This window comes from Candidatus Magnetobacterium casense, from assembly GCF_000714715.1.
Classification (GTDB): Bacteria; Nitrospirota; Thermodesulfovibrionia; order Thermodesulfovibrionales; family Magnetobacteriaceae; genus Magnetobacterium; species Magnetobacterium casense.
This window is the reverse complement of record NZ_JMFO01000015.1, coordinates 1-57,671: the sequence shown is the minus strand read 5'-3', so window position 1 is coordinate 57,671 and position 57,671 is coordinate 1. Positions and strand designations below refer to the sequence as shown.

The 57,671-nt window shown below is 48.9% G+C and carries 61 protein-coding genes and 1 pseudogene (1 of these 62 running past the window's edge); 11 read left to right on the top strand and 51 right to left on the bottom strand.

Going from position 1 to position 57,671, the window contains the following annotated elements; translation table 11 throughout:
* Positions 1-849: the 3' portion of an AAA family ATPase gene (locus Mcas_RS09475; protein ID WP_040335290.1), read on the top strand. The gene continues 147 nt to the left of window position 1, outside the view; the window shows 849 of its 996 coding nt (coding positions 148-996); the start codon falls outside the window, past its left edge; its stop codon occupies positions 847-849.
* A 60-nt stretch (positions 850-909) separates the two neighbouring features.
* Here Mcas_RS09475 and glmM read toward each other — a convergent pair whose 3' ends face one another.
* From glmM to Mcas_RS18985, 6 genes are read right to left on the bottom strand one after another with little or no spacing between them, the layout of a single operon-like run.
* Entirely contained in the window at positions 910-2,256 is a 1,347-nt protein-coding gene (gene glmM, locus Mcas_RS09470; RefSeq protein ID WP_081853748.1) for a phosphoglucosamine mutase, read from the bottom strand.
* A complete protein-coding gene (locus tag Mcas_RS09465; protein ID WP_040335288.1) occupies positions 2,256-2,900 on the bottom strand; it encodes a CdaR family protein in 645 nt (214 codons plus the stop codon). The genes glmM and Mcas_RS09465 overlap by 1 nt, the downstream gene beginning before the upstream one ends.
* Positions 2,897-3,661 (bottom strand): diadenylate cyclase CdaA, encoded by a 765-nt coding sequence (cdaA, locus tag Mcas_RS09460; RefSeq protein WP_040335287.1) that lies wholly within the window; start codon positions 3,659-3,661, stop codon positions 2,897-2,899. The genes Mcas_RS09465 and cdaA overlap by 4 nt, the downstream gene beginning before the upstream one ends.
* A gap of 21 nt (positions 3,662-3,682) precedes the next feature.
* Entirely contained in the window at positions 3,683-3,877 is a 195-nt protein-coding gene (locus tag Mcas_RS09455) for a CooT family nickel-binding protein (protein ID WP_040335286.1), read from the bottom strand.
* A 2-nt stretch (positions 3,878-3,879) separates the two neighbouring features.
* On the bottom strand, positions 3,880-4,299 hold the full coding sequence (locus Mcas_RS09450) for a DUF3842 family protein (RefSeq protein WP_040335285.1): 420 nt from the start codon (positions 4,297-4,299) through the stop codon (positions 3,880-3,882).
* Positions 4,300-4,353: 54 nt separating this feature from the next.
* Entirely contained in the window at positions 4,354-4,476 is a 123-nt protein-coding gene (locus tag Mcas_RS18985) for a hypothetical protein (protein WP_268748996.1), read from the bottom strand.
* A gap of 147 nt (positions 4,477-4,623) precedes the next feature.
* Between Mcas_RS18985 and Mcas_RS09445 the strand changes: the two genes are divergently transcribed.
* Both Mcas_RS09445 and Mcas_RS09440 read left to right on the top strand, forming a co-directional pair.
* Complete coding sequence (locus Mcas_RS09445) at positions 4,624-5,580, top strand: NAD-dependent epimerase/dehydratase family protein (protein WP_040335284.1); 957 nt, start codon at positions 4,624-4,626, stop codon at positions 5,578-5,580.
* 172 nt (positions 5,581-5,752) lie between these two features.
* Positions 5,753-6,808 carry a 3-methyl-2-oxobutanoate dehydrogenase subunit VorB gene (locus tag Mcas_RS09440; RefSeq protein WP_040335283.1) on the top strand — a complete coding sequence of 352 codons (1,056 nt, stop codon included), beginning with the start codon at positions 5,753-5,755 and terminating at the stop codon, positions 6,806-6,808.
* A 160-nt stretch (positions 6,809-6,968) separates the two neighbouring features.
* Here Mcas_RS09440 and Mcas_RS09435 read toward each other — a convergent pair whose 3' ends face one another.
* The 13 genes and pseudogenes from Mcas_RS09435 to Mcas_RS09375 all read right to left on the bottom strand — a co-directional run bounded on the left by Mcas_RS09435 (position 6,969) and on the right by Mcas_RS09375 (position 16,458).
* Complete coding sequence (locus tag Mcas_RS09435) at positions 6,969-7,685, bottom strand: NADH-quinone oxidoreductase subunit B family protein (protein ID WP_040335282.1); 717 nt, start codon at positions 7,683-7,685, stop codon at positions 6,969-6,971.
* 258 nt (positions 7,686-7,943) lie between these two features.
* Positions 7,944-8,768 (bottom strand): tetratricopeptide repeat protein, encoded by an 825-nt coding sequence (locus Mcas_RS09425; RefSeq protein ID WP_040335280.1) that lies wholly within the window; start codon positions 8,766-8,768, stop codon positions 7,944-7,946.
* Positions 8,758-8,895: pseudogene (locus Mcas_RS18980) on the bottom strand (hypothetical protein); the annotation flags it as partial. The gene Mcas_RS09425 and the pseudogene Mcas_RS18980, both read right to left, overlap by 11 nt.
* An 85-nt stretch (positions 8,896-8,980) precedes the next feature.
* Entirely contained in the window at positions 8,981-9,403 is a 423-nt protein-coding gene (locus Mcas_RS09420) for a very short patch repair endonuclease (RefSeq protein ID WP_040335279.1), read from the bottom strand.
* Positions 9,404-9,408: 5 nt separating this feature from the next.
* The gene (locus Mcas_RS09415; protein ID WP_040335278.1) at positions 9,409-9,987 is read right to left on the bottom strand and encodes an HNH endonuclease; all 579 of its coding nucleotides are present in this window, start codon (positions 9,985-9,987) and stop codon (positions 9,409-9,411) included.
* Positions 9,984-11,153 (bottom strand): DNA cytosine methyltransferase, encoded by a 1,170-nt coding sequence (locus Mcas_RS09410; RefSeq protein ID WP_052567094.1) that lies wholly within the window; start codon positions 11,151-11,153, stop codon positions 9,984-9,986. Before Mcas_RS09410 ends, Mcas_RS09415 begins: the two co-directional genes overlap by 4 nt.
* Before the next feature lie 7 nt (positions 11,154-11,160).
* A complete protein-coding gene (gene coaBC / locus Mcas_RS09405) occupies positions 11,161-12,357 on the bottom strand; it encodes a bifunctional phosphopantothenoylcysteine decarboxylase/phosphopantothenate--cysteine ligase CoaBC (protein ID WP_040335277.1) in 1,197 nt (398 codons plus the stop codon).
* Between the two features lie 21 nt (positions 12,358-12,378).
* Positions 12,379-12,792 (bottom strand): DNA-directed RNA polymerase subunit omega, encoded by a 414-nt coding sequence (rpoZ, locus tag Mcas_RS09400; RefSeq protein ID WP_040335276.1) that lies wholly within the window; start codon positions 12,790-12,792, stop codon positions 12,379-12,381.
* Positions 12,793-12,834: 42 nt separating this feature from the next.
* Positions 12,835-13,449 carry a guanylate kinase gene (gmk, locus tag Mcas_RS09395; protein ID WP_040335275.1) on the bottom strand — a complete coding sequence of 205 codons (615 nt, stop codon included), beginning with the start codon at positions 13,447-13,449 and terminating at the stop codon, positions 12,835-12,837.
* The gene (locus tag Mcas_RS09390) at positions 13,449-13,733 is read right to left on the bottom strand and encodes a DUF370 domain-containing protein (protein ID WP_040335274.1); all 285 of its coding nucleotides are present in this window, start codon (positions 13,731-13,733) and stop codon (positions 13,449-13,451) included. Before Mcas_RS09390 ends, gmk begins: the two co-directional genes overlap by 1 nt.
* A 51-nt stretch (positions 13,734-13,784) precedes the next feature.
* Positions 13,785-14,633: a YicC/YloC family endoribonuclease gene (locus Mcas_RS09385; RefSeq protein ID WP_040335273.1), complete on the bottom strand. Its 849-nt coding sequence runs from the start codon at positions 14,631-14,633 to the stop codon at positions 13,785-13,787.
* Between the two features lie 33 nt (positions 14,634-14,666).
* Positions 14,667-15,926 carry a histidine--tRNA ligase gene (hisS, locus tag Mcas_RS09380; RefSeq protein WP_040335272.1) on the bottom strand — a complete coding sequence of 420 codons (1,260 nt, stop codon included), beginning with the start codon at positions 15,924-15,926 and terminating at the stop codon, positions 14,667-14,669.
* Positions 15,913-16,458, bottom strand: a complete 546-nt coding sequence (locus Mcas_RS09375) for a DivIVA domain-containing protein (protein WP_052567093.1) — start codon at positions 16,456-16,458, stop codon at positions 15,913-15,915. Before Mcas_RS09375 ends, hisS begins: the two co-directional genes overlap by 14 nt.
* Before the next feature lie 201 nt (positions 16,459-16,659).
* On the opposite strand from Mcas_RS09375, the gene Mcas_RS09370 reads away from it, so the two are divergent.
* Positions 16,660-17,610 (top strand): UDP-glucuronic acid decarboxylase family protein, encoded by a 951-nt coding sequence (locus tag Mcas_RS09370; protein ID WP_040335271.1) that lies wholly within the window; start codon positions 16,660-16,662, stop codon positions 17,608-17,610.
* Positions 17,611-17,624: 14 nt separating this feature from the next.
* Positions 17,625-18,398 (top strand): tRNA pseudouridine(38-40) synthase TruA, encoded by a 774-nt coding sequence (truA, locus tag Mcas_RS09365; RefSeq protein ID WP_040335270.1) that lies wholly within the window; start codon positions 17,625-17,627, stop codon positions 18,396-18,398.
* Positions 18,399-18,446: 48 nt separating this feature from the next.
* Here truA and Mcas_RS09360 read toward each other — a convergent pair whose 3' ends face one another.
* Entirely contained in the window at positions 18,447-18,878 is a 432-nt protein-coding gene (locus Mcas_RS09360) for an IS66 family transposase (protein ID WP_040335269.1), read from the bottom strand.
* A 162-nt stretch (positions 18,879-19,040) separates the two neighbouring features.
* Positions 19,041-19,460, bottom strand: a complete 420-nt coding sequence (locus Mcas_RS09355) for a DUF6444 domain-containing protein (RefSeq protein WP_040335268.1) — start codon at positions 19,458-19,460, stop codon at positions 19,041-19,043.
* A 256-nt stretch (positions 19,461-19,716) separates the two neighbouring features.
* Here Mcas_RS09355 and Mcas_RS16695 point away from each other — a divergent pair, with 256 nt between their 5' ends.
* Positions 19,717-21,411 carry a SpoIIE family protein phosphatase gene (locus Mcas_RS16695; RefSeq protein ID WP_052567092.1) on the top strand — a complete coding sequence of 565 codons (1,695 nt, stop codon included), beginning with the start codon at positions 19,717-19,719 and terminating at the stop codon, positions 21,409-21,411.
* Positions 21,412-21,454: 43 nt separating this feature from the next.
* Complete coding sequence (locus tag Mcas_RS09345; RefSeq protein ID WP_052567091.1) at positions 21,455-23,833, top strand: ATPase, T2SS/T4P/T4SS family; 2,379 nt, start codon at positions 21,455-21,457, stop codon at positions 23,831-23,833.
* Between the two features lie 5 nt (positions 23,834-23,838).
* Here Mcas_RS09345 and Mcas_RS16690 read toward each other — a convergent pair whose 3' ends face one another.
* The 27 genes from Mcas_RS16690 to Mcas_RS18170 all read right to left on the bottom strand — a co-directional run bounded on the left by Mcas_RS16690 (position 23,839) and on the right by Mcas_RS18170 (position 49,973).
* Positions 23,839-26,910 (bottom strand): bifunctional diguanylate cyclase/phosphodiesterase, encoded by a 3,072-nt coding sequence (locus Mcas_RS16690; protein ID WP_052567090.1) that lies wholly within the window; start codon positions 26,908-26,910, stop codon positions 23,839-23,841.
* A gap of 292 nt (positions 26,911-27,202) precedes the next feature.
* Complete coding sequence (locus Mcas_RS09335) at positions 27,203-27,664, bottom strand: chemotaxis protein CheW (protein WP_040335267.1); 462 nt, start codon at positions 27,662-27,664, stop codon at positions 27,203-27,205.
* Between the two features lie 73 nt (positions 27,665-27,737).
* Entirely contained in the window at positions 27,738-28,805 is a 1,068-nt protein-coding gene (locus Mcas_RS09330; RefSeq protein WP_040335266.1) for a protein-glutamate methylesterase/protein-glutamine glutaminase, read from the bottom strand.
* 19 nt (positions 28,806-28,824) lie between these two features.
* Positions 28,825-30,786 (bottom strand): chemotaxis protein CheA, encoded by a 1,962-nt coding sequence (locus Mcas_RS09325; protein WP_040335265.1) that lies wholly within the window; start codon positions 30,784-30,786, stop codon positions 28,825-28,827.
* 89 nt (positions 30,787-30,875) lie between these two features.
* Entirely contained in the window at positions 30,876-32,195 is a 1,320-nt protein-coding gene (locus tag Mcas_RS09320) for a protein phosphatase CheZ (RefSeq protein ID WP_040335264.1), read from the bottom strand.
* 46 nt (positions 32,196-32,241) lie between these two features.
* Positions 32,242-32,631, bottom strand: a complete 390-nt coding sequence (gene cheY, locus Mcas_RS09315) for a chemotaxis response regulator CheY (RefSeq protein ID WP_040335263.1) — start codon at positions 32,629-32,631, stop codon at positions 32,242-32,244.
* Positions 32,632-32,652: 21 nt separating this feature from the next.
* Entirely contained in the window at positions 32,653-33,015 is a 363-nt protein-coding gene (locus Mcas_RS09310) for a response regulator (RefSeq protein ID WP_040335262.1), read from the bottom strand.
* A 24-nt stretch (positions 33,016-33,039) separates the two neighbouring features.
* Positions 33,040-33,861, bottom strand: coding sequence for a CheR family methyltransferase (locus Mcas_RS09305; RefSeq protein ID WP_040335261.1), 822 nt, complete (start codon positions 33,859-33,861; stop codon positions 33,040-33,042).
* Positions 33,858-35,711 carry a HEAT repeat domain-containing protein gene (locus Mcas_RS09300; RefSeq protein ID WP_040335260.1) on the bottom strand — a complete coding sequence of 618 codons (1,854 nt, stop codon included), beginning with the start codon at positions 35,709-35,711 and terminating at the stop codon, positions 33,858-33,860. Before Mcas_RS09300 ends, Mcas_RS09305 begins: the two co-directional genes overlap by 4 nt.
* Positions 35,712-35,770: 59 nt before the next feature.
* Positions 35,771-36,514, bottom strand: a complete 744-nt coding sequence (locus Mcas_RS09295; protein WP_040335259.1) for a sigma-70 family RNA polymerase sigma factor — start codon at positions 36,512-36,514, stop codon at positions 35,771-35,773.
* A 2-nt stretch (positions 36,515-36,516) separates the two neighbouring features.
* Positions 36,517-37,353 carry a MinD/ParA family protein gene (locus tag Mcas_RS09290; protein ID WP_040335258.1) on the bottom strand — a complete coding sequence of 279 codons (837 nt, stop codon included), beginning with the start codon at positions 37,351-37,353 and terminating at the stop codon, positions 36,517-36,519.
* Positions 37,354-38,580, bottom strand: a complete 1,227-nt coding sequence (gene flhF, locus Mcas_RS09285) for a flagellar biosynthesis GTPase FlhF (RefSeq protein ID WP_040335257.1) — start codon at positions 38,578-38,580, stop codon at positions 37,354-37,356. It abuts the gene before it with no gap.
* Positions 38,570-40,624 (bottom strand): flagellar biosynthesis protein FlhA, encoded by a 2,055-nt coding sequence (flhA, locus tag Mcas_RS09280; RefSeq protein WP_040335256.1) that lies wholly within the window; start codon positions 40,622-40,624, stop codon positions 38,570-38,572. Before flhA ends, flhF begins: the two co-directional genes overlap by 11 nt.
* A 140-nt stretch (positions 40,625-40,764) precedes the next feature.
* Positions 40,765-41,805, bottom strand: a complete 1,041-nt coding sequence (gene flhB, locus Mcas_RS09275; RefSeq protein WP_040335255.1) for a flagellar biosynthesis protein FlhB — start codon at positions 41,803-41,805, stop codon at positions 40,765-40,767.
* A gap of 2 nt (positions 41,806-41,807) precedes the next feature.
* Complete coding sequence (locus Mcas_RS09270) at positions 41,808-42,605, bottom strand: flagellar biosynthetic protein FliR (RefSeq protein WP_040335254.1); 798 nt, start codon at positions 42,603-42,605, stop codon at positions 41,808-41,810.
* A 13-nt stretch (positions 42,606-42,618) separates the two neighbouring features.
* On the bottom strand, positions 42,619-42,888 hold the full coding sequence (gene fliQ / locus Mcas_RS09265) for a flagellar biosynthesis protein FliQ (RefSeq protein WP_040335253.1): 270 nt from the start codon (positions 42,886-42,888) through the stop codon (positions 42,619-42,621).
* The gene (gene fliP, locus Mcas_RS09260) at positions 42,885-43,532 is read right to left on the bottom strand and encodes a flagellar type III secretion system pore protein FliP (RefSeq protein ID WP_040335252.1); all 648 of its coding nucleotides are present in this window, start codon (positions 43,530-43,532) and stop codon (positions 42,885-42,887) included. Before fliP ends, fliQ begins: the two co-directional genes overlap by 4 nt.
* Positions 43,513-43,791: a FliO/MopB family protein gene (locus Mcas_RS09255; RefSeq protein ID WP_081853745.1), complete on the bottom strand. Its 279-nt coding sequence runs from the start codon at positions 43,789-43,791 to the stop codon at positions 43,513-43,515. Before Mcas_RS09255 ends, fliP begins: the two co-directional genes overlap by 20 nt.
* A complete protein-coding gene (gene fliN, locus Mcas_RS09250; RefSeq protein ID WP_052567089.1) occupies positions 43,788-44,093 on the bottom strand; it encodes a flagellar motor switch protein FliN in 306 nt (101 codons plus the stop codon). The genes Mcas_RS09255 and fliN overlap by 4 nt, the downstream gene beginning before the upstream one ends.
* A 27-nt stretch (positions 44,094-44,120) precedes the next feature.
* Positions 44,121-45,089, bottom strand: a complete 969-nt coding sequence (gene fliM, locus Mcas_RS09245) for a flagellar motor switch protein FliM (RefSeq protein ID WP_040335250.1) — start codon at positions 45,087-45,089, stop codon at positions 44,121-44,123.
* Positions 45,086-45,601, bottom strand: coding sequence for a flagellar basal body-associated FliL family protein (locus Mcas_RS09240; protein WP_040335249.1), 516 nt, complete (start codon positions 45,599-45,601; stop codon positions 45,086-45,088). The genes fliM and Mcas_RS09240 overlap by 4 nt, the downstream gene beginning before the upstream one ends.
* A gap of 276 nt (positions 45,602-45,877) precedes the next feature.
* Positions 45,878-47,179, bottom strand: coding sequence for a beta-ketoacyl-[acyl-carrier-protein] synthase family protein (locus Mcas_RS09235; protein WP_200873672.1), 1,302 nt, complete (start codon positions 47,177-47,179; stop codon positions 45,878-45,880).
* Positions 47,170-47,616, bottom strand: coding sequence for an ApeI family dehydratase (locus Mcas_RS16685; protein ID WP_052567088.1), 447 nt, complete (start codon positions 47,614-47,616; stop codon positions 47,170-47,172). The genes Mcas_RS09235 and Mcas_RS16685 overlap by 10 nt, the downstream gene beginning before the upstream one ends.
* Positions 47,617-47,694: 78 nt before the next feature.
* Positions 47,695-47,949, bottom strand: coding sequence for a YgiT-type zinc finger protein (locus tag Mcas_RS09225; protein ID WP_040335248.1), 255 nt, complete (start codon positions 47,947-47,949; stop codon positions 47,695-47,697).
* Positions 47,918-48,268, bottom strand: coding sequence for a DUF4258 domain-containing protein (locus Mcas_RS09220; RefSeq protein ID WP_052567087.1), 351 nt, complete (start codon positions 48,266-48,268; stop codon positions 47,918-47,920). The genes Mcas_RS09225 and Mcas_RS09220 overlap by 32 nt, the downstream gene beginning before the upstream one ends.
* A gap of 21 nt (positions 48,269-48,289) precedes the next feature.
* Entirely contained in the window at positions 48,290-49,576 is a 1,287-nt protein-coding gene (locus Mcas_RS09215; RefSeq protein WP_040335247.1) for a beta-ketoacyl-[acyl-carrier-protein] synthase family protein, read from the bottom strand.
* A gap of 76 nt (positions 49,577-49,652) precedes the next feature.
* Positions 49,653-49,973 (bottom strand): hypothetical protein, encoded by a 321-nt coding sequence (locus tag Mcas_RS18170; RefSeq protein WP_156033293.1) that lies wholly within the window; start codon positions 49,971-49,973, stop codon positions 49,653-49,655.
* A gap of 139 nt (positions 49,974-50,112) precedes the next feature.
* Here Mcas_RS18170 and Mcas_RS17645 point away from each other — a divergent pair, with 139 nt between their 5' ends.
* From Mcas_RS17645 to Mcas_RS09185, 4 genes are all read left to right on the top strand, one after another.
* Complete coding sequence (locus Mcas_RS17645; protein ID WP_162176293.1) at positions 50,113-50,277, top strand: AlbA family DNA-binding domain-containing protein; 165 nt, start codon at positions 50,113-50,115, stop codon at positions 50,275-50,277.
* A 592-nt stretch (positions 50,278-50,869) separates the two neighbouring features.
* Complete coding sequence (gene cobM / locus Mcas_RS09195) at positions 50,870-51,607, top strand: precorrin-4 C(11)-methyltransferase (RefSeq protein ID WP_040335298.1); 738 nt, start codon at positions 50,870-50,872, stop codon at positions 51,605-51,607.
* Positions 51,576-52,388, top strand: a complete 813-nt coding sequence (gene cobJ / locus Mcas_RS09190) for a precorrin-3B C(17)-methyltransferase (protein ID WP_235203367.1) — start codon at positions 51,576-51,578, stop codon at positions 52,386-52,388. The genes cobM and cobJ overlap by 32 nt, the downstream gene beginning before the upstream one ends.
* Positions 52,389-52,461: 73 nt before the next feature.
* Entirely contained in the window at positions 52,462-53,061 is a 600-nt protein-coding gene (locus Mcas_RS09185) for a DNA methyltransferase (RefSeq protein ID WP_052567085.1), read from the top strand.
* 242 nt (positions 53,062-53,303) lie between these two features.
* On the opposite strand, the gene Mcas_RS16680 is transcribed toward Mcas_RS09185, so the two are convergent.
* The 3 genes from Mcas_RS16680 to Mcas_RS09170 form a co-directional block, all read right to left on the bottom strand.
* The gene (locus Mcas_RS16680) at positions 53,304-55,637 is read right to left on the bottom strand and encodes an HD domain-containing phosphohydrolase (protein ID WP_156033292.1); all 2,334 of its coding nucleotides are present in this window, start codon (positions 55,635-55,637) and stop codon (positions 53,304-53,306) included.
* A 272-nt stretch (positions 55,638-55,909) separates the two neighbouring features.
* Positions 55,910-56,770, bottom strand: coding sequence for a hypothetical protein (locus Mcas_RS09175; protein WP_040335243.1), 861 nt, complete (start codon positions 56,768-56,770; stop codon positions 55,910-55,912).
* 114 nt (positions 56,771-56,884) lie between these two features.
* Positions 56,885-57,671 (bottom strand): ISAzo13 family transposase (locus tag Mcas_RS09170; protein WP_040335242.1); only part of this gene is annotated, 787 nt, incomplete at its 5' end.

Sequence of the window (57,671 nt, the reverse complement as noted above, 5' to 3'; positions counted from 1 at the left end):
CATGTCCTGTTGGAGGGGGTACCTGGGTTGGCCAAGACCACGGCAGTGCGGGTGCTTGCCCAGAGCATCCAGACGGGATTTAAGCGCATCCAGTTTACACCCGACCTGCTCCCTGCCGATATACTTGGCACGATGGTGTACAATCCCAAGTATGCGACGTTTTCAGTGAAAAGGGGGCCGATATTTTCAAACATAATCCTTGCCGACGAAATCAACCGTGCCCCTGCCAAGGTCCAGAGCGCCCTGCTGGAGGCTATGCAGGAACGTCAGGTGACCATCGGCGATGAGACGTTTAAGCTGGAAGAACCATTCCTGGTGCTGGCCACGCAGAATCCCATCGAACAAGAGGGCACCTATCCCCTGCCCGAAGCACAGATGGACAGGTTCATGCTCAAGGTCAAGGTCGATTATCCAAGCAAGGAGGACGAACTGAACATACTCAAACGCATGGCCTTTACGTCAAAGGAGATAAAGGCCTATCCCATAGTCAAACCCATCGATATTCTCAATGCCCGCATGATGATTGATGAGATATACATGGACGAAAAAATCGAACGCTACATCGTAGACATAGTCTTTGCAACCAGGACCCCGGCCCGGTACAAACTCCAGCAGCTCAGTGCGCTGATCCAGTACGGGGCCTCAACGCGGGCAACTATTTACCTCGTCCTTGCGGCAAAGGCCTATGCCTTCATACAGGGCAGGGGGTTTGTCACACCCCAGGATGTCAAGTCCATTGCGATGGATGTCCTGCGGCACAGGGTCATTGTCAGCTACGAGGCCGAGGCCGAAGACAAAACCTCCGAGGATATCATAAAGACGATCCTGGACAAGATGGAAGTCCCATAGCACGGCTATTTCCTAAAGTGACTGGGCAAATGAGGCATCCCCCTCTATAGTGCAGGGTACTCAAGCCATAACTTTGCTTACCACATTGGCCACCGTGTCTGCTATTTCTTTGACGAGCTTGTTGTCCATGCCTTCTACCATGACCCTTATCTTGGGTTCGGTGCCGGAGGGACGAACCAGTATCCTGCCGTTGTCTTTGAGACGTTCCTGAGATGCCTTGATACAGTCTGCGAGTTCCGGACAGGCATCGATGTCTTTTTTGTTTGTAACCGTGATGTTTTTCAGTACCTGGGGGTAGAGCTTGATGTTTGAAACCAACTCAGAGAGGGGTTGCCTTGATTGCTTGAGGATGTGCAATATCTGCACTGCGGTGATCGGGCCATCGCCAGTGGTGTTGTGCGAAAGACAGACAACGTGCCCCGACTGCTCACCACCAAGGGTATAATCCCCCTCAAGCATCCTCTCTACGACATACCGGTCCCCTACCTGAGTCCTTATCAAACGTATATCGCGCTGCATCAGGTGGTGTTCAAGGCCGAGGTTGCTCATAACGGTTGCCACTACGGTGTCATGCTTGAGCTTGCCCTGCTTCTTGAGTTCCTTTGCCCACAGGGCCATGATGAGGTCGCCATCTATAACGTTGCCTTTTTCATCACACAGGAGGGTTCTGTCGGCATCACCGTCATGAGCAATACCAACGTGGGCGTTGTATTTGAGGACTATCTCGCCCAGCTTTTCGACAAAAAGAGAGCCACACTTGGCGTTGATGTTCTTGCCATCGGGCTTGTCGTTTATGCTGATGACCCTGGCACCAAGCTCTACCAAGAGCGTTGGGGTCACCTTATAGGCCGCCCCGTGGGCTGAATCTACCACCACTCTCAGACCGTCAAATGAAACCTCGCGCGGGATGGTTGACTTTACGTACTCGAGATACCTGGCCGTGGCATCTTCAAGCCTGTAGGCCTTGCCGATCTTGCTGCCAGTTGGTCGGTTGATGGGCGAGTTTTGGTTGGCCACCATTGCCTCGATCTCAGCCTCGATGCGGTCGGGTAGCTTAAATCCATTGGCCGTAAATATCTTTATGCCGTTGTCCTGATAGGGATTGTGGGAGGCCGATATCGCTATGCCCGCATCAAAACGCAGGGTCCTTGCCAGAAAGGCCACCGCAGGCGTCGGTATCGGCCCAACCAGCGTTACGTTCATACCCATAGAACAAATGCCCGCCGTCAACGCACTCTCAAGCAGGTACCCCGACAGGCGCGTATCCTTGCCTATGATGATCATGTTCTTACTGTGTCTCTTGTACAGCAGCCTGCCTATTGCCATACCAACCTTCAACACGGTCTCAGGTGTGATAGGATGTTGGTTGACCGTCCCCCTTATGCCATCCGTTCCAAATAGTTTCATCAGTTCACCTTTTCTATTATCAGTTTGACCTTTACTCTGTCATTAAAATTCCCCATTTCCTTATCTTTTCTGACCAACGATACGTATCTTTCAACCGTGGCGTTGGCATTGCGTATATTAATCGGCTGAGTCTCAATGAAGCTTACATTTTTTAAGTCACGCTTATAGCCCTCTATGGTTATCTCCTCCGGGGAGACTATCGTATCTGTTACCGCAAATCCCCGTTGAGGCTGTCCCTTGATGACCACTTTTACAGGGACGATTTTGGCAATGGTCTCCTCCATGTGTATGACAACATGTGCTGGGGTAATCTTGTTGACGGTTACGGAAGCAGGAACCTTTACGTTTTCTTTACTGAGGTGCACGATGGTCTCACCGTTTTTGGCCTTGGACAGGTCCACGTAGATACTGACGTCCTTTGGGTCAATGTTTTTAATCAACCGTTCCTGACCCTTTACGCTGATGTTGACAAAGTTGCTGCTTGAGTTCACGAGCTCAAACCCCTTGGGGATATTCTTATACTCCAGGGGCAGTTCCAGGATAATGTCCGACTGTCCCTTAAGGGTTACAAAGAACCACAGTAACAGCGCAAGAACAAGGGTGATGGCCTTTAATTCCATGTTATCGGTGAGGAGCTTTTTCATACTTTCTTCTTACCCGCCTCTGTGAACAGACCCGTCAGTTTTTCACGGATTTGTACCATGTCGAGTTTTTTCTCCATTTCTCCGGCGTTTGCGATGGATATGTCACCCGTTTCCTCGGACACTATCAGGACTATAGCGTCGGTCTCCTCAGTGATGGCGAGACCGGCCCTGTGTCTTGTCCCCAACATCTTGTCTATATCCGGCCTGAAGCTGATTGGCAGGAAGCAGCCTGCGGCTACAATCTTGTTGCCCTTGATTACCACTGCCCCGTCGTGGATTGGCGAAGTGGGATGAAAAACACTCAACAACAACTCCCTGGTTATGCGTGCATCCATAAGAGTCCCGATCTCTATGTAATCCTTGAGGGTTGTCTCGCGCTCAAGCACAATTAGGGCACCTATCCTCCTGGCCGAAAGCGACACAGCCGCCTTAACGATCTCATCAAGCGACTTGATCTCTTCAGCCGAGGTGAGGGTAAAAAACGAGGCCTTTCCCATATGTGCCAACGCCTGGCGTATCTCCGGCTGAAACAGGACTACCACCGCTATGATAATGTACGACCAAAAACTCTGCAACAACCACTCAACCGTGTAAAAGCGCAGATACCCCGACGACAGCGAAACAACCAACAGCACCCCCAAACCCAACAGCATCTGTAGTGCCCTCGTACCACGTATCAACAATAAAAGTCGATACAACAGCACCCATACAATGAGCACATCCAGGAAGTCCTGCCATCTTAACTGGGTTAGGATATTCATCAGGGCCTACGCCTTTGACACTCAGACCTTTCTGCCAAGAAGTATCCTGTGTTTAATGAGGGATATCTCCTTTATTTCGCCATCAAAGAGCTTCTGTTGACCAAATAGGTTTCGCAGCAACAACTTGCCCTCCTCTGGCCTGATCTCATCCACGTTGTCAAGATAGAGAATTTCGTTGCCATTTTCGTCATAAACATAAGCATTTGCCTCACACATTGTCAATAAACCTCCTTTATTTCCTTGATTCTTTCAACAAGGGCCTCAACCAGATGTGGCAAGGGGTTTGCTTGTATCCCTATGATTTCAACACCTTCCTGGTTAAGAGGTAATAGTAATTTCTTTGCCTGTGACGTCGAAATAGCCGCTGCCATTGTTGGGGTCAGCTCCCCCATCATAGAGTTTGCCAGGACAATGCCCAACGGTCCTACGATGACATCCACCCTGCTTGCGTTAAAGGCGATAGCATTATCACCCGTTGCACCCTTGTCGGCCCTCGACTTTAGCATCGCGGCAGTTGCAGCGGCATTGGTCCCCAGGGCAACCACCTCTACGCTGTCACCAAATTCTTGACGCAGTCGCTTTACTACAAGAGCGCCTATGCCTCCCCCCTGAGCATCTATTACCGCTATTTTAAACAATCCTACCCCTTTGCTTACGTCTGTTGCCCAAGTGGTCGTCCTTTCTGCTGATGACTACTTCGTATGATCTTCTTGCTCTAGTTCCTTTTGTAACTCCTTGAGGTCTTCCGGAGAATACCTGACTGTTTCATCATCATTTAATTGCTGTTTTTCGTCCTTTTTTATCTCTTCAGCCATAATCGCCTCCCTCTTTTGATAAATCAGATTTATACTCTACAGTTGAGTATATCATGAAAGGCACGTTTTGATCAAAATAATTTCTTACCCATTCTATATCACTTGACAAACGAGTCTGCTTAGATTCATTATTAATGGAGGATAACGATGAAGATTCTGGTTACCGGTGGAGCAGGTTTTATAGGGTCAAACGTGGTTGACGCCTACACAGGTGCAGGTCATGAGGTGGTTGTCATGGACAATCTCTCTGGCGGCAAGTGGGAGAACCTCAATCCTAATGAGCGTTTCTACCTCATGGACATACGCAGCAGGGATGTCCTGAAGGTCTTTGAGCGGGAACGTTTTGACCTGGTCAATCATCATGCGGCACAGATGTCGGTACCGGCATCCGTAGAGGACCCGGCATATGATGCGGACGTCAACGTCCTGGGGTTTATCAATCTCCTGGAGGCATCCAGAAAGACAGGGGTCGGCAAGGTGATATTTATATCCTCCGGGGGGGCCATCTATGGAGAGGCTACCCAGTACCCGACGGCCGAGTCGTGTTATCCGCAACCGTTGTCCCCCTATGCCGTCACCAAGGCCGTATCGGAACAGTACCTGGCCTTTTACCGGCATCAGTATGCATTGGACTATACCGTGCTAAGATATGCCAACGTCTATGGCCCAAGGCAGATACCCCACGGAGAGGCCAGCGTGGTTGCAATATTTATGGACAGACTCCTCGGCGGCCAACAGTGTCTCCTGTACCACTACCCCGACGAACCACGCGGTATGATACGCGACTACTGCTTTGTTGCCGACGTGGTAGAGGCCAACCTCGCAGCCATCGGGCAGGGTAGCGGTGAGGCCATAAACATTGGCACAGGACGGGAAGTGCACACCATGGAGTTGTTTGATACAATATTTGACGCCCTGAAGTCTTCCAGACCCGACATGGACGATCACCTGCGCACCCTGATAAGTAAACCCGCACGGGCAGGAGACCTCACACGGAGTTGTCTGATGGTGGATAAGGCAAAGAGGGTTTTAGGGTTTGCGGCCAGGCATTCGCTGGCAGAGGGGATCAGCAAGACGATGCAGTGGCGTCTGGGGTTACGTTAGAAAATGATGGTAAAATTGAAATACACTGTTGATATCAAACCAGCCTTTTACGGGGTCAATGGGACTTGGTCCCCTTGCGGGATGGGTCTGAGGGAGGGGGTCAGCGACCCTCGGCATAAAAGGGGCGGAGCCGCCTCTCTTCTTTGCTTGCCTTACGGAGTGAATTGACCATATGACAAGTAAGCGGACCCTGATGAAGGGCAATGAGGCGATAGCGGAGGCGGCAATACATGCCGGGTGTCGTTTTTATGCCGGTTATCCGATAACGCCGCAGAACGAAATCCCCGAGTACCTCTCCAGGAGGATGCCCGAGGTTGGGGGTGTGTTTATTCAGGCAGAGAGTGAGATATCGGCTATCAACATGGTCTACGGAGCTGCGGCTGCCGGTGTGCGTGCCATGACGTCATCAAGTTCGCCCGGGATCAGCCTCAAGCAGGAGGGGATATCATTCCTGGCCGGGGCGGAGTTGCCCTCGGTGATTGTAAACATGCAGCGTGGCGGACCGGGGTTGGGTAACATATCGGGATCACAGTCGGATTACTTCCAGTCGGTCAAGGGCGGTGGACATGGGGACTACAGGCTGTTGGTGTATGCACCCTACAACGTCCAGGAGATGTGGGACCTTACGTTTCTGGCCTTTGACAGGGCCGACCTTTATAGAAATCCTGTCCTGATCCTGGCCGATGCGATATTGGGACAGATGATGGAACCCTTTTATCCAACGCCATACGTCAAACCAGACCTGCCCCAAAAGAACTGGGCTCTTACGGGGTGCCTCAACAGACCACCGAACATCATAAGAACCCTATACATGGAAGAGGGGATGCTGGAAGAGAAAAACAACATCCTTGCCGGCAAGTACCGCCAGATGAGGGCATCGGAGGTGAGATACGAGGCAATTGATGTGGCAGATGCGCAAATTATTGTGGTAGCTTTTGGAAGTGCTGCCAGGATCGCCCTGTCGGCCATAAAGGTTCACCGCAAGGAGGGCTTGAAGGTTGGACTCTTCAGGCCAATAACCCTGTATCCGTTCCCTGAGAAAGAGCTGTACGGCTTGGCTGGCGATAACGTGAAGTTCCTCACCATTGAGCTTAACACCGGACAGATGGTCGAAGACGTAAGGCTTGCCGTAAATGGTAAGTCCGAGGTACTGTTTTACGGAAGGGCAGGTGGCGCTATCATCAGACCACATGACGTCTATGATGTTATCAAAACAACAAGCCTGTAACGCCAACCTCTAACCCAAGCCCCTTAAACGCTTGATGTACCAGCGTCTCTGATTGATTGTGGTTGTGCGTCTTGACAAAAAAAGCTGCAGAGAACTTGGCCTTGAGGTCTCTTGGGGCAACAAACCCCTATCGTTGTTGTCAATGCTGCCATGGATTGTGTCATCTCCCCAGAAGTTTCAAAATCCCCCGCAATACCGCCAGTGGATGTGGCGGACAACCCGCAATGGTCAAGTCGGGTTTGAGACCGACCAACGCACTGCGGTCCAGGGTCGGGGAGCCTACAAAAACTCCCCCGTTGATGGCGCATGCACCACAGAGGACCAACATACCCGGCGGGTGGATGACCCTCAGCGTATCCTCAACAATGGCGGCCATGTTATGTGTCATCGGTCCCGTTATGACCACACCATCGGCGTGTAATGGTGTTACCGTGAAGTTTATACCAAATCGTTGGATATCATACCTGACGTTTGAGAGTTCGGCCAGTTCCAGTTCACAGCCGTTGCACCCCCCGGATGAGATGTTGAAAAGGCTCAGGGAGCGTTTAAACAGACTGAAACTGCCTGCCTCCAGGACGGGGGTCTTGTTCTCCACGGTGATGACCATCGACTGCGGATTGGTTGTTGCCAGGTCTACACCGTTTGAGAATCTGAGCTTTCCCTCCGGACACGCCCGCTCACACTCAGGACAAAAGAGGCATCGCCGCAGGTCTATTCTGACTGGATTGACCCTCACCGCATACGTGGGACAGACCTCCGCACACCTGAAACATGCGTTGGGACAGGGAATATCCAATATCTCCGGTAACCCGCGAAATCTGTCATCGGGCAACGCATTGGCAACATCCTTTATGCCACAGGAAGCGAAAAATCCCATCGCCTTAAACGACTCAAATATACCGCCTCACCTATAAATCTGCAATGCTGATAAATCTCATCAACAGCGTCATCACAATCAACCGTGATTGCTTGTATACAAGAAAGAAAGTGGCGGCTCCGCCTCCCTTCAGAACCCCCTGCAATGGGAGGGGCGAGGCGCCCCGGCCACGAAGAAGTCCCCTTGACCCCATTATTTTACGCTCAATTATCATGCCTGAAAAACCTGTGTCATTTCAGTATACTACCAGGCATCAAGTCACGCCTTGTTATATTCCTTTAGTTTTTTACAAAAAGTATCGAGTTTGTGGATCAAGACAGTTTCGTCTTTCTTGAGGAGTCTTGCATACCTGATGGCCTCCATGCGTCTTTGTTTGATTTCGTTACTGTCCGGATACTCTTTTAACAGTGTATTATATGCCATCACGGCGACAAGAAAACGCTCCGACTCTATGTATTGATCGATGTCATGCAGTTGCTGTTGCAGAGGGGTCATTGGGATTTCTTGTTCAACCTGCTTTAGTAGTTCAATGCCTGCCTGTGCATCGAGGTCCTCTGTGTCTGGGTCCTGCTCAATGTCTGTGGTGGTATCGCCACTGTCTGAGGCGGTTATCAGGTCGGTTGTGACTTCTTCGTCCTGCGATTCATCGGTGAGCCGTTGGGTTGCGACTTCTTCGTCCTGCGGCTGTGCCTTGAGGTCACGGATTGACTCTTGTGCCTGCTCGTCGTTGGGATTTAATATCAGTATCTTTTCAAGAGATGCCAGGGCACCTGTGGTATTTCCGGTTGACATGTATAATTGTGCAAGTTTCTTGTGTGCCAGCAGGTTGTCGGGGATGGCCACGACCACCTTTTCAAATTCTTCGATGGCGTTTGCCACATACCCTTCTTCCATATATATCTTGCCAAGGGCAACACGGGCACTCATATAGTTAGGATGCTTGCTGATACAGTACTTCAGCACCTTAACGGCATCTTCCGTCATATTAATTTTCTTGTATTCCTCGGCAAGGGGGATATACAGTTTTGAATCGGCCTTTTGAAAGACCTGTTCCTTTAGTTTTTCCAATTTTTTAGGACTCATACAGTACCGGCCTCCCTATTTTTTCCAGGACTTTATTAAAGATAACGTGCGAAACGTCCTCCTTGGACATCTCTGCTAACGGATGCTCACCCTGTGGTGTGATGATCGTCACAATGTTGGTGTCCGTATCAAAGCCTGCATATAAGTCTTATCATATCTTCAAATTCCATCTCCGACATAGTATAACAAAATTATGATTGAACGTGCATAACCTATTTTTTTCCTTTCCCTGTTAGCAACAAAATGGCTTTAATACATCTTGTCGGGTTTTTTCTAAGTTGATGTTCCCATAAACGCAATACCATCCATCCTTCTTGCTTAAGTTTTTGAGTGACTTCCTTGTCTCTCTTTATGTTTCCGGCAAGTTTCTTATCCCAGAACTGACGGTTTGATACCGGGATGGTACGACATTTCTTACAACCATGCCAAAAACATCCGTCAACGAAAATAGCGACCTTTTCTTGATGAAAAACAAAGTCTGGTTTTCCCAAGATATTAACGGGATGAAGCTTCCATCCCGATATCCCCGCAGATATTAATCTTGCCCTTAACCTCAACTCGGTTGAACGGTTTCCCTTGCTTGATATTGATGACATCACTTCCGATCTTTTGACCTTGTTAAAAACATCTGCCATAGAAGTCACTCTGTCGGTTCAAATTTTTTTCTCAACTCCTCATAAATACGTTTTTGCTCGTCTCTGGCGAGTCTGCGAATATTTCGTATAACTGACAGAGTGTTAGGTCTTGGTGGAATTATAAGATTACTTCGTCCCTCATTACAGTTATGACATAAAGTTCTCAAGTTCTCATCTGTTGTCGGTCCGTCAGGGTCAATATGGTCAACATGAAGTGTTATCTTTCTGTTTGGATCGTAGGGGTCCGACTCGCCAGCCGTTACTCCGCACATTGAACAGGTTAGCCCGTTGCGTTCGATTATTCCGGCTCTCAGGGTTTTATCAATTTTGTGCGAAAACCTGGGGAGTCGGTCTTTACTGACAAGGATATACTCATTAGGTTTCAGATCGTTTCTATCTCGATAAGACAGGCTTTGCATACCTTCTTCTCCCCTTAACTCCCTGATGCGTCTTTGATAGTCACGTATCCCTGCAATTTCGGAAATCTGTTCCGTTGTGACAATTTCCCCAACCCTGTCTTCAAGAAACTTGCGAATCTTATTTCTTGCTCCGCACCTCTTTGCATTCGCCCTATGTTTGCTCATTTGTTGCACCACTCATGAAACATCTCAAGCACGGCTTTTGCTATTGCTTCTGCTAATTTAACGAGAACTGCATTACCTATTTGTTTTGCTATTTCAATCCTGGAACCTACGAAGATAAAGTCATCAGGAAATCCCTGAATTCTGGCAGCCTCTCTGTGCGTAATGGGGCGGTGTGCCTCCGGATGAAGATATCGTCCTTTTTCCGGCTTGAAAAATTCAGTCCTAATCGTCACGCAAGGTTCATCCCATTGGAGACGGCCAAACAGATCCGTACCTCCTTTGGTCTTTCTCTTCCAACATTCAGACATTAGATGCAAAGGCAGGTTCCATCTATTTCCACCAGGGGGGATATGTCGGTATCTTTCTTGTGACATAGGGGTCGGATTTCTTCCCAAATGTAATGATGTGTTGGTTGGTTGTAAAGGCAAATCCCCTATAGAGTCTCTGACGGTTGTCCAGTTTATAAGATTCTTGCTATCCTTATCCCTCTTCTTTGGGTCAACATGAGTCGGCTCCGGAAACTTTACGATTCCGATACGCGATCCTAAGATAATAGTCCGTTTACGAATTTGTGCAACACCATAGTCGGCAGAATTCAAAACACGTCCTTCAACAATATAATCTAAATTTCGGGATTGTCTTATTAATTCCTGACCTTCTTCCGAGCTTAGAAGAGGCGGAACATTTTCAACAACAAACACAAGGGGGCGAGAATCCTTAACGGCTCTAATGAAATGCCTCCAGAGTTGATTTCTTGGGTCATTAGGAATGCGACAACCGAGGTTACTAAAGCCCTGACACGGAGGCCCTCCAATTATTACATCCGCTTTTGGGAACGTCTCAATTCTATTAATGTCTTCAGTATGGCAATGGGAGCCAAAGTTAGCCTTATAAGTTTCGGAAGCGTATTGATCAATTTCAACTGCAAAGACTGGAACAAAGCCGGCTTGTGTGAACCCTTTTGTAAACCCTCCAGCTCCCGCAAACAAATCCATAAATGTGAGAACACTTGTTTTACCGTTTTTTAGTTTCTCCGTTCCGTCACCGTTCTCCGTAACGGGCTGGAAAAACGATTTATGAAGAAGCGTTCTTGTCTCTGTGTTCGGTGGTTTCATTAAGTAATTATAGCTTACTGAATATAGTTTTGTGTAGTTAAGGATAAGCATCCTAAAGTCAACCGTCAGATGTTAGTACCGGCCTCCCTATTTTTTCCAGGACTTTATTAAAGATAACGTGCGAAACGTCCTCCTTGGACATCTTTGCTAACGGATGCTCACCCTGTGGTGTGATGATCGTCACAATGTTGGTGTCCGTATCAAAGCCTGCCCCCTCGGCGGTGATGTCGTTAAAGACGATCATATCAATGGCCTTTGCACGGAGTTTTTCCCTTGCCCTGTCGGTACGACTACCCGTTTCGGCGGCAAAACCAACGATGAAGGGTTTATCCTTTTCGGCAGAGACACGCCTCAGTATATCGTTTGTCTTTACGAGTTCTATAGACAGTCCGCCGGAGCGTTCGAGCTTGGTTGTGGCCACCGCCGCGGGGCGGAAGTCACTGACTGCCGCAGCCATGACAAGGACATCCGCATCCCTGATAGCACCGAGCACGGCGACCTCCATCTCCTGCGCCGTCTCAACTGGGACAAGCCTCCAATCCCTGTTGGGGATCAGGTTGGTTGGGGCGCTGATCAACGTAACATCCGCCCCACGCAAATACGCAGCCGTAGCCAGGGCAAACCCCATCTTGCCCGATGACTTGTTTGTGATAAATCGCACGGGGTCAATCGGTTGCCTCGTCGCCCCGGCCGTGACCACGACGCGCAGACCTTTGAGGTCCTGGACGGTCAGCGCCCTCCGCAGGGCATGTACGATGGCAGGTATGGAGGCCATCCTGCCGGTCCCTTGCTCGCCACATGCGAGTTCTCCGGCATCGGGTGCGATTTCGATTACACCCTTGTCTTTAAGGTACCGGAGTTTGTCGCTAAATATAGGGTTTTCATACATCCGCCAGTTCATAGCCGGAGCTACCAGGATAGCACCCCTGAAGGTCATAAGCAGTGTCGTAAGCAGGTTGTCGGCTATACCGGCGGCAAACTTGGAGATGGTATTGAGGGTGGCAGGGGCTACGAGCAGTGCATCGGCCTCTTTTGCCATGTCAACGTGAGCAAGCGGGGCATCAAAGATATCCGTGAGTACGCCCCGCCCCGATAGTATCTCCAGCGTCAATGGAGTGACAAACTGCCTCGAGGCAGCAGTCATCACCACACTAACCCCCATGCCCTCTGCACGCAAGGAGCGTACCAGCTCAGGGGTCTTACAGGCTGCAATGCTCCCCGTCACTGCCAGGATTATGTTTCTGCTACGTGCCATATAGATAGCCGACGGTCCTCCTTAGTCATCCGCATCCGAGTCGTCATCGTCGGGTGGCTCCATGTCACCAAAGATGCTCTCCAGCGAACGCTTGCCCGTTTCCTCTTTTTCGTCCAGGTAGAATTTGAGGTCCTTTTCCAGCTCGGAGAGGTCTTCCTGTTCGGATTCCCGGCGTTTCTCTTCGAGGAATCTCTTGTAGTCGAGCTTTCTGGTTTCCTCGTTGGCCTGTCTTGCCTCATCACCGGTAATAAAATCCAGGGCATAGGCAACGGCCTCTTCCAGGGCTATTGTGGTTATCTTTCTGGCCTTTGTTGGCACCTTTGGTTTACCCCGGTTGGCGAGTTCCTTGGCCCGCTGCGTGATAATGTTGACAAGCCTGAATCGCCCGTCTATCTTATCGGGGTCCAACTCTATCGGTAAAGATATTATGTCCACTGATAAAAAAATCCCTCCTTTATGGTTTAACTTCCCTTGTTGTTAAATATGAAACGTCTCCTTTACCCAGTTCCTGTCTATGCAGTTAGCCCGTACGCGGTTGGCCATGATAACAGATGATAACTCCTTAAAGGCTTGGTCAAGGTTGTCGTTGACTATGATATAGTCATAGAGCATCCCCTCGCGTATTTCATCGTTAGCCTTTTCAAGGCGTCTGCGGATAACCTCATCGGTTTCAGTGTTTCTCTTTTTAAGGCGCTGATACAGTGCATCCATGGACGGCGGGATGATAAAGATTGACGTTGACTTGATATGCTTGTTCCTTATCTGTCTTGCGCCTTGGGTATCAATGTCAAGCAGGACGTCGTTACCCTCCGACAACACCTCCTGTATGGTTGCCAGGGCGGTTCCATAGAGATTTCCATGCACCTCTGCATGCTCTATAAACGCATTGTGTTTGAGCATATCCCTAAATGTCTCAACGGAAACAAAGATGTAGTCAACCTTATCTACCTCACCCGGTCTGGGCGAGCGCGTGGTGTAGGAGACGGATTCCCGGATGTGTGGGAGTCCCTTTAACAGTCTGCGACTCAGGGTGGTCTTACCCGTACCCGATGGCGCCGAAATGATGTAGAGTTGACCTCTGTTTAGTCGCATTACTTGTCGTTGTCGGCTTCCGGTGAGCCTTGTGACATCAGTCTTTGCGTGAGGGTTTCCGTCTGCAGGGAACTGAGCACGACGTGGTCGCTGTCTGTGACAATTATCGACCTGGTACGCCGACCTTCGGTGGCATCGATGAGTTTACCTACCTTCTTGGCCTCTTCCCTCAGACGCTTCATTGGCGCCGAGGCAGAGGTCAGTATGGTAACCACACGATTTACTGCTATAACGTTACCAAACCCTATGTTTACCAATATAGGGCCGTTACTACCTTTTTTCATGTATGTTTTTCTCCTTTTCCGTCTATAAAGACTTTATTGATTGCGCCCGCTCTATTGAACATTCTGCACCTGTTCCCGGAGTTGCTCCGTTTGCAGCTTCAGTTCTGTGGCCAAGGTCTTGATCTCAAAGTCATCGACCTTGGCCGTTATCGTATTTGCCTCTCTGTAGAGTTCCTGTAAAATAAAGTCGAGCTTTTTACCTATTTTATCATTTATTGAGATATTTTTTCTAAACTGTTTGATATGGCTTCCCACCCTTTCGATCTCTTCTGATATATCTATTTTTTCGGCATAAACAGCGGCCTCCTGCAATATCCTGGAGTCATCAATGTTGAGGTCATCGAGCAGTTGTCGCATCTTTTGTTTTGTCTTGTCAAACAGCCTTGCTGTGGCACCGGTGCTCAGTGCCGATATCTTACCTATGAGTTCCTCCATGTAGTCAACGTGGGGCAGTATCTCCTGCAGGAGCAGTTGTCCCTCCTGCATTCTCATCTGCATGAGCATAGTTATTGCTTCAGCGAAGGCTGTCATCAGGGCCGTTTCCTCTACCTCTTTGGCATCGTTGACGAGCGAGTCTTTAAATGCAAAGACGGTAGCGATGTCTATCTCACCTCCGAGGCCAAAATCGCTTTTGAGTTGTCTCAAGACGGCTACCGCATTTTTAATAAAGTCATTGTTTATGGTGAGTGTATTTTCGGTTGTAACAGTTACAAAGACATCTATGCGCCCTCTGGAGAAGTTTTTTTGCAGTAATCTCCGCATTGGCATTTCATATTTAAGCAGTGAGGGGGGCGCCTTTATGGTTATATCCAGGAACCTGTGATTGAGCGAGCGCATTTCAACCTTTATGTTGCCGTTGTGGYCTTTTTTCGTTTCGGTTTGTTTCCGGTGGTGYTTCACTGTGGCTTACGCCATAACCGGTCATGCTCTGTATCATTGTATCAGGCGGATGTAATCTTCAATCCTTGCGATGCCGACAACGCCCTGTTGGCCATCGGAGAGCCGCCTCCACAGCGCCTCACCCTTTTCGATTTCCCCGTCTCCGATGATTATCACAAAGGCAACATTAAATCTGTCTGCCATTTTGAGGTGTTTCTTTAAGGGCATGTTGCCTTCACCACAGAGGGCACTAATACCTTTTATCCGTAGGATATCACACAGGGGTAACGATATCAATTCGGCATCCTTACCCAAGGGTGCGAAGTAAAACTGTTGCGGGAGACGACAGATGGTACCGGGATTATCTATGAGTTCGGCCATGCGCTCCATGCCCAGGGCAAATCCTATGGCTGCCGTGCCATGTGGGCCGCCAAACTCCTGCACAAGGTTGTCGTACCTGCCCCCTGCTATAACGGCCTTCTGTGCACCCAGGCGTTGGGTGGTTATCTCAAATGTTGTCCTTGTGTAGTAATCCAACCCTCTGACTATCATGGGGTTTTCCACGAAGGAAATACCCAGGGCATAGAGCAGGTCCTTTAGTCTCTGGTGGTGTTGCCGGCAGTTGTCGCAGATGTAGTCGAGGATGCTTGGGGGAGAGCCCCTGAGGGCGATACACGCCTCATTTTTACAGTCAAGCAGTCTCAAGGGATTGTTCTTGAGGCGCACCTTGCAATCGTTACACAGATGCTCCTCCTTTGCCGAAAAAAATGCCACAACTTCATCCCTGAACCGCGGACGACACTCCGCACAACCGATAGAGTTTATCTCAAGCGTGGTATCGTTTATCCTGAGTCTTTTGAGCAGGACGTTGAGCATCGACAGCATTTCGGCATCCACCTTGGGACTTGCACTGCCAAAGACCTCTGCGCCGAGCTGGTAGAACTGTCTGAAACGCCCCTTCTGTGGTCTTTCGTACCTGAACATCGCCCCGGCATAGTAAAACCTCTGGGGTGCGGGCAGGGTGTGAAGGTTGTTTTGCACGTAGCATCTCACCACGGAGGCAGTACCCTCAGGACGCATACTGATACTTCGACCACCGCGGTCGTTAAACGTATACATCTCCTTATCCACGATATCGGTGCTCTGACCGATGCTCCGGGTAAAGACCTCCGTGTACTCTATAACGGGAATCCGGAGTTCGCTGAACCCATACAGGGTAAAGACCTCACGGGCCGTATCCTCTATGGTTTGCCACCGGTAGACCTCCGGTGGATATATGTCTGCAACCCCCTTGAGGGTGTTATATTTGCTCAAGTTCCTTTCTCGACCCCTCCTGTCTCGACCCTTCCTGTCTTGCCCCTTCTTGTGTCCTATCTCCCCAGAAGTCTGATTCGCCCTCTCGCTCCTTGTCAAACTCTATCTCTCTGAGCAGTTTGTCTACGAGTCGCTTGATCTCTTCCTTGAAATGCCGTCTGATACCCCGGAGGTCAACGATGTCCTCGTGTATTTTTACGACTTTTTCCTGTGCCCTTTTTATTATCTCATCGGATTTGAGTTCGGCCTCTCTGGTAATCAGCTCGGCCTCTTTCCTTGCATTGGCCTTGTAGGCTTCTATCATCTGTTGTGCCGTTATGAGGGTTTCCCTGAGGGTGGTTTCCATGTTCTTGTGTTCCCTCAACTGCCCCTCTATGATGTGCAACTGTTCCTTTAATGACGTGTTTTCCCTGAGTAACTCCTCCATCTCTTCCCGTAGTACCTCTAAAAACGCGTACACTTCCTCAATATCAAATCCCCTGAATTTCACTGGAAACTGCTTTTGCTGGATATCCAGCGGTGTTATCCTCATTCATGGCCTCCTTTTCAAGCCTTGTTCAATGCCCTATTGAAAACAACATTATTTACATGAAATGATATCACATATGTATCCAAAAAGTCATCACATTAAAAAAAATTTCAAAAAAAAAGATAATAACACATCAGGGTTTTTGTATTTATAATGGATTTGGTACAATTAAAAGGTTCATTAGGATAAATAAATGGAGGATATATGAATGCAGCAAGGAAACGGATATTGGTAACGGGTGGGGCCGGTTTTTTGGGGTCGCATCTGTGTGAGAGGCTCTTGGCCGCAGGTAATGAGGTCATCTGCCTGGATAACTTCTACACGGGACGGAAGGAGAACATTGTGCATCTGATGGAGGACAGGTATTTTGAGATACTGCGCCACGACATATGTTTTCCGCTCTACGTGGAGGTCGATGAGATATACAACCTTGCCTGTCCGGCCTCTCCGGTGCACTACCAGTTTGACCCGGTGCAGACGACAAAGACGTCCGTCCACGGGGCAATAAACGTGCTGGGGTTGGCAAAGAGGCTTAAGATCAAGATACTGCAGGCCTCAACGTCGGAGGTCTACGGCGATCCGACAGTCCACCCACAGACGGAAGACTACTGGGGCAACGTCAACCCCATCGGTATGCGTGCGTGTTACGACGAAGGCAAGCGGTGTGCCGAAACGCTGTTCTTTGACTATCACAGGCAGCACAAGATGAGGGTGAAGGTGGCCAGGATTTTTAACACGTATGGGCCGCGTATGCTCCAGAACGATGGCCGTGTAGTCAGCAACTTCATCGTTCAGGCCCTGCGAGGGCAGGACATCACGGTCTATGGCAAGGGACAGCAGACGCGCAGCTTCTGTTACGTCGATGACCTCGTCGATGGCCTGATCAGACTCATGAATAGCCCTGATGACTTCACAGGTCCGGTCAACCTCGGCAATCCCGGTGAGTTCACCATACTGGAGCTTGCACGGAAGGTACTGGAGATGACCGGTGCCAGTTCCAGGATAATATACGGGCCACTTCCCCCCGATGACCCCACGCAGAGACAACCAAACATCACCCTTGCCAGGGACGTCCTGAACTGGCAACCCCTGGTGTCACTGGATGAGGGACTGGCAAAGACTATAGCATACTTTAAGGTGCTCCTGCAGCTTTAACAAAGGGAGACGTTATGGCCCTGGCAACAATACGCCTGACGCTGTCCTATGATGGCACACACTACCACGGGTGGCAGGTACAGCCCGCAACAGAGACCATTCAGGGACGTATAGAGCGCTCCCTGCGGAGAATCACCTTAAAAGACGTTACCCTCATAGGGGCAGGCAGGACAGACGCCGGCGTGCATGCCCTCGGTCAGGTTGCCGCCTTTAGCGTCGATACACATCTGCCCCCGCACACCATCATGAGGGCGCTTAACGCCATCCTGCCCGCAGACATACGCATCCTTGATGCCGGTTATGCCCCCGATGGGTTTCATCCGCGTTTCAGCGCAAGGGCAAAACGCTATGCCTACGTGATATCAATGGGTGGCGCTGTGAGTCCATTCCTGTACCGCTATTGCTGGCATATCGGTCATCCCCTGGATGTTACGGCCATGGCCACGGCTGCCGGGACCCTCACTGGCAAGCACGACTTCAAGTCCTTCTGCGCCTCCGATACGGATATCAAGACAACCATCAGGGAAGTCACCACCCTGGGGGTAGAGCAGTTGCCTCTGTTGCGATTTATGGACTTTGGCATTGCCGGGGATTTTCTCAGGGTGAGCATTGAGGCCGATGGCTTTCTGCGCCACATGGTGCGAAACATCGTGGGCACACTCGTAGCCGTCGGTAGGGGCAGGCTTAATCACGAAGGTGTAAGAGACATCCTGGAGGCCAAGGACCGCCGTCGTGCTGGAGAGAACGCACCTGCAAGGGGGTTGTTTCTGGAACGGGTCTTTTACTGACTCATCGCTATTGCTGATACAGTCAAGTCTGACACGATCCATACAGGTCTACAAATTAAACTTGTGCCACAAAGCCATCAGCCTGCCCATTAGTTTCTTTATCCGCTTGGCAAACACTATCTTGTCCACGCTAAAATTATTTAAGCCTACATCTAAAATCCACTGAAAATCCCTCTTTAGATGTGCCCAACATATCTGCATTCCTCCATTGTGATATTTTGTGTATGCACCCCACCTATCCACACAGAGTATGCCGTCATACGTTGCTCCTAAAACATCAACTAATGTCTTGTAACCACGACTTGCACCAACCCTGAAATATATGAAGGTGGAGGTAACAAAAACCCATAGCCACCTATCTCTCAAACCAGTTTCGTCAGCATTAATAACTGGTTCGTTTGGTAATGTGCTCTGCAACTCTTTATCTACTGGTTCTAAGGCATCGGACATCTCTTCCAATAATGTCTGGACGGCAACCAAGACATATGTTAACCCCCAACAGTATACTACAGACGTCTACCGCACCACGTCTACTTATTATGATGTACCGCTGTTAGATACGCAATGATAGAGGCTAACCTTGGACCAAAATCCGACTTTGCAATCTCAGCAGGCATCTCTGCCTTGGTGATATGCCCACAACTACATTCCACTGAATGGCAACGATATTGCCGTTACTTCAGGCTCTATTGGAGGTATCTCCGTCACTTGTTTCCTATGTACCTTACCTGTACCTACCTGAGGTAACGCCTCATTACAACACTGGCATCTCTCTGGATATATGTCTACTATATGGTCTACTTCTTCAGGTGGTAACATCTCTCGATTGCTACCTTTATGTCCAGGCTGGCCTCCAGCCTTGCGTTTGCTCTTGTTTACCTTTTGCTCTTTGTCTTTACCACCTTTGAAACCATCTGTTGATGGTGGTTTGGATGAATTTTGGGAATTCTTCTCTAAACTGGCTATCTTCTCTTTGGTAGTCCTGCACAAGTAGTGATACATGTAGACTAAACCCTTATTACTCAATAGTCCATGAAAATGAACATCACCTGCCCTTTGCACTTCTGGATTCCTGCTTACGCAGGAATGATACAGACGAGCTAAAAAGCCATTCCATGTCATTCCCACGAAAGTGGGAATCCATCTTTAAAAACAGCATTAAACGCCTAATTAGGAAAAACCACCAAAGAATAGTATCACTACCTCTGCAGGACTACCCAAATGCGATTGCCCTGCACCACTCTGAATCCTCCCATTGACCACTTAATATTTTATGCTAACATAACCCTCAAGAAAAAAAATCAGGGAGGTTTGTGACATGTCTGAGGGGATAGACAATCTGTTTCAGGATGCCGATGGCAAGCAACACACACAGTCAACCGCCACCACTGGCACGTGGAAGGTACTGATAGTCGATGATGAACCGGGGGTGCATGAGGTAACACTGATGATACTGAGGTCTTTGGTTGTTGAAGGCAGGGCATTGGAGTTTATCAGCGCATATACGGGCAAGGATGCAATGCGGGAGATCGCAAACAATCCCGATACCGCCCTCATATTCCTGGATGTTTTTATGGAAAATAACCATGCCGGCCTCGATGTCGTAAAACACATACGGGAGACACTAAAGAACAAGTTTGTCAGGATAATCCTGCGCACAGGGCAGCCGGGATTTGCCCCCGAAGAAACCATCATCGTGGATTACGACATAAATGATTACAGGGAGAAAAATGAGCTTAACAGACAAAAGCTGATAACCTGTACGGTGGCAGCCATCAGGTCATACAGGGACATCATGATGATAAGCGGCAACCTGCGTGCCCTGCAGAGGTTGGTGGAGTCGTCAAGGTCGCTCTTTGACGTAAACCTTATAGAGAACTTTTTCTCCGAGGTGCTGGTACGGTTGAATTCGATCCTGACGCTGGATGCCAACACACCGGCAGACGTGTACTCGAGCCTCCTGACCGACAACAGTATTGACGATCTCGTGGTTATCAGCGGTACCGGTCTGTATGAAAACTCTCAGGACAAGAGGGTCAGAGATGTTGTCAGCACAGAGACGCTTGCAATGATCAAGAAGGCATTTGAAGACAACAACGACATCTATACCGAAAAACAGGCCGTTACATGTCTGAGAACTGGAGATGATATCAACAACCTGGTGTTTATAAACAACCTCAATGGTATCAGCCAGTGGGATAAGGAGCTGATAGGTATCTTCTGCGCTCATGCCTCGATGTATTTCGATAGTGTCAAGCAGCACAAGATGGAGCAATCCTTAAAGTTGTCCCATGAGATACAGATGAACATGCTGCCGGTAGATTTTTCGTCAGTAGGAACCAGATACGGGGTTGATATTTTTGCGTTTCTTCAGCCGGCGCGGGAGGTTGGCGGGGACCTGTATGACTTCTTCGGGATGGATGACGACCATCTCTGCATTGCCATCGGTGATGTATCGGACAAGGGGATACATGCCGCCCTTATAATGTCTGCTGCCAAGGTCACCCTCAGGGCCGTTGCCAGGTTGTATACGTCGCCTGAGACAATCCTGTCGGAACTCAACAAGGAGCTTTGTACGCAAAAATCAGGGATGTTTGTGACATTTTTCCTTGGAATTCTGGATGTCCGCACGGGAGAGCTGACCTTCAGCAACGCCGGGCACAATCCCCCCTATCTGCTGTACAACTCAGCGGAACCAAAGGAGATGAAGATCGAGTCAGGTTTTCCCCTTGGCGTTATTGAAGACTTTAAATACATAAAGGAAATCGTATCGCTTAAAAAGGGCGATGGCATCTTTATATACACCGACGGGGTAACGGATGCCAGGGATATGAAGAAGGCATCATTTACGGCGCATCCTCTGATGGACCTGCTTAGTGCAAATAACGGCGGTAGTGCAAATCAACTCGTAGGTCGCATCGAATATGCCCTGAAGACATTCATCGGTGAAGCCCCTCAGTTTGACGACATAGCAATGCTGGCGTTGTTTACAAATTGCCAACTGCCGTGTTAGCATAGATAGCGTTGAGCACAAAATATGTAGGAGTAGAATTATTATGATTGTACAGGGTGTAAAATCTAAAAAGCCTAAAAAACCATTAGGTGAAGTGTTGCTTGAGGCTGGCGTGATAAATCAGATAGAGCTATCGACTGCCCTTGCCGAACAAAAGAAGACAAAACATAAGTTGGGTAAGGTTCTTACAGACCTGGGCTATACGAGCGAAATGGAGATCGTTCAGTGTCTGGCACAAAACATGGGCTATGACTATCGGGAGCTTGACACCGAGGAGATAGACAAGGACCTCCTGCAGGTACTTCCGGCCAGGATAGCCGAAAAACACCTTGTGTTTCCATTAAAAACCGACGGCAGGGCGATAACCATAGCCATGTGTGACCCCCTTGACGTAGGTGCGATAAAGGACATATCGTTTGTAACCGGCAAGAACGTCAGTCCGGTTGTCTCAACGCTCACGGAGATCAGAAAGGCCATACAGCAGCATTATCATGGCAAGAAAATGCCAAAGCTTGGGGAGTTGCTTGTAGAGGCAAGGATATTGCACCCCGATCAACTGAATGTGTGTCTGGAGAAACAAAAGACTACCAAGAAGAAACTCGGAGACATTATCGTACAACTGAATCTGGCCACGGAGATGGACATTGCCAGGGCATTGTCACAGCAATTGAATATCCCATACGTAAACCTTGAAAAGGTAGGGATATCGGATAAGGCCCTCGAAATGATCAGCCGAGACATAGCCCTTGCAAATGTATTAATCCCAATAAATATAAACAAAAGGGCCATTGAAGTGGCCATGGCTAACCCCATGGATAGCGACGCCATCAGGGAGATAAAATATATCGCCAACAGAGACGTAGATGTGGTCTTGTCCACCCCAAAGGAGATCAGAGAGGCCATCAGGCAATACTATGCTGGGATATTGGGCAACAAGGTTGGCGAGATCATACTGGCAGAGGACTTTGACGAACTTCAGGGACAGTACAGCAGGGACAAAGGTAAAACGGAAGGCATACTGGATATTAAAAGCGATCGGATTGAGGTAGCCCCTGATGTTGGCAGTCTGTTGGCTGAGAGTGAATCGCCTCCTGTGATAAAGCTTGTCAACAAGATATTACTCACTGCCATAAAGAGTGGGGCCAGCGACATTCACCTGGAACCCTCCGAAAAAGACTACAGCGTACGTCTGAGGACGGATGGTATCATGGTTACCCTTACGCATTTATCCAAGGCCCTTCAGAACCCTACTATATCGAGAATAAAGATAATGTCCAAGCTCGATATTGCCGAGCGCAGGGTGCCACAGGATGGCGGGATAAAGCTGAGACTCGATAACAAGGAAGTTGACCTCAGAGTTTCAACGTTGCCCACGCATTATGGCGAAAAAATCGTTATGAGGGTACTGGACCCCACGGCGGCCAATCTGTCGATACACGAAATCGGCCTTAACGCCAAGGATCACACCGCCGTTGTGAGTATGATAGACAAGCCCCAGGGTATAGTCCTGGTTACCGGTCCTACGGGAAGCGGCAAGAGCTCGACACTGTATGCCGCCCTGAACCATATATTAAACGACAAGATAAACATCATAACGCTTGAAAATCCCGTGGAGTATTCCGTCAAGGGGATCACCCAGGTAAACATCAACGAAAAGGTCGGTCTTACGTTTTCGTCTTCTCTTAGGGCGGTGTTGAGGCAGGACCCCGACGTCATCATGGTGGGTGAGATGAGGGACCCCGAAACGGCGGAGATCGCCATACAGGCCTCCATCACGGGTCATCTCGTCCTGAGCACCCTGCACACCACCACGGCCGTGGGGGCCGTTACGCGACTCAAGGGGATGGGGATTAAGAGCTACTTCCTGGCCTCCTCACTAAACGGTGTCATTGCGCAGAGGCTCGTCAGAAAGCTCTGTAACCACTGCAAGGTGCAGTATGAACCCTCCGATGAAGAGCTACTGTTTCTGATGGTCAAGGGCACAATAGACCCCAGTGTTGCGCGGTTTTACAAGCCCGCCGGTTGCAGCTCCTGTGGCAACACCGGTTATCGTGGCAGGGTCGGGATATTTGAGATACTGTCGGTGAACTCATTGATCAGAAAGATCATCTACGATGACTCTAGCACGGAAAACGCATTTGCCCGTGCAGCCACAGAGTCGGGCATGAATAGCCTCAGAGAGGACGGCCTCAAAAAAATCATGATGGGCATTACCTCAGTCGAGGAGGTGCTGAGGGTTACGGCCGCCATCGCAGAGGGCGAAATAGTCGTATGTAGCAAGTGTCGTGAGCCGTTGAGTTCCGAATACACCTTCTGTCCGTACTGCAGCACCGGTCTCAAGCACAAGTGTCCAAAGTGCGGTATGCAGAGAAACGAGCAGTGGAAGTTCTGCCCCTTCTGTAACGAAACATTTGCACAGTGAGAGGCTTACTCCCCTCTCAACAACTGGGCAAAGTCGTCTGCGGGGACGGCCTTGCTGATCAGGAACCCTTGAATCTCATCGCAGTTGAGGCTGCGCAACACCTCCAGTTGTTCGTTGGTCTCCACCCCCTCGGCTATTACCCTTAAGCGGAGGTTGTGTGCCATATCAATGATGGTCTTTACGATTGTCAGGTCGTCGGGATTGGTCGTAATTTCCTGGATAAAACCCTTGTCTATCTTTAGCTTTTTAAACGGCAGGTGCTTGAGATAACTCAGCGACGAATATCCGGTGCCAAAATCATCTATCGTCACCAGGACGCCCATGTAATTGAACTGCCGCAGCATTGCTATTGTGTTGTCCAGGTTCTGCATGCAGAAGCTCTCGGTGAGTTCAAGTTCCAGGTAGTGTGGGGTCAACTGTGTATCATGGATAACCTTCAAGACCACCTCTGCCAGGCTGTATTGCCTGTAGACCTGCTTGAGTGAGACGTTGACTGCCATAACGACGGGCGGTAATCCCATACCCTGCCATGCTACGTTTTGTTGACAACTGTTGCGCAGCACCAACTCACCAAGTGGTACAATTAACCCTGTGTCTTCTGCCAGCGGTATAAAGGAATTTGGATAGATCAGCCCCAGTGTGGGGTGCTGCCAACGCACAAGCGCCTCCGCTCCGATAATCTTGCCGGTCTTGATCTCTATCTGCGGCTGATAGTGGATTACAAGTTCGTTGCGTTCGATGGCCAGACGCAGCTCATTCACCATCCTGAATCGCTCACTATGGGAGGCGTCCATATCGGTCTTAAAGCGGGCGTATCCGTTTCTTCCACCGAGTTTGACGTGATTCATAGCCGTCTCCGCACAGTTGAGCAGTCCCTCTGAGCTGTCTGCATCATCTGGGTAGATGCTTATACCGATGCTAGCAGTGGCACTGTAATTGCTACCGCCAAGGTCAAAGTTTTCACTCAGGGAATTTAATATCTTATTGGCAATAGTCTCTGAATCACCTGCATCTTTTATGTTTGTAAGGATTACCATGAACTCATCCCCATTCATACGGGCAATAGTGTCTGCTTCGCGGACGTTTTTCATAAGGCGACTGGCAATGGTCTTTAAAAACAGGTCTCCCACATCATGCCCCATGGCGTCGTTAATGTTCTTGAAGTTATCCATGTCCAGGTAAATAACCGCAAAGAGATAGCCATAACGCTTTGCGGTTCTTGCTTCGTACTCAAGGCGGTCAAGAAACAACACCCTGTTGGGCAGACCGGTCAGGGTGTCATAGTTTGTCATGTACTGTAGTTTATCCTCTATGAGTTTACGCTCAATAATGGCCGATAAGGTGCCTGCAACGGATAGCAGGAAATCTTCCTCCAGTGTTGTTCTTACGTGTCCAGCCTTTGTGTAGAGGTTAATAATCCCCAGTACCTTATCACCTGACTTTATCGGCACACAGTAATGCCCGTGTTGGTGCATCCCCTCATACACGATGCTGTGCCGCTCATCCAAAGAATCTGCAAACACCACCTCACCGGTACTTGCCGCCAGTCCACACAGACACTTGCCAAGGGGCAGGTAGTTACACGTCTTGTACAGGCGCGGAGAGAACCCCTTATGGGTCTTGATTACAAGCGTCTCACGCTTTTCGTCCATCAGGAATATGCACCCCGTTGCCTTGTCCGACAGCCAGGGGACGTTGCTTATGATGTTGAGGGTCCTCTCCATGTGTTCCTGAAAAGACAACGAACTCAGTGACAGTTGTAAGATAGAGTTTATGGTGTTTTGGATCAGATAGTTCTGTGTTAATCGCTCTTCGTTTTCTTTCCGTATAATTATTTCGGCAATTATGTTTGCAATTCCCTTGAGAAATCCCTCCTCTTCCTTATTCCACTCATACTCTTCTGTGACGTACAGGGTGAACACCCCCAGCAGTCTGACGTCTGAGATTATCGGGATACAGTAATGCCCATGAGGCACCATCCCTTCATAACGGATATCATGGCTGACGTCCTCTGCCGCTGTGGTAAAAATGACCTTGGCAGTGGCGGCGGCTCGCCCGCACAGACATTGACCAACCTGGATGTTCGAGCATGTCATGAGCTGTTGCTCTGATAAGTTATGATGCGCTACGATTGTCAATCTGTCTGAATTGCCTTGTCTGAGGAATATGCAACCCTTTGCCTGCACTGATATTCCCGGCAGCAACAGTATGAAGTTCAGTATCCGTTCTAATTGCTTATCAAGGGACATGGAAAACATCGATACCTTCATAACGAGATTTAACACCTCCTGCAACTGTGATTGCTGAAGTATCTTGTCATCTTTTCCGACTGACTCCTCAATGGTATCCTGCAGGTGTTTTTGTGTCTCCCAGTTAAAAAGTCTGATTACTCCGACTACGGAGATGGCCGCAATGGCTGCACATATAGCCCTGAAAACCTGCACAGGAACCTTCACCACCGAAAGAAACGTATCGGTGTTGAGCACGTTTGAGGGAAAAAAAACACCCCTGGAAACAACCAGACCACCCAGAACGGAATATGCCAAAAACGCACCCCCTGCCAACAGAAAATATCGGTTGACGTGCAGAGGCTTTTTGACATTTTCTTTGATATGGCGGTAGCAGTAGAAACCTATAGCGGTAAGGAGAGCGCCGGGAAATGCCAGAAAATACCTTGCCAGTATCTGTCCCGTCTGCCAGGGTTGTCCTGAGAAATAGGAAAGGAGGGAGATAAAAAGCAGTATCCCCGCCGTAATCCGCCATTTGAACATTGAGACATCTTTATTGATGGTGGACAACCGTATGCCAAACTCAAACAAGAATACGTATGAAGTCAGAAGGCAACACAAACTCAGGGTTTTAAAAATAGTATCTTGTGGGTGAAGAAGCGACAGCATGTCCAACCACTCGTTTATCCCGTGGATCAGTGCAAAGGCGGCCAAAAGCCCGATAATACGCGCAAGCTTAAGGACACTCCCACGCCTGGATTGAACAAGGATCGACACCCCCATAAAAACAAAGGACGCCCCATACAACAGAAACACTATATCCAGATTATAAAGAAACCACTGTTGCACTTGCGCCAACGACCTCTCCTTTTATAATATACCCCTTTATCCCTGTGACATCCTCAATCGCACCCTGGATTGTTACACCTTAACAACAATAGTGGTAACAACCCTTATGATAATTTAGCAATAACCAGACAAAAAAAGCAATATGTCAGAACAACAGGGCAATCGCACTTGAGAATTTTATGAATTGTGTAATAAGTAAGCGAGCATAAGTAGCTACAACAAGCAGGAAGGGGTCAAGGGGGCTGGCCCCCTTGCGGGGGGTTCGGAGCCGCCCCTTTTTGCGGCGTTGGTATCAGAACACGGACATATCGCCCCCTTCTATGAGCTTATCGATATCCAGCAGAATGATCAGTCTGTCGGCGAGTTTTGCTATACCGTTGATGAACTCGGTCGATATATCCGTTGCCATAGGTGGGGTTGCCTCCACGATGGTTGCGGGCACTCTAAGCACCTCGGAGACGGAGTCCACGACCATACCCATCGTAATACCCCTGATATCTACAATCATGATCCTCGCATCGCTATCGTTGTCAATCTCTGCTATTCCGAATTTTTTTCTCAGATTGACCACGGGTATTACCTTACCGCGGAGGTTTATTACACCCTCAACATACTGGGGCGAGTTGGGAACTATGGTTATAACCGTCATTCTGTTGATTTCCTGTACCTTAAGGATATCCACGGCATACTCTTCACTGCCCAAGGTAAAGGTAACCAGTTGTAATACACCATCTATTGGTGTGAAAGCCTCCATAAAAATCTCCCTCGTTGTTCGTTTGATATGTTATTCTTACCCCCGGCTACATGGGGGTATGGTCATAGCGGCCCTATATAGAGTTAATAATCTCTCCGGCCACCTCGGCTAAAGATACTATTTTATCGGCGATTCCGGCATCCACTACGGCCTTTGGCATACCGTAGACGACACAACTTTCCTCATCCTGGGCAATGGTTCTGCCATCGCTTTCCTTTATGGCCTTCATTCCCTTCAGTCCGTCGTTGCCCATGCCCGTGAGGATAACCCCCAGGCAGTTGCCCGGATACAGTTGTGCAACGGACAGCATCATGACATCAACCGAGGGTTTGTATATATACTCGTTGCTTTCCGATATGCTAATGTACTTCTCTATCCCCTTTTTCACAATACTCATATGCCCGCACCCCGGGGCAATATAGACGATGCCGCTCTGGAGCCTTTCGCCGTTTTTGGCCTCCCTGACGCAGACCTGACTGAGTTGGTTCAATCTTTCGGCAAATGGGCCGGTGAAGCTGTGCGGCATGTGTTGAGAGATCACAATGGGTATGCTTATGTTTTTGGGCAGCATCGGCACGATTGACTGCAATGCCTTGGGGCCTCCGGTGGAGGTGCCGATGGCTATGATGTTCATACGTTTTGAGGAAGTAAACTGCACGTTCTTTGCCGTTGACGGATGTGCGGTAATCTTTGAAGAGGCCTTTGAGGTTTTTTTAGGTATCTTTAAGCCTTTTGAACCGATCTGTTTTATTTTATCTATGAGCATAAGTTTGATATTTACTATATTAACGGATAACTCGGAGAGATTTTTAGGGATAAAGTCTACTGCCCCCATATCCAGGGCATCCAGCGTAACCTTGGCGCCATCGGTGGTCAGCGAACTGACCATAATAACCGGCAGGGGGGACTTCTCCATTAATATCTTCAGGGTTTCAATGCCGTTCATTCTGGGCATTTCGACATCCAGTGTCACGATATCGGGCTTAAGGGTTGCAACCTTCTCTATTGCCTCTACACCATCACGGGCAACCCCCACGACCTGGATATCGGGATCGGAGGCCAGCATAGTTTTAATAGCATTTCTCATAAACGCTGAGTCATCAACGATCAACACACGTATGTATTTTCCCGGTTTTTCCATTGGCCTACTATGCCTGTGCCTACTTGTGTCCCTGCAAGGTAGAGCTGAACATCACCGACGGGTCTATGATCAAGACCACCTTACCGTCGCCCGTTATCGTAGCCCCTGCTATGCCGTCTGCACTGTTTGAGAATCCCTCTATTGATTTTATGACCACCTCTTCCTGCCCGTACAGTTTGTCTACCATCATGCCAAATTTCTTTTCGTTGACCACAATGACGACCATGTAGACCTTCTCCGTACCATTTGCCGATGCGGACATGAGATAGAACTTGTTTGCCAACCTGTATACTGGCACGACCTCGTCTCTGAGTAGTACGGTCTCCTGCCCCCTGATGGTCTTTATGTCCTTCTTGTCCAGGCGCACCGTTTCAACAACCGAAGACAACGGAACCGCAAAGACTTCATCCGCCACGCCAACCATCAGCGCCTGGATAATTGCAAGAGTCAGCGGCAGACGCAACAAGAACCTTGTTCCCTGTCCCACCTCTGTTTCGATGCTGATGGAGCCGTTGAGCTTGGAGATATTGGTTTTTACAACGTCCATTCCTACGCCGCGCCCTGAGACATCCGTTACCTGCTTGGCCGTTGAAAAACCCGGCAGGAATATGTAATCCAGTACCTCTTTATTGGACAGCCGCTCTATCTCATCCTGGGAGGCAAACCCTTTTTCTACAATCTTTTCTTTCAGTTTATCTACATCTATTCCCTTACCGTCATCCTCTATGGACAGCACGATGTTGTTGCCCTCCTGATAGGCCGACAGTATGACGGTTCCGTGACGGGGCTTACCGGCTTCCTCTCTGACAGCGGGCAGTTCAATGCCGTGGTCTGCGGCGTTTCTGATCAAGTGCACCAGGGGATCGCCGACCTCTTCGATGATCGACTTGTCCAGCTCCGTCTCCTCGCCGACAAGACGCAGTTCTACCTCTTTTTTCATAGTCCTGGCCAGGTCTCTTACCATGCGGGGAAACTTGTTAAAGACCTTTTTCACCGGCTGCATTCTTGTTTTCATAACCGCCAGTTGCAGGTCGGTCGTTATGAGGTTGATAAAGGCGGTCAACTCCGACAGGTGTGAGACGTCTGCCGTTTCGGAGTATTTGATGTCGAGGTTGGCCACGAGCTTCATGAGTCTGTTTCGGGCAAGCACCAGTTCGCCAACGAGGTTTAGCACGTTATCGAGTCTCTCCACGTCCACCCTGATGGTTTGCTCTACCTGTTGTGGTTGTCCCTTATCGGATGGTGTAGCTTGTTTGGCGAGTACTTTTTTTACGTCTTCCTTGGATGCCTTCTCTGTGGCAGTCAGGATTTCGCCAACCTTGGGTATATCTCCCGTATCTACGGACTCCTTTATCATTGACTGTATGGTGAGGGCCTCTTCCACATCGTCCTCGGAGACCTTGCCCTCCTCGATGAGTAGTTCGCCTAAGTGTTTGGGTGCCTTGGTCTCCTCCATTTCCTGAGATTCATGTTCTTCAAATTCCCCTGCGAAATTGCTCATGAGGTCTTCCTCGGGAGGCAGTTCTTCCTGTTCGTCTCTGGCAGGTGCGGCGCTCTGTGCAGGTGTCGGCTTACCACCTTCGGCAGAGGCACCGGCGTTGTCATAGATAACTTGCAGTTTGCCCATGATACCCGTGAGGTCTTCCTCTACGTCATCCTTTTGCTTTATGTGTTCAAGGAGTACCTTGACCATGTCTATTGATTCCAGGATCACGTCCATGATGTTAGGGGCCAGAAATATGTCTCCGTCTTTTATCTTTTTCAGGACGGACTCGGTGATGTGGGTAAGCTGCACCATCTGAGTAAACCCCAGAAACCCGGAGGCTCCCTTTATTGTATGTACAGAGCGAAATATATCATTTACAAGGGCCTGATTGTCCCTGTTTGTTTCCAACTCAACAAATTTCTGGTTAAGCTCCTCGATCAGCTCGGTGGTTTCTATCAGGAAGTCGCTTATTATCTCATCCATTTCATCAACCATGACAATCTCCTTTTAGGCCTGGTTGTATTTGGCCTCTATCTTTTTGCGTATAGCTTTTGTGTTTCATAACAAATCAGGCGTACACCGCATTAAAATCCAAACTCTGCAAGCAGGGCATCAACGTCCCCCTGGTCGGACATAATCCCCTCTCCTGCCTTAATCTGCGGCCCATGTACCTCTTCGGCTTGTTTCTCCTCTGCCTTTGTGGCATCGGCCTTGACGCCAAAGTACACCACCAACTGCAACAGTTGTTCTTCAAGCTCCTTGACAAGCCTGATCACCTTTTTGAGTATCTGCCCCGTCAGGTCCTGGAACTCCTGTGCCAGCATGATCTCAAAGAAATCATTGCTGATCTCGGCCAACTCCGTCTTTATGAAGCTCAGAGAGAGTGTTTCATCGGCGTGTGTACAGTCCAGGGCATTGAGCTTACCCTCGACAGAGTCCAGCTTATCCATCAACACGGAGAGCTTGGACTGGTTCTTTTCGGCTATTCCGATGGTCTTACCTGCCGCCTCATCGGTCCTGGTAATCACCCACTCCAGTTTGTCTGTCATTTCGGGCATATCATCATGTGCGATATCGTGCAGACGGGGGTCGATCATCTGTTTGAAATCTTTAAAGGAGTCGTGCAGTCTGCGGGTCATCTTGCCAACCTCTGAGAACAGGTCGCGTTCACCGTAGCTTGAGATCGCCATAATGGCGCGTTCAGCCTTTTCGGTATCACCATCAGCGAAGGCCTCTATAAGCCCCTGGACCTCTGCCATTATCTTATCGACGAGGCCTTTTTCACCGCCCCTGTCCACAATTGATTTCTCAAAGGCCTCCTTGACATCCTGTACGAATCTCCCTCCACCTTTTTGTGTAGCAATGTCGTTGTCGGATATGGGTTCGGTGGCTTCCTTGTTTTCAACCTCTCCAATGTTGTTATCATCAACCCCGCAGGTATCGTCCCCTGGTGTATCTGCGGCAGCCATCATCACAAGGTCTTCCTTGTTGAGCATGTTTGCAAGTTCTATGATGAGCACCATTCTGTTGTCGCCGATATTGGCAACCCCTCTGAGACATTCGTCCGAATGTCCTTTGCAGACGAGTTCTATGTCCCTTTTGATGACATCATCTTCGATGTTCATCACACCGGTGATGGCATCCACTTTTACGCCAAAGGTCACCCTGCCGATGTTGGTGACAATGACGTTGCCTTTGGTGTCTGAGTCATCGCTGTCAAGGCCGAGCTTTCTCTTGAGGTCTATGACCGATATCGTCTTTCCTCTGAGGTTGATAATGCCAAGGACGTGTTGGGGTGTGTGTGGCAGTTTGGTAGTCTGTGTAGGTTTCATGATCTCCTGTACCACAAGTATAGGGATCACGTACTCCTCCCTGCCCAGATTAAACCCTATGTACTGCGCCATTGATATATCCCGCCGGCTCTGCTGTCCTGGTGTGTTGTCAATGTGACTACTTCTTCAGCTTTTCAAATATCTTTTCGATTTTCTCCTTGAGGACTTCTGCGGTGAAGGGTTTTATGACGTAGTTGTTTACGCCTGCCTTGACGGCCTCAACCACCTGTTCTTTTTCGGCCTCGGCAGTAACCATGAGCACGGGCATTGATTTTAGCTTTGCATCGCTTCTTACCCTCTTGAGTAGCTCCAGTCCTGAGACGTTAGGCATATTCCAGTCAGTGACAAGGAAGTCAAAGCCGCCTGTCTTGAGCTTATTAAAGGCCTGTTCGCCATCTTCGGCCTCCTCGATCTTGTCAAACCCCAGTTGTTTCAGGATGTTTTTCACTATTCTTCTCATCGTGGAAAAATCGTCTACCACCAGTATCTTCATGTTTTTATCATACATAACACAATACCTCCTTTATCGTTAGTGCTTTAGGATATTTTTTATATTTCTTATGACTGCCTCTGCAGTCACTGGTTTAACCATATAGCCATTGGCGCCGGCCTCAAAAGACAACTCTCTGTCAACGTCGTCATCCTCGGTGGTGATGAGCATAATCGGTATAGACTTAAAAGACGGGTCTGTTCTGAGGGTTCTGGTCAGTTCCAGACCATCCATGTAGGGCATGTTCAGGTCTGTGAGTATGAAGTCTATCTCGTTGTAGGCTAGTTTCTCTATTGCATCGAGGCCGTTTTCTGCATAGACAGGTTCATATCCGTTGCTTATCAGATAGAGTCCCAATATCTTTCTTGTTGTTCTATCGTCATCTACAATCATTATCTTCATACTCTGCTCCTCGCCATATAAGTTCTAAACCTTTTGATATACAACCGTCTTACCAATTATGTGTGGTCTGAAGACCCGCGTTATATCGTGCAAGCTCTCGGCCATACCTATGAACAGGTATCCGCCGGTTCTCAGGGAGTCGTAGAGGTTGGTCACCGCTTTGAGCTTGGCCTTTTTATCGAAATAGATAAGCACGTTTCTGCAAAATATCACATCCATATCACGAAAGCCCCTGACCTTTTTTTCGTCGATAAGGTTTACTTGCACGAACTTCACCTTTGCCTTAACATCGTTGTTGAGTGTATAGTTTGTTGCCGTACTTTGTTTGAAATATTTTTTTATGTATTGTTCCGGTATATTTCTTATGGCATACTGACCATAGTTGGCCTCCTGTGCCCTTGCGATTACCACATCGCTGATATCGGAGGCCAGGACATCGAATCTCACGGTACATGTTTTTGGGTTTTCCATGAGCATCATTGCTATGGTATAGGGTTCTTCACCGGTTGAACAGGCGGCAGACCATATCTTTACGCTCTGGAGTTTTCTCTCTTCTTTTATTTTGGGTACCACCTGTTGTACTAAGACGTCCAACTGTTGGACTTCACGGAAAAAAAAAGTTTCGTTTGTCGTAATCTTATCATACAGTACCTTTATTTCGTTTTTATCCGTGTTGTACTTTAGCAGGTAGAAGTAGTCTTCGTAGCTGCCGATCTTTTTTTCCTCAAGTCTCTTAGACAATCTGTTTTCTATAAAATATTTCTTTGTATCCGGTATATATATTCCCGTGTTGTCATAGATAAAGTCTCTGATATCCTTGAAGGTTTCATCCTTGAGCACCATCATAGGGACTGTATGGCCTCCTCGGCCTTCATTCTGATGGAGGCATTGTGATGGTCTCTCATTGGCAGCAGGGCGTTATAGGCATCTATGCTGCCGATCTTGACAAGGGCCTCGATGGCACCAAGTACCACGAGGGGTTCGGAGTCACGCAAGGCGGCTATCAGGTCAGCCAGGTGTTCTGGCGCCCTGTTGTTTGCAATTGCCTTGATGGCATAGAATCTCACCCACATATCTGTATCGTGTATGGCGTTTAACAATGCCTCAGAGAGGCTGCCCGACTGTCCCAACCCCATAACGGCCACCTTTCGTATCTGCGCACTTGGGTCGGTGAGGGCATCCTCGAGTCTCTTTTGCGTCTCTGACAACTTGAAGGACGACAACCGTGCAAGGGCGGATGCCTTGACACCTTCATTCTTATCGTGGGAGAGTCTCATGATGAGCTGTACATCCTTGCCGTATTTGGCAACATATGTCTTTATGTTATTGGGATACCCCTCTATGTCTTTCAGGAAGTCTTCACTGCCCAGGTATAGCAGGGCCTGGACAGATTCCTCTATGACGTCCTCGCAGCGTTCGTTTCTGAGCAGTTGTGCCACAGGCTCGTATGCCCTGATGTTTCCGATCTTGCGCAGGGCATAGACTACCTGTAATTTCATGTGACAGTCGTCGTCCTTGAGGGCTTCTATAAGGGCATCTACGCAGCGATCATCGGCTATGCTGACGAGGGATTTGGCCGCTCCGCGTCTGATATCCCTGAAGGGGCCTCGCAAGAGATCTATAAGTTCTTGCGTGGCTGCCGTACATTTGAATCTGCCAATTAACTCTACCAGCAGGGTCTTGGCCCTGAAGCGCAGGGAGACCTTTTCCCTAAGTATGCCTATGAGGCTATCGCAGTCGGCAATCTCAGCCAGGGCGTCAATGACGGCACGATAGCGTTCGTCCTCTTCCGGGTACGATGTATCCAGAGAGCCGGCCAGCTCTATGAGCGTTAAAATTACCCTCTTGTCTTTGAGGACCTTTAAACCCTTGATGGCTGTTAGTTTTTCCTCCCAATCGTCGTCGTTTAACATGTTGATCAATTCATCGGCTATGTAGCCCATATCGGGTTCGATCCCGAGGTTGACCAGACTCTTGACGGCCACGGCCCTGTTAAAGCTGTCCAGGTTCTGGATGCAGTAGATCAAGGCGTCTTTGGACTCCTTTGACGGTATCTTGCCCAGGGTCTCAAGGGCTGCATATCGTATCACGTTTGAGTTGCTTCTGAACAGGCGGAATATGGAGTTGACGGCCTGTTCTGAGCTCATCTTGCCGATGGCCTCAAGGGCTGCAAAAACCACCCATTCTTCGGCGTCGCACAGGGCGGCCTCAAGATGCTCTCCCGCACTCCTGTCCCCCAAAAGGCCAAGGGTGCGACATGCCGCCGCCCGTACATTGGGATTTACATCCCTCAGCAACGGCAACACCTTATCAATATCCACATCGGTCTTTATATCGCCCATGAGGTCAAGGGCAAACTTTCTGATATCTTCGTCCTTGTCCAGCAGCAGATTGTACAGGAAGGGGACTGTGACCTTACCCAGCTCCCTGAGGATGACCAGGGCGGCATTTCTCTGCGCCGGTCCCCTTCTGAGTACCGGGATTGTCATATAGGCCACCACCTCGCCACCTATCTTGATGAGTGCCTGCATGGCGGCATCCTGCACGGCGGCATTGGTGTCGGACAATGCCCTGATCAGGGGGTAGATAGCCCGTTCGTCACCATCTGAGAGCATCGTGGCCGCTGCGCGTCTGTCAGAGGCGTCCGTGCCGCCTAATTTCCTGATCAGCGAATAGAGTTTTTTTGTCTGTAACATTAAGTCCTTAGATATTATATGATTTTTTTACTTTAAAATAAAAGAGTTTTTTTTACATCTCAGAGGGGATTGTTGACCGTAAGCATTGCCTTCATCCGCAGTATTGCCTGACTATGTAACTGACACACCCTCCCTTCTGATAGGCTGAGTACCTTGCCGATTTCCTTCATTGTCAGTTCGTCCCAGTAATACAACGACAGTACCATTTTTTCCTTATACGGCAGATCATCTATCAGACGGGCGAGGGTGTTACGCTGGGACAGCTCTATCAGTTGGGTAAGCGGGTCCTTGCCGGAGGTATCCGGGATGTTGTCTACCATGTTGAGATCCTCACCACCGGCAAGTTTACCGCTGAAGTCCTCAAATCTCAGTGTGATCACACTGTCAGCGTCTTTGAGTATTTTATAGTAATCATCCAGGGATATTTTGAGTTCTGCTGCCACTTCTTCGTCCTCGGGTGCCCGGCCCAGTGTTTTTTCGAGGTTTACGAACACTCCTTTGAGTTCGCAGACCTTTTCCTTGAGCGACCTTGAGGCCGTATCGAAGTTCCTGAGTTCATCGAGCATTGCCCCCTTGATCCGAAACTCGGCAAATGTCTTGAGTTTAGATTTTTTTGAGTCGTAATTTTCCAGGGCATCCAGGAGTCCTATAATTCCAACGCTTATGAGGTCGTCTACGGTCAGTTGAGGCGGTATCCGGTTTAACAACCTAAATGCGGTATATTTAATAAACGGCAGGAAATCCTTTATTACCTCCTCCCTCTGATCGTTGCTGATTTCAGTCTTATAGACCTTTGTACCCATTACTACTTCTTTACCGTCTCAGAGGATGATGACAGTAGATTGCCTATAAAGAATTGCAGCGACCCCTTGACCCTTATCTTTGACTTGCTAAGTATCTTTGTAGCCAGGCTGGCAACCTTTTTGGACGCCTTGCTATCGGGGAAGGCTTCGACAAAGGCCTTTTGTGCCCTCACGGCCTTGACCACGGCATTGTCGCGGGGGATGAATCCGAGGTAATCCAGCGATATGTGCAGGAACTTCTCCGCCGCCGTCAACAGTCTCTTAAATACCTCCTTGGCCTCGGTTTCGTCTTCGGCGGAGTTTACGAGGACGTTGAGGCTTTTTTCCTGGTACCGCGTATAGAGTACCTTTATCAACGCATAGGCGTCGGCAATGGAAGTGGGGTCGGGCGAAGTCACGATGATTATCTCCTGGGCTGCGATACAGAAGAATGCCACATTTTCCGATATCCCTGCCGCCGTATCTATCAGGAGCACGTTTATATCTTCCTCAAGTGACTCAAACTCCTCAAGGAATCTAAGGCGCTGAAACTCATCCAGCGAAGTCATCTCCTGTACCCCGGAGGTGGCAGGCAGTACCTTGATCCCGTATGGACCCTCTACCATGATATCCTTGAGCTTCATTTCGCCATCAAGCACATGCTGGATGTTGTACTTTGGTGCCAGATGCAGCAGCACGTCTATGTTGCTCAACCCCAGGTCGGCATCCAGGATCAGCACCTTGCAACCCTCCTTTTGGAGTGCTATGGCCAGATTTGCAACCACGTTGGTTTTACCTACGCCCCCCTTGCCGCTGGCTACGGCTATGGTCCTGACATGGGTTTGTCCTAAAATAGCCATCTACAGCACCCCTTTTTTGAGTATCAGGTTTGCCAGCAGGTCTACCGTGGCAAACTCTATATCGTCGGGGACCTTTTGACCCGTGGTCAGATACGCTATCGGTTTCTGATAGGTCATCAAAAGATTGTAAATGGAGCCAAACCTCACGGCCTCATCCACCTTGGTAAAGCCCAGATAGTTTATGGGAAGTCTCCTGTAGTACTTGTATGCCTCCGTCAAAAACTCGTCGTCGCTGTTGACACTCATAATAAGGTGCAACTCAAGGGGCACCTCAGTCTGACATATGTCGTTTATGCCCTCAAGGTATTCCTCGTCTTTTGGGCTTCTGCCCGTGGTATCTATGTAGATAACGTCTTTGGTCTCTGCATATCTCATAAGGTTGCTTTTGAGCTCCTTTGTGTTTGTCACTACCGACAATGGTATACCCAGTATTCTGGCGTATATTCTCACCTGTTCTACGGCACCTATCCTGTACGTATCGAGGTTTATTATAGCCGCTTTTTTGCCTTCCTTTATCGAGTTGGCTGCCAGCTTGGCAACGGTGGTGGTCTTGCCAACGCCCGTGGGGCCAAGGAGCATTATGGCCTTCATATCGCTGCCGCGTTTTTTCACCTTTAAGTTACCAAGTAACAGCGGCAGCACGTCATTTACGTCGCGTGCCTTCTCACATAAGAGTATAGCATATTCCTCTCTTATTGACCTCTCCCTCAGAAAGTATAACAACATTCGCTTCTTGGGGGGAAGGGCCATTTCGTAGCCGAGATTTTTCATATCCTGGAGGGTGTCCCGGAGGCTTTCTATCTCGCCCTTGATATCTTCGGTGAGTCGTTTAACCAGGAGTTTGAAGTCGGCCGTGTAGGTTTCGGCTATTTTCACCTTTGGGTCTGGTGCGGGGGTAACTGTTTTTGCCGGTGGGTCTTCCTTGGGGGACTTCTCCTGCGCACTCTGTGGAGTTTGTACGGGGGCCGGGGGTTCTGTCGGTGTGGGTTTAACGGGGGCTGCTTTACCGGTGCTGTCTTTTCTGAGGTGGTCTTTATGCATCTCCCTTTTGTCTTTGATGGGCCTTATCTTGTTGATGTCGTAGTCAACGGCCGCTGTTACTTCGACAAAAGGGGTGTCTCCGCCTTTTTCCTCTGTTGAGAGGATTATGGCGTCCTCGCTGAGTTCCTTTTTGACCAGTACAAGGGCCTCGGCAAAGGTCTTAGCCTGATATTTCTTAATCTTCATACCTTACCACTCCTAATGAGTATAGTCTTGCCGTAGAGGAAATCTCTGCATTAGACAGCACCACCACCGATGGTATAAATTTCTCCACAAGTTTCCTTAAATATCTCCTTACGTGAGAGGAGCACAGTATCACTGGCTGCACGCCCTTAAAGTTGTCGCTGTTTACCAGGTTTTCAATCCCTCTCACTATCTTGTTTACGACGTCGGGATTTATGGCCTCTCCCGTCTGCACGCTCCTGGAGAGCATCGTCTCAAACCGGGGGTCCAGCGTAAAGACTGGCACGTTGCCCTCCTGGGTTGAGTACTGCTTGGTGATGTGTCGAGACAACGCCTGTCTCACCAGCTCTGTCAGCATCTCCGTGTCCTTTACCGATGGTGCGTAATCGATCACGGTCTCCAGTATAGTTATTATATCATTAATGGGTACTCTTTCTCTCAACAATCCCTGAAGGATGCGTTGAACCCCGCCCAGGGTGATGTGGGCCGGGATCAGTTCATCTACGAGTTTGGGATAGGTCTTGGAGACGTTGTCTAGGATATTTTGTACCTCGGAGCGGCTGAGGAGCTCCCAACTGGATTTCCTGATAAGTTCGGTCAGGTGAGTGGCGATCACCGTTGGCGTATCCACGACCATGTAGCCCTCCACCTGTGCCCGCTGGATGGTTGGTTCATCGATCCAGTAGGCTGGTAGTCCGAAGGCCGGTTCTCTGGCGGGGATGCCCTCTATCTTTTCAGACTCGTCGGGGGCCACGGCCAGCCAGTAGCCCATCATGACCTCGTTGCGCGTTATCTCTATGCCCCTGATCATAAAGCTGTACTCATGGGGTCTTAACTGCAAGTTATCCCGTATATGCACGGGGGGGATGACAAAGCCGATCTCCTTGGCCAACTGTCTTCTCATTGCCTTTATCTTGGACAGGAGTTCACCTTTGGTCTCCTCCACCAGCGGGATAAGCCCGTAGCCTATTTCCAGGGTAAGGGGGTCAAGCTCGAGGAAGGACTCAATACGTGGTTCCTCCGCAGTGGTCTCCGTGGGGCCTGCTGCCGCTGCCGCCTCTTTCTTGGTTGTTGAACTTACCAGGTAGGCAAAACCGGCCGCCGAACCCGCTATGAGTATAAACGGAAGATGTGGCAAACCGGGCACCATGGCAAGGGCAAACAGAATCCCGGAGGCCGTAAACAATGCCTTGGGGTTTATCAATATCTGCTGGGCTATGTCCTGGCCCATGTCGGAGTCCTTACCGGCACGGCTGACCACTATACCTGCCGCTGTCGATATCAGCAGCGCAGGAATCTGTGTTACAAGGCCGTCACCGACGGTCAGGATCGTATAGGTCTTGAGTGCCTCCACTATGGGTAATCCCCTCTGCAGCACTCCGATTATCAGACCGCCCACTATGTTTATGGCCGTTATGATAAGACCCGCTATGGCATCACCTCTGACGAACTTGCTGGCTCCGTCCATAGCGCCGTAGAAGTCTGCCTCCTGGGATATGATTTCACGTCTGCGTCTGGCGTCCTTTTCGTTTATCAGGCCGGCGTTTAGGTCGGCGTCTATAGCCATCTGCTTACCGGGCATGGCGTCGAGGGTAAATCTTGCCGCAACCTCGGCTATTCTGCCCGAACCCTTTGTGATAACTACAAAGTTCACGATCACCAGGATCAGGAATATGATCAGACCCACGGCATAGTTGCCACCAACCACGAAGTTACCAAAGGACATGATGACCGTACCGGCTGCCTCTATGCCCTCGTGTCCCTTTAACAGAACCAATCTCGTTGTGGCAATGTTGAGCGCCAGGCGATACAGCGTGGTTATCAGCAGCAGGGTCGGAAATACCGAAAAGTCAAGCGGTTTCTGCACATACACACTGGTTACAATTATCACCACCGCAAGTGCTATCGATATCGACAACAACATGTCAAGCAGGATCGGCGGCAACGGCAGGAGCATTACACCCAGGATCGCAACAACGGCAACGGAGACTATAATCTCGGCACGCTCTCTTAACAGTTTCAGTACAAACTTCATCACCTTATCCATGCTTGACACCCTCCCCTAACCCCTCCCATAAAGGGAGGGGGATATATGCAGAGGTTCATCCCATAAAGAGGGGAGTCTCTGCCATAGTCCTAATATCCCTCCCCTTGTGGGAGGGAATAAAAGGGAGGGGGATGTATTTTTCATGCCGCCCCCGCCCCCTTGAGTTTGAATATATAGGCCAATATCTTTGCAACCGCCTTGTATAGTTCGGGTGGAATGAAAGTATTGAGTTCGAGTTTAAACAACGTCCTGGCCAGGGGTTTGTCCTCCACTACCGGGATACCATTTTCCTTGGCGATCTCCCTGAGTCGTTCGGCGATGTATCCACTGCCCTTTGCGATCAACTTTGGGGCGATCATCTCACGTTCCTTGTATCGGAGGGCGACGGCCAGGTGTGTGGGGTTGGTTATAATCACGGTGGCCTTGGGCACTTCTGCCATCATACGTTTTCTTGCCTGCTCTCTCTGGATGCTCCTTATCCTCGATTTTATCTTGGGGTCGCCCTCGGTTTCCTTAAATTCTTCTTTTATCTCTTCCTTGCTCATCTTGATGGACTTCTCAAACCGCCATCTCTCAAAAACATAGCTCACGGCTGCAACTATGAACAGATACAAAAAACCATACAAGAGTGCCTCCTTCAGGAAATCGACGGATATAGAGGCTATCTGCCTGATCTCCATCATCGAGACGTTGGGCAGCTCCCGGATATCATGTTTGATCAATTGGTAGAAGATAATTCCGCCAACCAGGAACTTGAGCAAAGACTTCAGGAAGTCTATCAGACCGTTAAACGAAAACAACCTCTTGAGTCCTTCCAGAGGGTTGAGCTTGGAGAGATTGAGTTCCATGGGTTTCATGAAGAACCCTACCTGGGCAACGTCCGAAAACACTGCCAGGGTCATGACGGCGATAAAAAACGGCATAAGCAGTGTTATAACCTTAACCATGGCAACCCTCGTAGCCGTAAAGGGGTCCATGCCGTATTGCAGAGAGAAAAACTTGGTGAGCACATCTGACGTATTGTTATAGAAGTAGGTACCGCCAAAATGCACCACTAACAAGACGCCAGCCATCCCTGCCAGGGCAGTGACCTCACGGCTTTTGGCTGTTTGTCCTTTTTCTCTTGCCCTCTGCCGCCGTCGCGGCGTGGCTTGTTCTGATCTTTCGTCTTGTTCCGGCATCCCTACCCTTTGCCCATGACCAGTATCTTGTGCATCTCATATCTCAGGTTTTCAAATACGCTGCTTACTACCTGGAAAAAGGGCGGTATGGACAGCAGCATAACCGTAAAACCCACGATGATAAACAGCGGAAAGCTCACAAAGAAAATGTTTATCTGTGGTGAGGCCTTGTACAGAAATCCAAGCAGGAAGTTCAGCACCACCATTGCGATCATCACCGGTGCCCCCAGCTTGATGGCAATGACAAAGACCTTGAGGCCGCCAAACATCCCGTATATCATAAGTTTATCGATATTTACCTGTCCCGGCGGTACGACTTCGAAGCTCTTGGCAAATATGTATATGAGGTCGTGGTGTGCGTCCATGGCAAAGAACAACAGAGACACCAGGATGCCAAGCAACCTGGAGACCTCTGCCGACTGACCAAACTCCGGGTCAAAGCTGGTTGCTATAGAGAGTGCCATGCCGTTACTAATCATCTGTCCTGCCATGTTTACGGCGACAAAGGCCAGTCTCACTGCCCCGCCCAGGAGCATGGACAGTATGATCTCACGTGCTATGAGGCTGAAATAGTTGCCACCGGCCTTTATTTCGAAGTGTATTACAGGTGTCAACACAAAGGCCAGGGCGACCGCTATAGCCAGTTTAAACTGTGCCGGTGAGTTGCTGCTGCTAAAGAGCGGCATCATTGCCATAAAGATACTTGTCCTTAGCAGGATCAGCACAAAGATGCCTATCTGCTTTGAGACAAGCTCGGAGTTGAGCAGCTCTATAATGTTCATATTCATGTTTATGTTCATATCGATATACTTTTCATTTAGCGTATTGTGGCAGTTTCTCTATGAGGTTGACCGTGAAGGTGATCATTGTCCTGGCCAGCCACGGCATCAGCAGGAAGATGCAGGCAAAGACGGCAAGTATTTTGGGTACAAAGGTCAGCGTAAACTCCTGTATCTGTGTGATGGCCTGAAAGAAGCTGACCAACAGTCCTACCACCATGCTCACCATGAGCATTGGGCCGGCCACCATCAAGAGTGTTTTGAACACATCGCCGGAGATGTCCCTTACAATTTCTACGGTCATTGGAAGCTCCGTATCAGCGTACCCACTACGAGGTTCCAGCCGTCAACGAGCACAAACAGCAGGAGCTTAAAGGGCAACGATATCATTACCGGTGGCACCATCATCATACCCATGGAGAGCATCACGCTGGCCACCACCATGTCTATTATAATAAAGGGCAGATACAGCAAAAAGCCCATCTCAAAGGCCGTCTTGAGTTCGCTGATTGCAAATGCCGGCACTACCACCTTGATCGGTGTATCCATTGGCTTGTCCGGTGTATCCAGCTTTGACAGTCTTAGAAACAAGGCCAGGTCTTTTTGTCTTGTCTGTTTGAGCATGAAGCCCTTGACGGGTTCTTCGGCGCGTTTAAAGGCTTCTCCGAGGGTTATTTTTTTATCAAGCAGGGGGGTCAGGGAGTCCTTTGCCAGGACGTCCAGCGTGGGGGTCATTATGAGCATGGTTATAAAGATTGACAGGCCGATGACCACAACGTTTGGTGGGATTTGCTGTCCGCCGATGGCCTGTCTCAGAAACGACAATACGATCACTACCCGCGTAAAGGACGTAAACATCACAAGCATTGACGGTATCACCGACAGGAAGCTGATAAGGACAAACATCGATATCAGCGGATGGTCTATGTTAAATACGTTGTTGTTCATCGCAGGCCTCCTTTTCTGGGATGCTTTTTCCACTGAGGGTCGTAAGGAGCCTGAAATCAGTAGGTGTAACCCCGACGATCAACACCTCCGCACCAACCTTTACAGCCGCTATCCCCTTTTTCGGGCCCAGAGAGACGTACTCCAGGATGTTTATCAGACCGACCTTCTTCTGTCTTTTCTTCAGCATATATGCAATGCCATATATGAGAAAGACTACACCGCCAAGGGCCAGCAACATCTGAAGCAGGACGTCCATCATTTCAACTGCTTTAGTCTGTCTGTAGGGCTAACGATATCCGTGAGTCTTATGCCAAACTTTTCGTTAACGACTACCACCTCACCCCTTGCAATGACTTTATTGTTGATGAGCATCTCCAACGGTTCCCCGGCCAGTTTGTCAAGCTCCACGACAGAGCCTTGCCCCAACTGCAGGAGGTCGTTGATCAACATCTTGGTTCTGCCTATCTCTACAGTGACCGTAAGTGGTATGTCAAGGAGAAACTTTATGTCCCTGAATCCTTCCTCACTGCCGCCGCCTTCAAACTCCTGAAACACATCCATGCTTTAAAGCCTCCTTAAATCGTTTGTCTATGTAATGGTGCCTAGTATCTTTACTGCCTGGGTACCTTTTCTCACGCCCGTGGTACACCGGAACTTTGGTATCCCCTCAACCTTAAATATCAACTCATCCGTCAGAGACTTCCCGAGGTTGATTACGTCCCCCTGACGCATGTGCAGCAGGTCATCCACCGTAAGCTCCACATTGCCCAGGTCCACGCTGACCTCCACGTAGGACTCAGTTAGTATGTCCTTGAGGCGATTGACCCACCGCTGGTCGGTTTCCATCTTTTCGGCCTGTATGCCAGAGTACAGTTTCTCCTTGACAGGCTCTATTATCGAGTATGGGATGCAGAAGTACATCTTGCCGGTGAAGTCCTCCACCTCTATGTGTACCTCTACCTTGATAATAACCTCTGTGGGGGTCACGATTGTGACAAACTGCGGGTTCATTTCAGACCCCACGTGTTCGGGCTGGACGTTGGCAAGACCCCGCCAGGCAAGGGCAAAGTCCTTGAGCACCATGCTGACCACCTTTTTGATGATCCGCTGCTCTATGGGCGTGAAATACCGACCCTCGGACTTCGTATTGCGTGCCGTCGTTGCCCCGAAAAAGTACTCCACAAACGCAAATACCGCAGGGGCACTTATCACAAACAGTGAATAACCCTTCAACGGCTCCATCTTGAATATGTTAATACTGGAGGGCAACGGCAACGTCTTCATAAACTCACTGAACTTCATCATCTCAACACCGTGTATGTTAACATCGACAAACTTCATGATGATGGTTGAGATGGAGTTCCTGAAGAACCTCGCAAATCGCTCATTGGCTATCTCAAGCCCCGGCATCCTCCCTCGGATGATACGCTCCTGACTTGTGAGATCGTATATCTTGGCATCGAGATCATCTGCAGCACCCGCTTCCGTCTCAATGGCGCCTGCCTGTACTCCCTTTAACAGGGCGTCTATTTCGTCTTGTGAAAGTATCTTGTTCATTGCACTACAAAATCCGTAAAATAAACGTTCTTTATCATATCGCCGCCGATGGTCTGGTTGAACTTGAACAACATCTCGTCCTTCAATTGCATCTTACCCTCGGAACCCGACACCGCCTCCAGCGACTTACCGCTTAACAAGAACACTACGGCATCCCTTAGCATAGGCAATCTGTCCTTAATGTAAGGCTCGTCCTTCTTTGAGGCTATCTCCAACTGCACCGTTAACTTCATGTACCTTCCGGCATCGACGAGGTTCACCACAAATGGATCAAGTGGTACAAGCGCAATAGGACCTTCTTCATGCTTGGACTTATCCTCGTGGCCGCCACTAGCCTCTTGTCCCGCACCTTCTTTTTTCTTGCCCATCAGCTTCGTGTACGCAAGAAACCCTCCTCCTCCCAAGATCAGCAGAACACCGACTATTATGATTATTAACTTTGTACTTAGTTTCGACTTCTTCTTTTCATCTGCCGGTGTTGTCTCTACACTGTCATCGCGCTCTTCAGCCATTAAATCAAACCCTCCTAACTAACATTGAAGCAACTTATTTAAAGTAACTCCTTAATATATCATTATAGCAAAATAACCTACCTGTTATCAAATAACGTACCCATTGTATAAGCAAAAAAAAACAGAGCGCCTGTCAGCCAAGTCTATACAAAGCAGTGTCAATATAGTGTCAATTTATTGACAGTGTTGATGTTTTCTCAACTTGCCCTTTCTTCCAGAGAAAAGAAAGGGGCGGCTCCGCTACGATTGCCCTGGAATCTTTAGTTTTTCATTGTCTTAGCGGTATTTTTTTATAACAATCGACGAATTTTGGCCTCCAAACCCAAATGAATTGCTTAGTGCGGCCCTTACCAGTTTCCCGTGGGATGTCTGCCCCTTGTAGGAGACCTTTCGACCTGGTGCATAGTTGAGGTCGCATTTGGGGTCGGGTTGTGTGAGGTTTACGGTGGGATGTATCTCATCCGTGTACACTGACAGGGCGGTAAAGACAAACTCGGGTCCACCGGAAGCGGCCAACAGATGTCCAAAGACCGATTTGCTCGAACTAATGACCAACTGATGTGCGTGTTCTTTAAAGACTTCTTTGATGGCGAGTGTTTCGGCCTTGTCGTTGAGTTTGGTGCTGGTACCGTGTGCGTTTATGTAGTCGATATCTTGCGGAGACAACCCCGAATCGGCCAGGGCACCGGACATCGAGGCCACTGCCCCGGCGCCATCTGCCGGTGGAGCCGTCACCTGATAAGCATCCAGTGAGGAGGCATACCCTACAACTTCGGCATACACCCGTGCCCCTCGCCTCCGTGCGTGAGACTCCTCCTCGAGGACTACCAGCCCCGCCCCCTCGCCCATGACCAATCCCGATCTCCTGCGATCAAAGGGGCGACATGCCTCCTCCACCCTGTCCGTTGTCGTGCATGCTGCACCCAGGAGGACGAAAAAGACCAATCCCACCGGATTGATCATCGAATCCGCCCCGCCACAGACCATGACGTCGGCCTCGCCATCGCGTATAATCCTGAAGGCCGTACCAATGGCCTGGGTGGCCGATGCACACGCCGTTGTAACGGTGCAGTTTGGTCCCCGGAGTTTCAGGCGTCTGGCCACAACGGCGGCAGCACGGTTGGAGTTGTTTCGCATAATGCCATCATTGCATACCTGACCGCACTGTCTGCCAAACCGGGCAATGTCAAACTGCCCCTGTGCGGTTACCCATGGAGCCATGTCCTCCAGCCTGTTCAGGGGAAGCCCGGCGGCAAGAGAGACCCCCATCCGCCATCGCTGCCCCGGTTGTTGAAGCAGACCGGCGTCGGTCAGTGCGCTATAGCCCGCCTGCAGGGCAAATATCGTCCTGCGTTCGCCTTCCCTGAGGGCATCCTCCTTAAATCGTTCGCTGATGGCAAGGAAATCCGTCTCACTGACCTCGGCTACGGCCTGTACGGGGGAGTGTGGTACCCCCACAACTCGCCCTATGGCGCACACGCCATCGAGGGCCTTCTGCCAACTGGTCTCAACGTCAAGCCCCAGGGCAGTAACCATTCCCAGGCCCGTGACTACGACACGCTGACGGCTCATGTCCATGGTGTCAGGCCGCTGTAGTACTCAAAGCGCCTCTTTAGTTCATCGGGGTCTACACGGTGAAAGTGACTGAATATTATGCGCTGCATCGAGGCCACCTCCTTGCCGTCAACAAGCACCCAGGCCTTTCCAAGTGAATCCCGCTTGGAGGTCGATACGATCTGCCCCTGTATCTGCGCTGTCAGTCCAGGTCTCAGCATCGGAGTCACCTTGACGCCCTCAACCAGCGACATTATTGCAGAAAGCCTGAAGTCGTGCGTGTATATGATCAACCATCCCAGGAGCTGTGCCATTGCCTCGATGAATATCACCCCCGGAATAATCGCCTGCTTGCTGTAGTGTCCCCTCAGAAACTCCTCCGACAGGGCAAAAGCCTTAACACCGCTGACCCTCTTACCCTTTTCGATCTCAGTAATCCTGTCGTAAAATAAAAACCTCATGCCTATAGCTACCTACCAATAATTATTATTCAATCCCATGCTTATATAAAAACTTTTGCCCATATACTTATAACACATCTATGCCGCTTTAAAGTGAATTATTGATACTTCAGAGTGCAAATCTTCAAGTCTGTCAAGAATACACTCAATTTCACCAACCACGCCACTTGCCATATATGCCTCATCACAGTCCAGGCAGACCTCGGCAGGGACATCCTTTATGATAATTATCTTATCCCTGATAAAGAAATGAGCAATAGTTTGCCCCTCACGTATACTACCACCACATAAAGGACATCTTTTAGCTTTTAAACTTTCTTCTTTTCCAATCATTTTCCCATCTATCACCAGAAGGTTTATAAAGTGTTATTATAAGTATTCTATCATTGTCTTTGTCAATGGCAACTACTATATGAACGACGCTTATACCAACATAGCCAAGCACCAGACATCCGGGAAGCGGTCTTCCTTCCATCATATAGTCTTCAACTAAAGTACATTCCTTTAGTAGTCCCTCAACGTCATTTTTCTTAAATCCTTCTATTCTTAATTTCCTTAATGCGTGCATTGACCAGAAAATTCTTTCATTCATGTATGGTATATGTTCATTTGCCTTTTGTCTGATAAATAATTCCTTTTCTTCTCTAAGCAAGATAGTACCTTAATTTCACATCTACACCTCCACGCTGCCCACGATGATCGATACGGCCTGTCCCTCACAACTGTGGGCGTTGATCATAATTCGCCTGGCCTGTATCTTTGCGGGACTGTCAACCACCAGATCGAAGCCGACCTCGCTATCCACGGGTGTTGCATTTACGGTTGGCGGTATGATGCCCTCTCTGAGGATGCACGAGGCGATAAACGTATCAAGTGCCGGAGCCGCCGCAAGCAGATGTCCCAGGGCACCCTTTGAGGCATACACCTTGAGGGTTGACAACGTTTCTGAAAAGACCCCGTTGATTGCCTGACACTCATTGCTGTCTCCTGTGCGAGTGCCATCGCCGTGTGCGATGACGACGTCAATGTCTTTGGGGGATAGTGCAGCCATCTTTAGTGCCGCAGTCATTGATGCGGATATCGCCTCGGCAGTGGGGCCGGTAAAATCCTCGCCGTCTTGTAACTGATTATGCTCAAACGCACTGCCCCAGCCATACACACCGGCAAGAGGCATAACCCCCCTCTCACGGGCCGTGGATAAACGTTCGATGACAAACATTGCCGCCCCCTCACCCGGGACTGTCCCGCTGCGGCCTGCACCAAACGGAGACAGCGTACCGGAACTAAGGTAGCCCATGTTAAGCCCCCGTGCAATGCTCGATGGATTGACCTTTTCGCTTACCCCTCCTGCAACTACGGCTGTGGCCTTGCCCTCTGCCACCGTCCTGACTGCCTCGATCAATGCCTGAGCGCCGGAGTCGGCATGTGGTGAGAACACTACGTTTTCGCCCTTTATCTGTAACCTTATGGCCGCCTGAGACAGCGCTATGTTGTTTAACATAGACAACGGCCACAAGGGATATATCTCCCTGTAACCGCCTGTATAGAAAGCCCTGTAATCAACCTTACCATCGGGCATCAGAGACTTGACAACTGCCGGCAGTATCTGCGCTACCTCATAGTCAACCATCCCCAGACCTGCATAAAAACCGATCTCTTCGGGGGGAATGCCGCTCAACCCAATCCCCCCCTTTTCATAAGCCTCTATAGCACACTTCATCAGCATGAAGGAGTGTGTATTCATAATACGGGTTTCCTTGGGATTGATCCCCAACTGCTGCAATGCCGAAGACCTTACCTCGGCGGCAGTGCTACACGCAAAGGTGCTTGCATCGAATCCCCTTATCGGGCCAATGCCCGATTTTGCGGCCAACAACGCCTCCCATACCATTGTAGCGCTGTCACCCATGGCACTTACAACACCCGTTGCCGTTAGCACTGCCCTGACCTGCGTCCCCATCTACGCTCCTTTCCTGCTCCCACTCAGAGAGGCAGTAACCTCCTCATCATACTGGTACATGCCACGTTGCGGGGCGTTATGGACGGAAATGGAAGTGGCCCCATACGATCGGTACCGGCAGCGATATTGAGACTCCTACGCCCGGATAAGGCGGCGGAGGTCCCCACGCCGGAGGTCCGGGTGGCTCAACGTATACCGGTGCCGGTGGTCCCCAGTGTGGCGGCGGAGCTGGTGGACCAAAGTCAGGTGGCCCCGGTGGTCCAACATGCATTGGCCCTGGCGGTCCCCACGCATGCGGTCCGGGTGGAAACGCCTCTACTGCCGGGACAACTGGCATAAGCAGCATCGCCAACATCAGCGTAAGCACCGTGCCTGTTATGATTGACCTTGTCAACATAGCGTATATGCACCTCCTTTCATTTTATTTTAAAATGATACAAACCCAATTGTCAAGGTTATTGCAATATTTTTGCCAGGACAGAAACAACCCTGTCTGATGGCTTTATAAGTTTTTGGTTGGAGATAGATATCCCCATTTGAAGCAGGCATCCTCAAATGGGGAGCTGCACTTTGAGGTTCAGTGCAGCACTAATGGTGAAGAGAAGCAAAAGTGTGAAACATGTAAGGATGTTTCAGCTTTCGCAAATGCAAAAGGTGGTTATATTATTTATGGAGTACCGGAAGAAAAAGGAGAGCGGTAGTCCTGCACAAGTAGTGATGATCGTAAATTTACCACCCTCCCCTAACCCCTCCCATAAAGGGAGGGGGATGGCAATATCACTATCACTGCAGGACTACCAGTAAGTTTATTATAAACAGGATAGCCAATGCCTTTGGGTTGTGGTCAGCATTTGAGTAATAATCCAAAGCTATAAAAGTATGCCACCTCAACAAAGATACACCCATACCAGAAGGGATGCTTCATTTGGTAATCTAAAACTGACGATTGACAATATCTTTATCCATATGATAGCATTTGACATAGTTCTATTTTAAAGTGCAAAAGTATAGTGAAGGTGACATTTATTTTAGGTGTGTAGATTGTGCATAAGAATATAAATATCAATGTAAAGAGGATTAGAGCAGATTTTTACAGTGTTTATCGTCAGACAATCGTTGTGATGATGCAACAATTCATATTAAAAATAAAGATATCTATAGCAGATTTCGATTTTATCCCATACAAATTACGTAGCACTTTATATGGGGTCAAGGGGACTGGTCCCCTTGCGGGGTGGGTCTGAGGGAGGGGCGGAGCCGCTTCACTTTTTTTAGCTTATGAAAGGTAGTGGTATGATATATTTTGTTGGAGCGGGGCCTGGCAACCCGGAGCTGATAACGCTTAAGGGGCATCGGCTCCTGAAGGAATGCGACGTGGTCATATACGCCGGAAGCCTTGTCAATCCCGTCCTTGTCACGGGGCTGAAGGCGAAGGTGTACGACTCGGCACACATGCCCCTTGAGGAGATCACTGACACGATGGTGAACGCCGCACGTGAAGGCAAGATGGTGGTGCGACTGCACAGCGGGGATATCTCGTTTTATAGCGCCATCACGGAACAAATACATCGCCTGAGGGCGGCAGGGATTGCCTATGAGGTAGTCCCCGGGGTCTCCTCACTTGGCGCAGCGGCGGCGGCCATAGGGCAGGAGTTGACCATCCCGGAGGTCAGTCAGAGTGTAATTGTCACGCGCATCGAGGGCAACACCGCAGTGCCAAACAGTGAACGACTCTCTGCACTTGCAACACACAGGGCAACGATGGTCATCTTCCTGAGCATTGCGCACATAGAAGCCGTCGTCTCGGAGCTGGCAACGTCCTATCCGGCGGACACCCCCGTTGTTGTCGTTGAACGGGCGTCGTGGCCGCAAGAACGGGTGTTTGAGGGTACTATCCGGACGATAGCCGCCATTGTAAAGGACGCCGGCATTACAAAAACGGCCATCATCCTTGTAGGTGAGGCATTAAAGACCGATACAGCAAAACGTTCGAGGTTATATGATGGAGAGTTTCAAAAAAGGCGGCGGTAAGCTATACGTAGTTGGCATAGGCCCTGGTGCGATTGAGCACATGTCACAACGTGCCCTTGAGGTGATCAGGCAGAGCGAGTGTGTGGTGGGCTATACCACATATGTTGGGTTGATAGACGCCCTTGTTGATGGCAAGGAGGTACACTCCACGGCCATGACCCAGGAGGTTGACAGGTGCCGGAAGGCTATAGACCTTGCCGCAGAGGGCAGGAGTGTGGCGGTTGTAAGCAGCGGCGACCCCGGTATCTATGCCATGGCTGGGCTGATATTGGAGCTGCTAAATGGCAGAGGGGATATCGACGTGGAGATCGTCCCCGGAGTACCGGCGTTGTGCGCCAGTGCAGCGCGGCTGGGGGCACCCTTGATGCACGACTTTGCCTGTGTGAGTCTCTCAGACCGCCTCACATCGTGGGAATTAATAGAGAAACGCCTTCATGCGGCTGCGGATGCCGATTTCGTTATCGTGCTGTATAACCCCAAAAGCAAGGGCCGCAGTATGCACATCAACACCGCTCGTGACATAATCCTACGCTACAGGGCAGAGACCACCCCCGTTGGCATAGTAAAGGCTGCCATGCGTGAGGGCGAGTCGGTGGTGATAACCGATCTGAGCCGTATGCTCAACTACGAAATAGATATGCACACAACAGTAATAATAGGGAACTCACAGACCCTCAGAATCAATGATTTTCTTGTCACCCCGCGCGGTTACAAAGAAAAAAAGAAGAAAGAAAGGGGCAGCTCTGCCCCCCCTCAGAACCCCCCGCAAGGGGAGGGGTGAGGCACCCCGGCCATGAAGAAGTCCCCTTGACCCCATTTTACCATGCTTTTTTAAGAGGATACGCATAATTTATATGGATACAGTTAATATTTCGATAAACCGTATTGCGAGAAAGTCTCATTTAAACGGGGTTTTAGTAAACCTGCCGATAGATAAATCAGAGATAAGGCAGTGCGATCTTGACATTGAAAACAAGATTAGAAGTAATCCGTTAAAATGGAGTGGGCAGTTCTCTCCCCAGTTAGTTAATGTGTTAATCAAGAAGTATGCTGATAATAAAACGCTTCTATTCGACCCATTCTTAGGTAGCGGAACAACCCTTTATGAGGCTGGTTTGCTAGGAATAAATGCAGCAGGTACTGAAATAAATCCATCTGCCTTTTTACTTTCAAGGCTTTATCACTATATGAATGTCCCTTTAAATTTAAGGAAACAATATCTGTCTGCAATCACAGATATCTTGAACAGAGTATACTATGGAACTAATTTTCTCAGGCCTCTTATTGAGGAAGATTGTGATGATGCAGTAAAAAAGAAAACTCTTGAGATACTTCATAACATTAAGGATGACGAGCAATCCAGGATATTTGAGGCATTTGTTATTTTGCTGGATTTCTTTAAGAAAAATAATACTGGGCAGAGAATCACAAATACGTGGGATAGCGTTCTATAATGGAGAAATTGTGGGTGAAATAGCGCATAGAGCATTGGGGCTTGATTTAGTTCTCAGACAGGAAAGGGTATTTCGTAATAGATTTGGACAAAACATATATGAAGATATTCTTCACTTGAAGATGAAATTCTCAAAAGAGGCTATTTTTAATTTCATGTTGTTATACTGAAATGATACAGGCTTTTCCAGGCATGATAATTGAGTGTGAAAAGAGGGGATAGCCCTGCTCTCCTTGTCTGAATTTAGTCCTTAAACACAAACCCCTTGCCGAAGACCCGGACACAAGCGTCAACTACATTTGAGTCATACAGAGAATTTCGTCCGCGGCCTATTTCGTCCAGTGCGGCCTGTATACCCAGTGCCGGCCTGTATGGACGGTGATTGGCCATGGCCTCTACCACGTCAGCCACGCAGATGATCCGTGCCTCAATATATATATCATCGCCCATGAGACCGTTAGGATAGCCGGAACCGTTTAGTCTTTCGTGATGCTGAAGGATTATCTGCGCCACGGGATATGGAAACTCTATCCCCCTGAGGATATCATAGCCGATCTGAGAGTGCTCCTTGATGAGACTAAGCTCGTGTGGTTTTAGTCTGCCAGGCTTGCTGAGTATCTCAGTAGGTACGGTCAGCTTGCCGATGTCGTGTATGGTGGCCGCCACCCTGACGCCCTCTGTCTGCTGAAGGGACAGATGCATTTCATCCGCAATGGCACGGGAGAGATCGGCAACCCTGCGTTGATGTCCGGCAGTGTATGGGTCTTTTGCCTCAACTGCGGCAGCCATTGCCTGGGTCACGGCATCCGTAAGTTTACGGAGTTTTTCTACCGTTTTTTCAAGCTCAATGGCGTTTTGTTTGCGTCTTGTGATGTCTCTGATTATGCCGGTAAAAAATATACCCGTGCGGGCACTCCACCTGGCAACGGATAGCTCTATGAAAAACTCCTCTCCATCCTTCCTCAAGGCGCTGATATCTACTGTCTTGCCAAGGGTCTTTGATATGCCTGTATCAACGGCTGCCTTCAGTCCATTTTTGTGTGCTTGACGGAAACGCTCAGGGATAATCCTTGTCAGAGGCTGACATAGCATCTCCTCTGCGGTGTAGCCAAATATATGAGCAGCGCCGTTGTTCCATGTACTTACGTTACCGTTTGTGTCTATGGAGATAATGGCATTACTTGTTGTCTGGACAATGCTGCGGAAGTGTTCTTCCCGCTCCTGGAGTGCCGCCTCAGTCTTTTTGCGCACAATGATGCCAGAAAGGACATTGGCCACTGCGTTGAGCATCTCTTCGGTATCGTAATCCCTCGATTGCCCCTTTATAGTATAGACGTTAAAGACCCCTACGACTTTGTCTTGAAATATTATCGGCAGACAGTAGTGGCCGTGTGAAATCAACCCCTCATAGGAGATCGTGTGCTGTTGATCGACGTCTTCGGCAAAAACGGTCTGGCCAGTTTCAGCCGCCTTGCCGCACAGACACTCCCCAAAACGGATGTTGATACACTTGGTCATCTGATCAAGACTGTAGGAGTAGGCAGCCACAAGTGTGAGCATATCGGGGGCATTGTCGTTGACCACGTAGACGCATCCCTTGCTCAACAACGATAGCTTGGGGGTTGAGAGAACGGTCTTGAGTATGTTGTTTAACAGCTCGGAAAAGGAGAGGTCCCTAAGAGAGATTTGCAGGATGCTGTGTGTCAGGGTCTGTATTTCGAAGTGTAGTTTTATCTTGTTTTCCGTGCTTTTGAGGCCCGTTATATCGTGAAAAACCATGAGTCTTTCAGCGGTGTCGTCGTTATAGTTCAGTAGTGTTTCGTATACCTCATATGTTTTCTGGCTTTTGATGACATTTTTCTCCCAGCGGATGCTCTTACCATCTGTGACGTCATTGATTATGCACCAGGAACAGACGGCAGACTCATCAAAGAAGTATTGGTGACACTTTCTGCCCTGTGCCGGGCCAAAGTCTGTTTCAATTGAGTTATTGATAAACTCCACGCCGTAGTCCTTGTTGATTACACAGATACCGTCCTCTATGGAATTTAGTATGTTATATAGCCTGATGCGTTCTCTATGCAACCCCGTGTGGAGCTTGTCTTGCTCGATGTGCTCTGCGTCCCTCTTTTTTAGCAACCACCACAGGGTCGTCCCCATAACGCCTATGGCCAGAACAGAACCGATAACGATAAACAAGAGCAACATCTTCAATCCCGGCATGGTAACGTTTGGGTTCAGGGTTGCTGTAATGGTGGCAATGTCTTTGACTTTGTGGGTAACGATTACCGGCTGGGTTGGCAGGTAGGTGTTCTTAAGACGGTTGTGCAGGATAGCGATGGTATTAGCGTCGTTGACAACCCTTAGTTCGAGGAGCTCGCCATGGTTATCAAACCACCTTGACAGGATGGTGTTTAGTTCCCCGAGGTGATTTGATGCAATAGATTCCTCAACAACGATTCCAACAGTGTTGAGTTCGTGCCGTAGTTGTTCTTCCATCTTCTGGTAGAAGTTGATCCGCTTGTGCATCACCAGTATGCCGTCAACGATGAATACAAATACCACTAGTATGGCCATAAAAGACACCAGTATGTTCTTGTAATAGCTCACCACTGTAAAAACTGCACATTCAGTTTATTCATACGATATCTATAATACAACATATCACGCATTCTTGGATAGATTGCCCTGACGCCGAAGTTGGTAGTACCACAATCAACCGTGGTTGTCAACATTTAAGCCACTTTTATATTTTCTTAGTATGACATTGTTACTGTGTTTAAGCGATGTGACTACGCCGGACTGGAGTGCGACCAATATTTTGTGGTTGTTGGAATATATGAAACTGTTTATGGGGCTATCTTGGGGCTTGAATATCCTTTGAAGTTTCTCCCTATTGCCTCACAAATTGGTTCAAAGTGACGTATATTACGAGTGAGCAGGGTTGAATCATGAGGAGGTATGACTGCATGTATAGCGTCAGTACAGTCCCAACAGAGACCTTGATTTTGGTGATGATTGCTAATAGGTCTGTCATTATTGATCAGCTTTAATATTTCCTTGAGACTCCTAATTCTCTTTGTAGTTTCCTTGTCTTTCTCTTTAATGGTCTCAAGTTTTTTTAATATCTTTTCAAAGGCATCCTTATTGTCCCGAATATATTGAGTTATATTACATTTATCTCTTGATTCATCACATTTAAGCGGCTTATTTATAAACATTTTTTTCTCCAAAAATGGAGCACCCAAATCCTTAAAACACTGCATTGGATTATGTGTTTCTCTTACACGTGTTGATATTTTATGAAAACAAAGCTTTATCTGAGTCCTCAAATTACTCTTAAAGGCATTTAATCGTATTTCTCCCTCGTTAATATCTGCATATTGTCCTTTTAGTTCTGAAGGCTTCTTTTTTGAGTAATCCGCCTCAAAAATCGACACTGCATCTACACAGGCTCCCAAATAGTACCTATTAGGAGAGCTTGTAAGGTTAGAGATAAATAGAGAGATATCTTCAAAACTTTTACACCTGACCGCCTTATTATATAACAACACCCACTTGTGAAGAAATCCTTTCTTTATCTCCATCTTTGAGTATTGAGAAGTTGAGACGCCATTTGCTTTTTCTATAATATCAGATAGCTCAGGATACCACCCTTTTAGGATACCATCTATTAACGCAGTTGTTTCTAAATAAACACTATCTGCCACAAACAGTTCTCAGATTTTATCAGGTTGAACACTTACCGTTGATAAGGGACCGGCAATATTGAAATGCCTTGATAGTTTATCCAATATATCAAAATACTTAGTAACTGTCCATAATTAACTTGAACAATTAGGTGCTATAGTATAATTCCATTCACCATGAAATGAAGCCTTAGTTAAATTAACTTTGTCAAATTCTTCATCAGACACCTTAATTCCCTTTGAGTAAGCAGTTGTATCCAGTTCTGCCTTGATCTTTAAACCCTTATTTGTTGTGGTGCTACCTATTAGATTTACGATTATCTCATGGCTTGTCAAAGGCTTACCACGCCAGTTCATGCTTATATGGCAGAACATTCTATGTTCTATTTTATTCCATTTGCTGGTTCCCGGTGGAAAGTGACAAACCGATATGTTTAAAGCTGTTTCGTTTGCAAAACGTTGGAGTGCAACCTTCCACAAACGGACACGATAGCCATTACTGCCCCCGCAATCAGCAGTAATGAGAAGTGTTTTAGCATTGGGATAATGTTCACACCCCATTTTACGCCACCAGCGGCGGATACTTTCCACTGCAAACTCCGAAGTATCGTTATCTGTACCAACACTTACCCAGCCTATATTTGCGCCTTGATCGTATACCCCATAGGGATTGACCTTACCAAGTTCCTTGTCGGCAAAGTCATGATCCCGTACCACATCGGGTTGTCCCATCGGTTGCCATTCACGTCCCGCATTTTTAAAATCACCTACAAGTTCCTTCTTTTTGGTGTCCACAGATATTACTGGTTCTTGACGCTGTTGGAAATCAACCACTTGCTCGTTTATGTATCTAAACTGAGCATCGCGGTCGGGATGGTCTGAACCCTCACGTATCTTCCGGTTCGCTTGTAAACTGTACCCC

Bases quoted from the DNA above. Each gene is read 5' to 3' on its own strand.
- glmM (WP_081853748.1), bottom strand. From the start codon at position 2,256: ATGAAACTATTTGGAACGGATGGCATAAGGGGGACGGTCAACCAACAT.
- Mcas_RS09465 (WP_040335288.1), bottom strand. From the start codon at position 2,900: ATGAAAAAGCTCCTCACCGATAACATGGAATTAAAGGCCATCACCCTT.
- cdaA (WP_040335287.1), bottom strand. From the start codon at position 3,661: ATGAATATCCTAACCCAGTTAAGATGGCAGGACTTCCTGGATGTGCTC.
- Mcas_RS09455 (WP_040335286.1), bottom strand. From the start codon at position 3,877: ATGTGTGAGGCAAATGCTTATGTTTATGACGAAAATGGCAACGAAATT.
- Mcas_RS18985 (WP_268748996.1), bottom strand. From the start codon at position 4,476: ATGGCTGAAGAGATAAAAAAGGACGAAAAACAGCAATTAAATGATGAT.
- Mcas_RS09445 (WP_040335284.1), top strand. From the start codon at position 4,624: ATGAAGATTCTGGTTACCGGTGGAGCAGGTTTTATAGGGTCAAACGTG.
- Mcas_RS09440 (WP_040335283.1), top strand. From the start codon at position 5,753: ATGACAAGTAAGCGGACCCTGATGAAGGGCAATGAGGCGATAGCGGAG.
- Mcas_RS09435 (WP_040335282.1), bottom strand. From the start codon at position 7,685: ATGGGATTTTTCGCTTCCTGTGGCATAAAGGATGTTGCCAATGCGTTG.
- Mcas_RS09425 (WP_040335280.1), bottom strand. From the start codon at position 8,768: ATGAGTCCTAAAAAATTGGAAAAACTAAAGGAACAGGTCTTTCAAAAG.
- Mcas_RS09420 (WP_040335279.1), bottom strand. From the start codon at position 9,403: ATGGCAGATGTTTTTAACAAGGTCAAAAGATCGGAAGTGATGTCATCA.
- Mcas_RS09415 (WP_040335278.1), bottom strand. From the start codon at position 9,987: ATGAGCAAACATAGGGCGAATGCAAAGAGGTGCGGAGCAAGAAATAAG.
- Mcas_RS09410 (WP_052567094.1), bottom strand. From the start codon at position 11,153: ATGCTTATCCTTAACTACACAAAACTATATTCAGTAAGCTATAATTAC.
- coaBC (WP_040335277.1), bottom strand. From the start codon at position 12,357: ATGGCACGTAGCAGAAACATAATCCTGGCAGTGACGGGGAGCATTGCA.
- gmk (WP_040335275.1), bottom strand. From the start codon at position 13,449: ATGCGACTAAACAGAGGTCAACTCTACATCATTTCGGCGCCATCGGGT.
- Mcas_RS09390 (WP_040335274.1), bottom strand. From the start codon at position 13,733: ATGAAAAAAGGTAGTAACGGCCCTATATTGGTAAACATAGGGTTTGGT.
- Mcas_RS09375 (WP_052567093.1), bottom strand. From the start codon at position 16,458: ATGAGGATAACACCGCTGGATATCCAGCAAAAGCAGTTTCCAGTGAAA.
- Mcas_RS09370 (WP_040335271.1), top strand. From the start codon at position 16,660: ATGAATGCAGCAAGGAAACGGATATTGGTAACGGGTGGGGCCGGTTTT.
- truA (WP_040335270.1), top strand. From the start codon at position 17,625: ATGGCCCTGGCAACAATACGCCTGACGCTGTCCTATGATGGCACACAC.
- Mcas_RS16695 (WP_052567092.1), top strand. From the start codon at position 19,717: ATGTCTGAGGGGATAGACAATCTGTTTCAGGATGCCGATGGCAAGCAA.
- Mcas_RS09345 (WP_052567091.1), top strand. From the start codon at position 21,455: ATGATTGTACAGGGTGTAAAATCTAAAAAGCCTAAAAAACCATTAGGT.
- Mcas_RS09335 (WP_040335267.1), bottom strand. From the start codon at position 27,664: ATGGAGGCTTTCACACCAATAGATGGTGTATTACAACTGGTTACCTTT.
- Mcas_RS09330 (WP_040335266.1), bottom strand. From the start codon at position 28,805: ATGGAAAAACCGGGAAAATACATACGTGTGTTGATCGTTGATGACTCA.
- Mcas_RS09325 (WP_040335265.1), bottom strand. From the start codon at position 30,786: ATGGTTGATGAAATGGATGAGATAATAAGCGACTTCCTGATAGAAACC.
- Mcas_RS09320 (WP_040335264.1), bottom strand. From the start codon at position 32,195: ATGGCGCAGTACATAGGGTTTAATCTGGGCAGGGAGGAGTACGTGATC.
- cheY (WP_040335263.1), bottom strand. From the start codon at position 32,631: ATGTATGATAAAAACATGAAGATACTGGTGGTAGACGATTTTTCCACG.
- Mcas_RS09310 (WP_040335262.1), bottom strand. From the start codon at position 33,015: ATGAAGATAATGATTGTAGATGACGATAGAACAACAAGAAAGATATTG.
- Mcas_RS09305 (WP_040335261.1), bottom strand. From the start codon at position 33,861: ATGATGGTGCTCAAGGATGAAACCTTCAAGGATATCAGAGACTTTATC.
- Mcas_RS09300 (WP_040335260.1), bottom strand. From the start codon at position 35,711: ATGTTACAGACAAAAAAACTCTATTCGCTGATCAGGAAATTAGGCGGC.
- Mcas_RS09295 (WP_040335259.1), bottom strand. From the start codon at position 36,514: ATGGGTACAAAGGTCTATAAGACTGAAATCAGCAACGATCAGAGGGAG.
- Mcas_RS09290 (WP_040335258.1), bottom strand. From the start codon at position 37,353: ATGGCTATTTTAGGACAAACCCATGTCAGGACCATAGCCGTAGCCAGC.
- flhF (WP_040335257.1), bottom strand. From the start codon at position 38,580: ATGAAGATTAAGAAATATCAGGCTAAGACCTTTGCCGAGGCCCTTGTA.
- flhA (WP_040335256.1), bottom strand. From the start codon at position 40,624: ATGGATAAGGTGATGAAGTTTGTACTGAAACTGTTAAGAGAGCGTGCC.
- flhB (WP_040335255.1), bottom strand. From the start codon at position 41,805: ATGCCGGAACAAGACGAAAGATCAGAACAAGCCACGCCGCGACGGCGG.
- Mcas_RS09270 (WP_040335254.1), bottom strand. From the start codon at position 42,605: ATGAACATAAACATGAATATGAACATTATAGAGCTGCTCAACTCCGAG.
- fliQ (WP_040335253.1), bottom strand. From the start codon at position 42,888: ATGACCGTAGAAATTGTAAGGGACATCTCCGGCGATGTGTTCAAAACA.
- fliP (WP_040335252.1), bottom strand. From the start codon at position 43,532: ATGAACAACAACGTATTTAACATAGACCATCCGCTGATATCGATGTTT.
- Mcas_RS09255 (WP_081853745.1), bottom strand. From the start codon at position 43,791: ATGATGGACGTCCTGCTTCAGATGTTGCTGGCCCTTGGCGGTGTAGTC.
- fliN (WP_052567089.1), bottom strand. From the start codon at position 44,093: ATGGATGTGTTTCAGGAGTTTGAAGGCGGCGGCAGTGAGGAAGGATTC.
- fliM (WP_040335250.1), bottom strand. From the start codon at position 45,089: ATGAACAAGATACTTTCACAAGACGAAATAGACGCCCTGTTAAAGGGA.
- Mcas_RS09240 (WP_040335249.1), bottom strand. From the start codon at position 45,601: ATGGCTGAAGAGCGCGATGACAGTGTAGAGACAACACCGGCAGATGAA.
- Mcas_RS09235 (WP_200873672.1), bottom strand. From the start codon at position 47,179: ATGGACATGAGCCGTCAGCGTGTCGTAGTCACGGGCCTGGGAATGGTT.
- Mcas_RS16685 (WP_052567088.1), bottom strand. From the start codon at position 47,616: ATGAGGTTTTTATTTTACGACAGGATTACTGAGATCGAAAAGGGTAAG.
- Mcas_RS09225 (WP_040335248.1), bottom strand. From the start codon at position 47,949: ATGATTGGAAAAGAAGAAAGTTTAAAAGCTAAAAGATGTCCTTTATGT.
- Mcas_RS09215 (WP_040335247.1), bottom strand. From the start codon at position 49,576: ATGGGGACGCAGGTCAGGGCAGTGCTAACGGCAACGGGTGTTGTAAGT.
- Mcas_RS18170 (WP_156033293.1), bottom strand. From the start codon at position 49,973: ATGTTGACAAGGTCAATCATAACAGGCACGGTGCTTACGCTGATGTTG.
- cobM (WP_040335298.1), top strand. From the start codon at position 50,870: ATGATATATTTTGTTGGAGCGGGGCCTGGCAACCCGGAGCTGATAACG.
- cobJ (WP_235203367.1), top strand. From the start codon at position 51,576: ATGATGGAGAGTTTCAAAAAAGGCGGCGGTAAGCTATACGTAGTTGGC.
- Mcas_RS09185 (WP_052567085.1), top strand. From the start codon at position 52,462: ATGGATACAGTTAATATTTCGATAAACCGTATTGCGAGAAAGTCTCAT.
- Mcas_RS16680 (WP_156033292.1), bottom strand. From the start codon at position 55,637: ATGGCCATACTAGTGGTATTTGTATTCATCGTTGACGGCATACTGGTG.